Here is a 57,671-nt window from a genome sequence, read left to right on the forward strand (position 1 = left end):
TAAAAATCTTTATTATTTTCAAATATTTTTTTTAAATTATTTGTTATATACTTTTCTCAATTGTTATAAAAATTTATAAAAACATAATTAGTATATTTACTTTCAAAAAAACTAAATTCACCTTCAAGAAGGTTATTTAATTTTTTTATTAAATTTTTTTTATTTTTTGATTCAAGGGCAATTTTTAAAAATTTTGCACTTTGATTTATATTATTATTAAATATATCTTTATTTTTATTTTCTTTAGATACATTAACAATTTTTGAGTTGTTTAAATTATCTTTTACATCTAAATCTAAAACAAACATATATGCCTCCATTATTTTCTATTATAATTTAATTATATATTATTCATTTTATTTTTAACAACAAATAAAAAAAATACAAAGATAAATATTTTAATTTATTTTGTATTTTTAGATTTTATAAAATTGTTTATTATTTTTTGAATATGTGATCAAAAATTTCTTGATAGTGATTTACAGAAATAAAGTTTATTTTATCTTTCACTTCTTTAGAAATATCAATTAAATTCTTTTCATTTTCTGCTGGAATAAAAATAGTTTTTATTCCTTTTTTATAACCTGCTATTGATTTTTCTTTAAGCCCACCAATTGCTAAAACTTTCCCTCTTAAAGTGATTTCTCCAGTCATTCCAATTTCTGAAGAAACTGGCTTTTTAGATAAAGCAGATATTATTGCAGTTGTGAAAGTTACTCCAGCTGAAGGTCCATCTTTAGGAACAGCTCCTTCAGGAACGTGAATATGAATTTGATTTTTTTCAAAATCAAAATTGGTTATGCCAAATTCTTTAGCATTAGCTCTTACATAACTAAGTGCTATTTCAGCTGACTCTTTCATAACATCTTTTAATCTACCTGTTAATTTAATTATATTATTTTTAGCAGGCATTGTTGTAACTTCTATTGCTAAGGTTGAACCACCATATGCTGTATATGCTAGACCATTAACTGTTCCGATTTGATTTGAAATTTTTTCATTTTCTTCGCTATATTTTTCGATTCCTAGTAATTTATTAATTTTTTCTTTAGTAATAGTATAACTATCTTTGATTTCTTTTTTAAGAATTCTATTAATAATTTTTCTCGCTAGTTTATCTAAAGTTCTTTTTAGATCTCTTACCCCAGCTTCTCTTGTATAGTGACTAATTAAATATTCAATTGTTTTATTATTGATTTTGAAAAACTTTTCGCTTAATAAATTTTCTTGTAAAACTTTAGGTATAAGATGATTTATAGCTATTTCAATTTTTTCTAATAAAGTATAAGAACTTAATTCAATAATTTCAACTCTATCAGCGAGAGGACCTGGGATATCGCTAAACGAATTCGCTGTTGCAATAAACATAACTTTTGATAAATCATATTCAAGTTCTAAATAATGATCTTGGAAATGTTTGTTTTGTTCCGGGTCTAAAACTTCTAATAATGAACTTGCAGGATCGCCTTTATAATCTGAAGATAATTTATCAATTTCATCTAATAAAATTATTGGATTAGAAACACCTGCTTTTTTAATTGCATTAATAATTTTACCAGGCATAGCACCAACATAAGTACGTCTATGACCTCTAATTTCTGCTTCGTCTCTAACACCACCTAGTGAAACTTTAACCATTTTTCTACCAACGGCATCAGCAATTGATTTTACAATTGATGTTTTACCTGTCCCTGGTGGTCCTAACAAGGTTAAAATAGGCATATTATTCGAAATATCATTAGAATTATTTTCTTTAAATAAATTTAAATCAATTGCTTCTTTAGAATTAGGTAAAATTTTTAAATCTTGCTTGTTATTTTTATCGTTTTGAATTTTTTTATAAGTTAAAACAGAAAGAAAGTCTAAAACTCTTTCTTTTACATCTTGAAGTCCATAATGTTTTTGAGATAATAATTCTTCTGCTTTTTTAAGATCTAAATCATCAAGCGAAACAACTCTTCATGGAAGGTTATAGATTAAATCCAAATAAGTTTTAGAAATATTAGCTTCGGGGGAGCTTGACATCATTCCTCTGAGCTTTTTATTTTCTTTTTTAATCGCTTGAATTACTTCAATAGGGTATTTATTATCGCTTTCAGGTTTTACAAGCTCATCATTTATTTTATCTTCTTGTTCGTTTTCTTCCCCAAGTTTTTTTCTAATAACACGCATTTTTTCTCTTAAAATGAATTCAAGTTGTTGTTTATCTAAATTTTTTCTTATTTCTTTATCAATTTCTTGATCAACTTCACGTTCATTAATTTGACTTTTTGGTTCGTTACTATCGGTTTTTGAACTATTATTTTTATTTACAATTTCTTCTTTTTTGTTTTCTACTTCTATTTTTTCAGAATGAATATTTTGTAATTGTTCTCTTAATTTTGAAAAAATTATTTTTTTAATAAATGCATATTTTAGATCTATTCATTCAATTGCAAGATATTCTAATTTTAATTCTGATGTTAATTCTAATGTTTGAGCAAAATAATCTAAAAAATAATTTAAAGTTTTCAATTCATTTCAATTTTTATTTTCAATAAATTTTTTGAAATTTAAAAAATCTTCATCTAAAACTCGTTTTTCCATTAATTTATCTAAAATAGACATGAAATCTTCATATAGATTTACATAAATACCATCTTTATGGAATGAAACACTATTTTCATTATCTCCAAATCTTGATTTTATTTTAGTAACAGTAACATCAGCTTCAATAACAGAGTTTTCTTGATATTTAACTTCTGATAATTTATTAATTTTTACTACATCTTCAATAATATATTCAAATTCAATTCATTTTATTGCTTTTGAAAAAGGTTTGAATTTTAAAATTTTTGCTTTTAATCCGATATTGTAAAATGAATTTTTTAAATCGTCAATTTCTATTATTTCTTTATTTCTATTTTCATTTTTTGGAAATAAAATAACAAATTTTTGATTTTTCTTATTTATTCAAGATAATTTATCATAGTTTATGATACTAAGAACTTTTTCTTTTCTAATTTCTCCTGGTAATGGATAGTTATTTGTTTGAAAAGTTAAATACTTTGGCATTAATTTTTCTCCTTTGCTTTAAAAAATAATAAATAATTATACATTATAAATTAAAATTAGCACTCAAAATTAAAAAGTGCTAAATAAAAAATTAAATTAGGATTTATTATTATTTTTTCCTATTTTTTTGAGGTTATAATTTTTTTCAACAAATAAAATAATAAAAATTATAAAAATCGAACTAAATGTATAAACGGTTAAATTGAAAGGTAAAAATAGAATCAAACAAAATTCTAAAAAATTTAAACTTGTTTTAAATAGTTGTTTTTTAATTTCTCATGCTTTAATTGTATCGTTAAAGAAAAAACCATCTGAAAGTCCAAATATTTTAAAATATAATGGAGTAAATAAAAAATAATTTAAAAACGTCATAATTAATGATGTTGAGATAATAGCAACACTAAAAACAATAAACTTTTTTTTATAATTATTTATTTTTTTTAATAAAAAGTTAAGTAAAAAGAAAATAATAATAAATATTAAATTACTAGTAAATAAAATAAAATGACCAATTCATCCTACAACATCGCTATTAACTGTAATAAAAGGTCCGAAAATAAATCTAATAATTAAAGCAATAAATCCATAATAATGATTAACAAAATAAAAAATTGCAAAAATAAATAAAAATGATAAATCAAATTTAAGACCAATTTCCGGAAAAACTAATCAACCTAAATATTTAGAAATAAAAAGTGCTATTAATGAAAAACTAAGTAATAACCCGGTTAAAGCAACGTTAAAAATTTGATTGTTATCGTATTTTAAATTTTTAGACATAAATTAAATTATTTAGTTCCAAAAATTCGATCACCAGCATCACCCAACCCTGGGAGAATATAATTTTTTTCATTTAATTCACGATCTAATGATGCAAGGAATATTTTAACATCACTATGATAGGCAAAAATATTATCAATTCCTTTTTTTACTCCTACTAATGAAACAAGGTTAATATTTTTAAAGCCATCTTTTTTTAATTTGTTAATGGCATCAAGCGCACTTGTTCCTGTTGCTAGCATAGGATCTACTAATAAAATAATTGAATCTTTAGCAACTTGTGGAATTTTATAATAATATTCTTTAGCTTCAAAAGTGACTTCATCACGATAAAGACCAATATGACCAACTTTAGCGGTAGGAACTAATGATAAAATTCCATCAGTCATTCCAAGACCAGCTCTTAAAATTGGGATAATTACAATTTCTTTAGCAATTTTAAGGCCATTTGCAATTTCACCTGTTGGACTAGTTACATTGATTTTTGTAGTTTCAATATCTCTTAAAATTTCATAAGTCATTAATGATGAAATTTCTTTTAATAATTGTCTAAAAAGATGATGTGATGTTTTATGATCACGCATAACAGTTAATTTAGCAGTAATTAAAGGGTGATTAAAAACTTTAAGCATTTTACTCCTTTTTTAATAGTCAGAATTTTTAACAGTTTCATTTTCAAGAATTTTTACACTGGAAGATGTTCCGAATCTTGTCGCACCTAATTGATGCATTTTAATTAAATCATCTAATGTTTTAATTCCGCCAGCTGCTTTAATTTGAATTTTATCTTTCACTACTTTTTTCATTAATTCAATATCTTCAAAGTTTGCTCCACGATATGAAAAGCCTGTTGAAGTTTTGACAAAATCAGCATTTGCGCTAACAACTATTTCAGTAGCTTTAATAATTTCTTCTTTTGTTAAAAGAGCTGTTTCGATTATTACTTTTAAAATTTTAGTTCCAATTTCTTTTTTAATTGCTTTAATTTCGTTTAAAACATAATCATATTGTTTATCTTTTAATCTACCAATATTAATAACCATGTCAATTTCATCAGCACCATGATTAATAGCTAATTTAGCTTCATGCACTTTAGCTTGGCTAATCATTGAACCTAATGGGAATCCTACAACTGCTGTAATTCCAATATTGGTATTTTCAAGTTTTTCTTTTACATATTTAACTCAACTAGAGTTAACACAAACAGTTTTAAAATTATATTTTTTAGCTTCATCAATTAATTTATTAATTTCTTTTGTAGTAGCTTCTGGCTTTAAATAAGTATGATCGATCATTTGATTTCAGTTCATTATTTCATCCTTTTATAAATTATTTTATTTTCAATTTTCTTTTGATTAAAAGTTAAAGTGTTTAATATTTGTTTGATAAATGATTTTTCAATTGGTTTTGAAGAATATAAAGTTAATATAAGTTCATTTTTTTTAACAAAATCATTTGTTTTTTTATTAAGTTCAATTCCTGCATTAAAATCTATTTTATCAGTTTTAGTAATTCTAGATGCGCCTAACTTTGAAGCTATTTCTGCAAGTTCATACGCTGATTTAATTTCTAAAAATCCTTCACTAGGTGAAAAAATTTCTAATTTGTAATTAGGATTTCAAAAATTATTAGATTTAAGTAATTCAACATCTCCATTTTGGTATTTGATAAATTCATAAAATTTTTCAAGTGCTTTTTTATTTTCAATAACTTGTTTAATTAAAGCGTAAGCCTCTTTGTCGCTTGATACTTTTTTAGCTTGTTTTAAAATTGTTGCAATTGATGAAAAACAAAGAGTTTCAAGATCTTTTGGACCTTTTCCTTCTAAAGTTTTTATCGCTTCTAAAACTTCATTACGATTTCCAATAGATTTTCCAATTGGACGATCCATATTAGTAATTTCAACTCTTACATCTTTTTTTAATTCTTTACCAATTTTAATCATCTCTTTCGCTAATTTTTCAGCATCTTCAAGCTTTTTCATGAAAGCTCCATTACCACATTTTACGTCTAATAAAATCGCATCAGAGCCTGTTGCAATTTTTTTAGACATAATTGATGAAGCGATTAAAGGGATTGAATCAACTGTTGCAGTTACATCTCTAAGGGCGTAAATTTTTTTATCAGCAGGCACTAAATCATCGCTTTGAGCCATAATGGAAATATTGATTTTTTTAACTTGATTAATAAAATCAATATCACTAATTTCAGCGCTAAAGCCACTTATTGATTCTAATTTATCAATTGTACCTCCAGTATGTCCCAATCCACGTCCTGACATTTTAGCAACAGGAATATCTAAAGCCGCTAAAATTGGTGCAATAATTAATGTTGTTTTATCTCCAACACCGCCAGTTGAGTGTTTATCAACTTTAATTCCATTAATTGAGCTTAAATCAATCATTTTCCCTGATTTAGCCATTGCTAAAGTTAATGCTGCAGTTTCTTTTGAATTCATACCATTAAAAACAACAGTCATTAAGAAAGCAGACATTTGATAATCTTTAATCTTTTTATTTACATAAGATTTAACAATAAATTCAATTTCTTGTTTTGTTAATTCTTGATTATGTCTTTTTTTTAAAATTAATTCTTTTATATTCATTTTAAAACCTCAATTTATTAAATAAATAAAATAGACTAACTTTGAAAGTTAATCTATTTTTTAAATTTTAAACTGTTTCTAGTGCAACTTCCATCATTCAGTTAAATCTTTTTTCACGCTCTTCAGGAGTTGTCAACTCACCATTGATTAAATTATCAGAAATTGTTAATAAACAAGCTGCATGTTTTTTAAACTTTTTAGCGTTTGCAAATAATGCATATGATTCCATTTCAACAGCAACTGCTTGAGTATATTCTAAAGTTTTTTCTAATCTACGTCCTGAATAGAACACATCAGAAGAATGAATTCTTCCAACATTAATATGTATTCCTAATTTTAATGCACTTTCCATAATTTGAGCATTTAGTGATTCTGAAGGATAAAGTACATGAGTTTTTTCTCCTAAAACTAATTGTGCATAAACATGTGAATCAGAAAATGAGCTATCAGCTAATACTAAATCATAAATTTTTAATTCATCTTTATATGAACCAGCTGATCCAATTCTAATAATTTTATCAACATTATAAAATTTGTATAATTCATAAGAATAAATCCCCATTGAAGCTATTCCCATTCCTGAAGTTCCAACTGTTACACGTCTTCCTTTATACATTCCTGTAAAGAAATATGCATTTCTTACTTTACTTACTAATTTTACATCTGTAAGATAAGTATTTGCAATATATTCTGCTCTTAAAGGATCGCCTGCTAATAAAACAGTTTTTGCTATATCATTAAATTCTGCATTTATATGTGGTGTCATTATTTGCTCCTTAAAATATTATTAATTTTTCAACATATATAAAAATACTTTTTATATTATAAATTATTTTTAAAAGAAATAAAATGAAAAATTTCTTTAAAATAAAAAATTCCAGAAAAAATTGAAAAAAATAAAGCTAAAAACATTGGTATATTTAAAATTCAATAAAAAGTTTCTTTATAGTTAACAATTAAAGGATAAACTAAAATTAGTACAAAAATAGCAAATGTTTGAGTCACTGTTTTTAATTTACCTCATATTGATGCTTCTACTTTTTTGTTATTTTTAGCTGCTAGATTTCTAAAGCCATCAACTAATATATCTCTTACAATAAAAATAACTACTATTCAAATTTCGGTAATTTGTAATAAAGCTAAAAAAATTAAAGTTGTGGAGATGATTATTTTATCTGATAATGGATCGAATAATTTCCCAAAAGTAGAAATTGCTTTATATTTTCTTGCGAGATAACCATCAAGAAAATCACTTAACATTGCTAAAACAAAAATAATAAAAGCGCTATACAAAAAGATTTTAAATTTTTTTTCATCTAATTGAAATTGATAAGCAATATAAAATAAAAGTGTTAATGGAATTCAAAGAATAATTCTTAATATTGTTAAATAATTTGGAATTTGTTTTATATTCATAAAATAATTATCTAAATTTTTGTTAATAAAAGTTCTTTTTTAAATTCTTTTTTCAACTTTAAATATTCCATTTTATACTCATCTTGTTCAAGATATATTTTTTCTAATGAAAAAAAATATTCTAATTCTTTTATTGATTTTTTAGCTCATAAATTTGATTTAGTTTCAATTAGTGTATTTAAATTATCATTAAATAGAGTATTTTCTAAATAAGGATTATCAGCAAAAATTTCATTATAATCTGGATGTTTCATTAATTTTTTTATTTGTGATTTAGCTAAATAATTAATTTCCTTCATTTTAAAATCTCCAATTGAAACAACAAAATTTTTTAATAATTCTTCATTTTTTTCAATAATAGCGTTGATTTTATATGTTAATTCTTTAGTCAAATTTTTTTGGTTTTCAAACATCTTTTGCTTTTCTAATTTTATTTTTTTTTTCTTTTTTCTTTCTGTAAAAACTTGTGTTAATACAATTATTACAATAAGCGCAATTAGCACACAGGCAATAACTGAAAATATAATAATATTATTATCCATATTGGTTTCCTTTTTTAAATATTATATTATTTTATTTTTTATATCAAAATCGAAATAACAATCGTGATACCAAAGAAAATAAATGTTGAAATAGCATCAGTTAAGGTTGCTAAAATTGGCGATGATAAAACTGCTGGATCTTTTTTTAATTTTGCCGCTACTAAAGGGATGAAAGATCCTAAAATTTTTGAAAAAACAATAATTATTAAAAGTGAAAAAGATGCACTAAATGAAATAATTAAAATTTGTTTAGCATTTTCAAATAATTCTTTACTGATGCTGAAATAAACCATTAGACGTAAAAAATTAGCAATCATTAAAACAGTTCCAATTATTAAACCAACTGTAAGTTCTTTTAATAAAACTTGCCTTATATATTTTTTTTTGTTATTTTCTCCTAAAGAAATAGCCCGTGTTATTGTTGTTGCCGATTGCGAACCTGCATTTCCCGCTGCTCCTGCAATAACTGGGATAATTGCAACAATTGTTGAAGTAAACGCTCCAATAGTAATTAATCTTTTATTGTGTTCGAATGCTTCTGTAAAAGATTGGATTACTATTTGACTTAATGTTGATCCTATCATTAAAATTAATAATCAAAATATTCTTGATTTAACTATTTTTAAAACACTTGTTTTAATGTATGAAATTTCTTCATTAGGACTAATACCAGCCATTTTATACAGATCTTCAGTTGCTTCTTCTTGAACAATATCAATAACATCATCAGAAGTTATCATTCCGATAATTTTATTAGCTTTGTTAACAACAGGTAAAACTGATAGATCATTATCAGCAAAAACTTGTAAAATTTCATTTTTTTTATCAGTTGTATAAACCGTTGGAACTTTAAACATATGTGAACTTATTAGCGCATTAGGATCGCTAAAAACAATATCTTCTAATGTCGTAGCTGCTTTAAAATTTCATTTTGAATCAACAATGTAGTAATAATGCGTTAATTCTAATTCATCTTTATATTTTTTAATATGCTCTAAAGCTTTTTGGTTAGTTCAATGTTCTTTTAATATTATTATATCAACTGACATTATTGAACCAATTTGGTTATCATCATATTTTAAAATTTTATTAACATTTTGTCTAGTTTCTTTATCAATATTTTTTAAAACTTTAATTGCTAATTTTTCTGGAATTTCTTCAATAAGATCGGCGATTTCATCTGTATATAATTCTGATACAACATTCGCGATCATTTCGTTAGAAAAATTTTGAATTAATTCTTCTTGAATTTTAGATTCTAAAAATGAAAATATTTCACCGGCAATGTCTGTTTTTAACATTCTAAAAAAAATGATTTTTTCAGCAATGTTAAGTTTTTCGACATCTTCAGTAATTTTTGTCATAATTGTTTCATGAGAATATTTTCTAATTGCTTTTATATCTTTATTTTCTATTAATTGGATTAAATTCATATTAATTTTTTAATTTCGACTCCAATACTTTTCTAAAATCATCAATTAAAACATATTCAAATTTTTCATTTTTAGCAATTATTATTCTCCCTGTTTCTTCCGAAACGACAATTGTTGTCGAATCTGATTGTTCACTTATTCCAAGAGCAGCTCTATGCCTTGATCCAAAAAGATTATTTATTGATTTCGAAGTGATTTTATAATATGTTGAAGCATATAAAATTTTATTCTCTCTTATGATGAGCGCTCCATCATGAAGTGGTGATGTTTTATTAAAAATAGCTAAAATTAATGAAGATGAAATATTTGCATCTATTTTTACACCATCAGTTCTTAATTCATCAAGCTTATCATAATTTTCAATTGTAATAATAGCTCCAATTTTATTTCTAGATAATTCTTCTACCGCATTTTTTAATTCAATAATAAGGCGATTTTTATTCGAATCTGCAAGCTGGCTAAACTTACTTTTTTTTGTTTTAAAAATTTTTCAAAAATTAAAAAATTCTCTTGTTAGTAAAATCATTAAGATAATAAATGTTAAAATAGTGGCTATAATTGCAAATACTTCCATAAAATCCCCCTTTTATTTTAAAATTTAATTATTTTTTACTATAAATTTTATATTAAAACTTAAAAAAAATGCAAAATTTATTAATTTTATAATTTTATTTTTTTAATAAATTAAAATTTTAAAAAATAAAAACCTTTAAATTTTATTCTAAAGGTTTTTAAAAATTAAGAATTAGTTATTTTTTCGAGATTTTGCAAGGTTCTTTTTAATTTTAGCTTTTTTTTGAATCATATTATAATTTTCATTTAAACTTTTAATTTTATTTTCATGAATAATATTTTTATTAACATCATTTTTACTTTCGGAAATATTTTCAGCTATAACAAAAATATTTTTTTGATCGCCATAAACAATTCCTGAAGTTATTCAATATTTTTTTTGATTTTTTGATCATGAAGAGTTAATTCAAACTTGACCATTTTTAATTATTGAAAATATAGGAGCTATTCCGTATTGAAAACCTCTAAATCCAGCTAAAGTTTCAATTGTAACTAAATCTGATTGAGTTTCTAAAAATATTCCACTAGGATTTATTATTTTTAAATTAATTAGTTTCATAATTAATTATATTTTTTTAGCTTTTTCAATTGCTTCTTCAATTGTTCCGACATATAAAAAAGCATCTTCAGGTAAATCATCATGTTTACCTTCAATAATTTCTTTAAAACTTCTAATTGTATCTTTTAATTTTAAAAATTTACCTGGTAATCCTGAAAATTTTTCAGCAACAAAAAATGATTGTGATAAAAAGTTTCTAATTCTTCTTGCTCGATAAACAGTTTTTTTATCTTCTTCAGATAATTCATCAATCCCAAGAATTGCAATAATATCTTGCAATTCTTTAAATTTTTGCAATATTTCTAAAACTTGTTTAGCAACATTATAATGTTCATGCCCTACAATAAGAGGATCGAGCATTCTAGAACCTGAAGCTAAAGGATCTACAGCTGGATAAATTCCTAAAGCAGCTATATTACGATCTAAAACAGTTTTTGCATCTAAATGGGCAAAAGTTGTAGCAGGAGCTGGATCAGAAAGATCATCAGCAGGAACATAAACAGCTTGAATAGAAGTAATTGAACCTTTATTGGTTGAAGTAATTCTCTCTTGTAATTGCCCCATTTCAGTAGCTAGTGTAGGTTGATATCCTACTGCTGAAGGAATTCTCCCTAAAAGTGTTGATACTTCACTTCCTGCTTGAGTAAAACGAAAAATATTATCAATAAATAATAAAACATCCTGTTTCATTTCATCTCTAAAATATTCTGCCATTGTAAGACCAGTAAGTGCAACTCTCATTCTAGCTCCAGGGGATTCATTCATTTGTCCAAAAACTAAAGCAGTTTTATTTAAAACACCAGCATTTTTCATTTCATAATAAAGATCATTACCTTCTCTTGATCTTTCACCTACACCAGCAAAAACTGATAAACCACTATGATAAGTTGCAATATTATTAATAAGCTCTTGAACTAAAACAGTTTTACCTACTCCAGCTCCACCAAAAAGACCAATTTTCCCACCTTTAACATAAGGGATTAATAAATCAATTACTTTAATTCCAGTTTCTAAAATTTCAAAGTTGCTTTTTTGTTCTTCATAACTAGGAGCAGGTGCATGAATTGACATTTTTATAACATCATCCAATTCACCTTTGCCATCAATAGTTTTACCTAAAACATTAAACATTCTAGATAATACTTTTGTTCCTACAGGAACGGTAATAGGTCTTCCAGTGTCGATTACATCCATGTTTTTTTTAAGTCCATAAGTAATATCCATAGCAATAGTTCTTACAGTATCATCGCCAATATGTTGTTCTACTTCAAGAACAACATTTTTTGATAAATCGTTAGGATCAACTATTATTTCTAGTGCATTTAATAATGAAGGGATGTTATTTTTTGAAAATTTCACGTCAACTACTGGACCTAAAATTTGTATAATTTTACCTTTATTAGTTTTTGTATTCATTAGTTATTTACTCCACTGATAATTTCCGTAATTTCTTTTGTTATGTCAGCTTGTCTTCTTTTGTTGTAAGCAATTTGAAGATCATCAATTATTTCTGCTGCATTATTTGTTGCATTTTCCATGGCACTTCTTCTTGAAGCCATTTCTGAAATTTTAGATTCGATTAAAAAATTAAAAATATTTGCTTTTAAATATAAAGGAATAATTTCATAAACAACTTTTCTAAATGATGGAATATATTCAATTTCTAAAGGTGAATTTTGCGACATTTTATTTTCAAAAGGAAGAAGGGTTTTAGTTTGAGCTTTAAATGTGACACTATTAATAAATTCGGTGTAGATAACTTTAATTTGAGAAATTTGATTATCATCAATAAATTTTTTATCAATAATTTTATTAATATTATCTAAAAGTGAAATTTGAATTTCATCTCCATAATGATCGTGTGTTTCAATTATTTGATCACGATATTCTTCGTTTAAAAAATTAATAACTTTTGTACCAAAAGCAATAATTTTATCTTCTTTTTTTACTTGATTTTTAACTTCTTTAAAAATATTTATATTATAACCGCCACACAATCCAAGATCTGAGCCAATAATTATAAATAATGTTTTATTTTTGTTAGCTAAATTTAAAATTTTGTTTATTTCATAATTATTTTTAAAAGTATTATTTACTATTTCAATTAAAGAATTTGCATAAATTTTTGAAGCTTTTGCATTTTTTTGAATTTTTTTAAATTTAGCAGTTGCTAATAATTCCATCGCATTAGTTATTTTTTTAGTATTTTTAATTAATTGAATCCGATTTTTAATATTATTAAGTGATTCCATATTTCTAATTTAATTAAAATTTATTAAATTCTTCGGTAAATTCAATTAATTTTGTTTTTAATTTATTAAAACTATTTTCATTAATAATTCCATCATTTAAAATTTTATTTTTTAACTCTATTAGTTCATTATCAACATTTATTCATTTTAATAACTCATCAATGTATGACTTAACTTTATTTAAAGCAACATTATCTATTATTTCTTCTTTGATGACAAAAAGTAAAATAACTTGCTGAATTTCTTCCATATGTGAATATTGATTTTGTTTTAAAATTTCATAAACTTTTGTTCCATGATTTAGAATTTTTTTTGTCGATTCATCTAAATCAGAACCAAATTGAGCAAAAGCTTTCATTTCATTGTATTGAGCAAGTTGTAATTTTAATGATGAAACTACTGATTTCATTAATTTAGTTTGGGCAGATGATCCTACTCTGGAAACTGAAAATCCAACATCTACAGCTGGTCTTTGTCCTGAATTAAAAAGTGATTCTTTCATAAAAATTTGACCATCTGTAATTGAAATAACATTAGTCGGGATATAAGCTGATATATCACCTGATTGAGTTTCAATAATTGGTAATGCAGTGATTGAACCGCCACCATTTTTTTTATTTAATTTTGCTGCTCTTTCTAATAAATAAGAATGTTGATAGAAAATATCACCCGGATAAGCTTCTCTACCTGGAGGTCTTCTTAGTAATAATGATAATGTTCTATAAGCAACAGCGTGTTTAGATAAATCATCATAAACAATTAAAACGTCTTTCCCCTGCTCCATAAATTCTTCGGCGATAGTAACTCCAACATAAGGAGAAATATATTGTAAAGGAGAAAGTTCTGAAGCGCTAGATACTACCACTGTTGTATATTCAAGAGCACCTTCCTTTTCTAATTTAGCAACTATTTGTGCGATGGATGAATTTTTTTGTCCTATAGCTACATAAACACAATAAACATTTTTGTTTTTTTGGTTTAAAATAGTATCAATGGCAATTGCGGTTTTACCTGTTTGACGATCACCAATTATTAATTCTCTTTGTCCTTTTCCAATTGGGATTAATGAATCAATTAATAAAATACCTGTTTTTAATGGCTCGTTAACTTCATGTCTTTTCATTATTTCAGGTGCAGCAGTAAAAATATTTCTTACTTTTGAATTATTTATATTGCCTTTTCCATCGATCGGTTCTCCTAGAGAATTAATTACTCTACCGATCATTTCATTACCTACTGGAACTGAAATAACTTTATTAGTTCTTTTTACAATTTGTCCTTCATGAACATTTTGATCATTTCCTAAAATAACAACACCAATTGCATCTTCTTCAAGGTTTAAAACCATTCCTTTAGTGTTATTATCAAACTCAATAATTTCACCCAAAACTGCGTTTTCAAGTCCTGAAATTAAAGCAACACCATCACCTACAGTTAAAACTTTACCAGTATCAAAATAATTTATTTTGTTTTCATAATTTTTAATTTGTTCTTTAATTATTGAAGAAATATCATTATTTTTAAACGCCATTTTCCCACTCCTTCATAATATAATTTTTAATATTTTCAAGCTTGGATGTGATAGAATTTTCAATAATTACATTATCTATTTCAACTCTAATTCCAGCGATTAAAGTTTTATCAATTTTATTAAAAATTTTTAATTTATAATTGTTTTTTTGTTCAATTTTTGATTTAATTTTTTCAATTTCTTTATCAGTTAATTTTCTAGTTGAATAAACAGTTGCTATTTTAATATTTAAATGTTTATATGCTATTTTTTTAAATAAATTAAAAATATCAAAAATTGAATTAATAAAATTATTTTTTGCTAATAATTTTAAAAAATTTATTAATAATTTTTCGTAATCAAAATTATTAAAAATATTATTTAGTATTAAATCTTTTTCTTCTTTATCAATATTAAAAGAAGATAAAATAACTAAAATTTTGTTGTGTTCAAAAAAAATTTTTACAATTTCAGAGAATTCATTTAAAAATTTTTCTAACTTATTTTCTTCTTGAGCAATTGAAAATAATGCATTTGCATAATTTGTAACTTTTATTTTATTCATTATGTTCACTTAATTCATTAAAAAAAGAATTAATTAAAATTTCATTATCATTTTCATTTATATTTTTTTCAATGATTTTTGAAGCTAATTTAACAGCTGTTTCAATAACATCTTTTTTATATTGTTTTTCATAATCATATTTCATTTTTTCAACTACTTGATTTCCAGAGTTAATAATTTTTTTCGCTTCTAATTTAGCATTATTAATATAAATTTCTGAATCTTTTTCTGATTTAATTTTAAAATTTTCAATTATTTCAAAAGCTTTTTGATTAGCTTCTTGCAATTCTTCTTTTTTTTGCATCTCTAATTTAATTGCATTTTCTTTTCTTAAAATTGTTTCATTTATATTTTTTTGAATAAATTCTCGTTTTTCTTGAATTGATTTTCTTAATGGAGTATAAACTAAAAAATATAAAACAATCAAAACTAAAATAAAGGCAACTAAAGTTGCTAGCATCACCCATAAATTGGGAAAAATATTTTGAAATAATTTAGATATTTCATTCCCAGCTGAAAATTCATTAGAATTTTCGCTAGAAACTTGGCTAAATTTTTTTAACATAATATTTAAATATTTTTAAATTAAAATACAAATAATAAAAGAATTGAAACAATAATACAATATATTGAAGATGTTTCAGCAATAGCTGACCCAATAATTAAAAGTTTCAAAATTTTCTTTTCAGCTTCTGGGTTTTTAGCAACAGCTTCAACAGCTTTTCCAGTTGCATAACCTTGTCCCGCTCCTACTCCTATTGCTCCAATCATTGACATTCCAGCTCCAACAGCAACAAGTCCAAATCCTAAAGGAGAATTTGTTGTAGAGTTTTCTGTTAATTTACTTGCTAATTCTACAATTTCTGTGTTCATTTTTAAATTCCTTTCAAAATTAATTTAATAAATTTATATAAATTTTAATTATTCATCACCAGTGCTTAAGCTTCAAGCTACAGATGTTAAAAGAGTAAAAACATAAGCTTGAATAAATGGGCCAAAAATATCAAAATAAAATAAAAATGGCGCTAAAAACAATGATGCTGGTAAATTAAATACTGAAAAAATACCAATTGGTAAAAATGATCAAACGTAATTAAAACCTCCATATAATAAAAGTAAAATTACTGATCCTCCAATTATATTACCAAACATTCTAAATGTTAGCGATAATATTGGCGATGCAAGAGAAATAAATTCTAATGGATTTAAATATTTAATAAAATATTTCCCTCTCATACATAATATTCCTATAATTTGAGTTCCAATGTGCGAAACTAATGTAAGGGTTAAAGGAATTGAAACGCTGCTTCCAATTGGTTCAATCCCTAATAAAGAAATTAAATTTCCAAAAAGTAAAAATGTAAACAAAGTGAAAATATATGGTTTTAAAAACTTGATTCTTTTGATTTCTGGACCTGTAAAAATTTCATCTACAAAATCATAATATTTTTCAGCTATGTAAACAACAATTCCAGGAGCTTTATTCGCTTTTTCTTTTTTTATTTTAAAAAATATAATTATTGAAACAAGACTAATTAAAAAAACTAATACAAAAAGCGTAAAAAGCTGTGGTTGTTGTCAATTACTTAAAAATGGATTCATCACTTTCCTTTGGTTTTTTTTTAAATTTTTTTAAAACTATATCTAATATTAAAATTGGAAAATAAATAAAAATTCCTATTATATAAATAATAATGTTTATAGGTCATAACCCAACATCTGGAAGTGTTTTTTTATCGTTAAATTTTAAATTAATTAAAACTATAAAAATAACTATAATTGCTTTTATAGTTAAAAATACAAAATTAATTAAAAAATAAAAAAATATAGATTGAATTTTATTTTTTTTTTCTTTTTTAAGTTGATTTTTATTTTTATTTTTTAATAATAAAAAAATAATTAGTTTATTTTTTATAAAAATAGAAATACTTAAAGTTATAATCGCAAGCAATCAACCAAGTAACAAGGAAAAATTTCAATATGCTAATATAGAAAAAATTATAAAAATAAAAAAATAAAAATAAAAAAATAAATTAATTTTTATAGGCATTTTTTTTCTTTAAATTTTCCTTTATTAAGTTAAGCTGATGTTTTGCTTTTTTTATTTTACTACTTTATATTAAAAAAAAATATTTTTTTTGTAAAAAATTTTTTTATTTATTACATATATTAACAAAAAAGTGTATAATGTGGAAGATAGTGGGAGTAAATGGAATGTTTGGAAATTTTTTAAAAACCATTGATGAAAAAAATAGAATTATAATTCCTAGTAATTTTAGAACGGAATTAGGTGATATTTTTTACATCTCTTTAGGTTTAGATAAAATAATCGAATTTAGAACAAAAGCTGAATTTGAAAAAATTAAAAATAAAATTAACGAACATGATTTTCTTAACAAAAATGTTAGAGATTTTGCAAGATTCTTTTTCGGTAATACAACTGAAGCATCTTGTGATAAATTAGGTAGAGTTATTTTACCTAAAAATTTATTAACATTTACCTCTATCAACAAAGAAGTTTATATTATTGGAGTTGGAGAAAAATTAGAACTTTGACCCAAGGATAGATATGAAGCTGAAAATCAGAAATTTACTGATGAAAATGAACTTGAAAAATTACAAAAAATTTTAAATGAAAACGGAGTTAAACTTTAATGAAGCATTTACCAGTTATGTTAAACGAAGTTATAAATGAACTTAATATTAAAAAAGATGGAATTTATATTGATTTAACATTAGGTAGAGCTGGTCATTCAAAAGAAATTTTAAAAAAATTAGAAAATGGTTGACTTTATTGTTTTGATAAAGATCTTGAAGCTACAAAAGAAAGTAGATCAATATTAAGTCAAATTAGCAATAATTTTACGATTATTCATAGTGATTTTAAAAACTTAAAAAAGATTTTGAATGATTTAAAAATCACTAAAGTTGACGGAATCTTGATGGATTTAGGTGTATCATCACCTCAGTTAGATGATGCAAATCGTGGTTTTTCTTATAACAAAAATTCTAAATTAGATATGAGAATGGATCAAAGTCAAAAATTAGATGCTTTTCATATAGTTAATAACTATAATTTAAAGCAATTAAATTCGATATTTATTAATAATGCAGATGTAAAGCTTTATAAACAAGTTGCGAAAGGCATTGTTAATAATAGACCTATTCATACGACTTTAGAGTTAGTAGAAGTTATAAAAAATTCACTTCCAGCTAAAATTGTAAGATTAAAAAATCCAGCAAAAGCAGTTTTTCAAGCTATCAGAATCGAAGTAAATAATGAACTAGAATCCTTAAAAAAAGTTTTAAGTGATTCAATACAGTTTTTAAACAAAAATGGAAAATTATTAGTTATTACTTTTCATTCGATTGAAGATAAAATTGTAAAACGTTTTTTTAATTCGTTAACAATAAAAGAAGATTATTATAAATTGCCTATTAATATTGAACAAAAATGAAAAAATAAACATTTTAAACCAAATCAAGATGAAATTGATAACAATAGAAGAAGCAGGAGTTCTAAATTAAGAGTTTTAACTAAATTAAAATAAAGGAGTATTTATGAAAAGAAAAATCAAAGTTATTGCCAAAATTTCTAAGTATAATTTTGGACTTTATGCAATTGAAAAAGTAAAAAATAAAAATATTTTGATTTTTCAAGAAGAAAATGAAGAAGAAAAATCAATGCAAGAATTTTTTTTCAATTCATTACAAAAAATAAATGCTTTTTTAAAGACCAAAGTTAAAAAAATTTTTATTTATTTAAATAATTTTAGTAATTTCAATTTTTTAACTAAAGAATTCAAAATTACTACTAATATTGATAATAGTAAAAAAATAGTTGATAATAAAGCTTTTAAATCTAATTTAGAAAAGGCAAAATTAAATTTTAATGTTAAAAATTATTCAAAAATATCATTTAGAATAACAAATTTTATAACTAATTTTAATGATATTGAAAAACAATATTTAATTTTTCCTTTGAATAAAAGCGCTGATAAATTAACCGTTTCTTATAATGTAAATTACATTAATAAAGAATATTTTCAATTTTTAACTAATTTTTTTAATTTATTAGAATTGAAAATTGAAAATATTTTCACAAACATTAATTCTATTGAAAGTTTAATAAATATCGATACTAGCAATAACATTAATAAAGTGGTTATTAATATAGATGAGAATAATTCTTGAATTGCAATTTTTAAAGAAAATTCTAATTCTGTATATAAAAATTTAAATTTAAATTTTGATGATCTTATTAATCAAATTAAAGACAAATTTAATTTAACAAAAGAAAAAGCTAAACAATTTCTTAAAATTTATGGCAAGATTTTAAGCAATGAAGATTTAGACTATTATATTTATGAAAATATAAACGCCAAATATATTTCAAACATTATAATTAATTTTGTTGAAAAAATTAGTTTTGAAATTAATGAATTTGTTAAAAAAAATAATGCATATTTTTCACAAATTTACTGATTAGGAGAACTTATTCAAATTGAAAATTTTGATGTGGCAATTAAAAAATTATTTTTGAATAAAGAAAATATTTTATATTCATCAAAATATAAACCAGATTTTAATAAAACTACTAAAGAAATAATTCTTGGTATCGAATATATTTATATGTGTTTAAAATCCCAACTTATAAGAGAAGGAAATTTGGTTGAAACACAAGCAATATTAAATGATGAATTAAACGATAAAAAAAATAGAATATTTAATTTATTTAAATCATTAATATTTAGGAGATAAAAATGGCAAATAGAAAAATTAAAATTTTTGGTATAGGTGGTTGTGGAAATAATATGGTTAAGCATGCTCTTGATCATTCAAAGGAAGATGTAGAATATTACTTTGCAAATACAGAATCAGCTACATTAAATTCTTTTGATAAAGATAAGATAATTCCACTTGGTAATCCTGAAGTTAGAAAAGGCTCAGGCGCTGGAAACGATCCTATAAAAGGGAAAGAATATGCACTTGAATCAAAAAAAGAAATTAGCGAAAAAATGAATGGTGCTGATATTGTAATTTTAGCTGCCGGAATGGGAAAGGGAACTGGTTCTGGAGCTAGTGCAATTTTTGCTGAAGAAGCAAAAAAACATAATGCACTTACAATTGCAGTTGTCACAACACCATTTGAATATGAAGGTAAAAAAACAGCTAGTAATGCTCTTTTAGGTATTTCTAATTTAAAAAAATATGTAGATGGACTTGTATTAATTTCTAACAACAAATTAATTGGGAAAAATCCAGATCTACCTATTTTTGATACTTTAAAAATAGCTAATGTATTTTTTGAAAAAGTTATTAATGTTATTTATGAAATAATCCATGTTCGTGGAATTCAAAATGTTGATTTTGCTGATTTATTATCAACTATGAAAACTAGAGGTGAAATTGTTATAAACTCAGTTAAAGGATTTGGAAATGATAAAGTCCAAAAATCACTTGATAAATTATTAGAATTCGATATATTAGAAAATAATATTAAAAAAGCAAAAAGTATTATTTTAAATATAACTTCTTCTGATATAACTTCATCACAGATTAGTGAAATTATAAATAGAATCAAAAAAGAATCTGAAAATGATATTGATGTTATTTATGGTTTAGTTCAGAAACCTACTAACGATAAAGAGTTATCGCTTTCTATTATCGCAACAGGAATAACAAATTTTAATATTAATACTACAAATTTAATTAATAATTCTGTTTTAGAACAAAAAGTTAATGTTAATAATAATTTTGAAACAAAAAATGTGAATTTAGAAAATACTAAAAACATTATTAATAATTATAGTGATATTAAAAATAATAGATTTAATTCTAACAATGTAACTGAAAAAGTCGGAAACATTGAAGAAAAAAATCAAGTTTTAAATAATAATCAAAATAATTATAATCAAATGAATGTAAATTTTAGAAGTGAGAATAATATTCACGCAAGCCATATAAAAAATTCACAAAACATTCAAAATAATCATTCTTTCAATAATATTCCAAAATCCGAGCAAAATTTAGCTCCAAAACCAGAATATAATAAATTAATATCAAGAATAAATGAAAATCTTCACTCTCATTTTCAAAGTGAAAATGATACCAAAATTGAAAATTTAAGTCCTATTGGTAAAGTTACAAGAGAAGAATCAATTCGTTATTCAAATCAAAAAAATAACAACTTCTCCGGTAATTTCAATATAGATTCACCTAAATTTTTAGATTTAGATGAAGATGATTTTAATGATACAGATGAAAATGATTTTAATTTTGACTAAAAAATTGATAGCGATGTCTTGAAGCAGGAAATTTTAATAAAATTATTTTCATAAATTTTTTAAAGATTATTAATTTAAAGAAAAATCTCTCAAATGAAATTGAGGGATTTTTTATTTAAAGTAAATTAAAAATTTAAAACTAATTCTAGATTAAAACTTTTTACTTAAATTTTAATTTATATTGATTTATGAGAATTAAATTCTCAAAAAATTAATTAAATGGAGACAAATGAAAAGTATTAAAGTAATAAAAACTAAAATTCAAAATTTAGGTTCGCTTTTATCATCTTCAATTTTACCTATTATTGGTGTTTTCATCGCTTGAGGTATTTTAACTACTTTTTTCATTCCTACAGGATGAACACCAAATAAATTGTTAGAAAAAATGGTTGAAGTGGGCATTGTTTATATAATTCCAACACTAATTGGATTTTTACTTGGTAAAAAAATTTATGATTTAAGAGGTGGAGCTATTGCTTCTATTGTATCACTTGCTACTATCTCTGCAGGACAGACAGAAATTTTCAAAAGCATTGTAGGTGATACTGCCGCTATGTTTTTAGGTGTAATGATTTTTTCACCTATAGCAGCACTTATTTTAAAATATAGCGAAAGATTATGAATTAACAAAATTAAATCCGGTTTTGAAATGTTAATTAATAATTTTTATTTAGGAATATTAGGTTTTATTTTAATTTTTCCAACATTTTATTTATCAATTTATGCAGTTGGTTATTTACAGTTTGGTTTAGCAAAAATGATTGAGCAAATGCAAAAATATAAGCTTTATCCAATATTAGCAATTATTATAGAGCCAGCAAAAGTTTTATTTTTAAATAATGCAATTAATCATGGAATTTTTACTCCTTTAGGAACTCAACAAGTTCTTAGTTCAGGTAAATCAATTTTATTTTTATTAGAATCGAATCCAGGTCCAGGTTTAGGGATTTTAATTGCTTGAATGATTTTTGGTTTTAAGAAAAATAAATCATTATTTTCACAATCTGCTTCTTCTAGTGTTGTTCATTTATTTGGTGGAATTCATGAAGTCTATTTTCCATTTATTTTATTAAAACCTATTTTAATATTAGCAACTATCTCTGGAGGAATTGTTGGAAACTTAGTTTTTCAAATTTTCAATGTAGGAGCTGTTGCCCCAATTTCCCCTGGGAGTATAATTGCTGGTTTTATCCAAATTAACAAAAGTTGAAATGATATATTAGGTTACAGCTTAGGAATAATAGCTTCAGCTGCGGTTAGTTCACTTGTTGCAATTTTTATTCTTATTTATTCTTCCAAAAAAGATAAAAATAAAATAAAAAATTTAAATTCTTTAAAAAATTCAAACTCAAACATAATAACTAATTTCAATACAAAAGAAATTATTTTTGCTTGTGATGCGGGAATGGGCTCAAGCGCTATGGGCGCATCAATTTTAAGAAAAATTTTAAATGATTTAAATATAAATGATATTCAAGTTAAAAATAAAGCAATTAATAATTTAAATGAAAATGATAAATTTATTATAACTATAGAGCAATTAAGCGATAGAGTAAAAAAACAAAATCCTAAAGCTAATGTTATAGTTATAAAACAATTTTTAGATAAATTAAAATATCAAGAAATAGCCAAAAAAATTAAAAATGAAAAAAAATAAAGTAATTCATTTTGGTGCAGGTAATATAGGTAGAGGTCTTATTGCTTATATTTATCAACTAAATAATTATGAAGTTTATTTTGTAGATACTAATAGTGATTTAATAAAAAATTTACAAAAAAATATAAGCTATAAAATAAATTACTTTAATTATAAAAAATTTAATATTATTAAAAACTATCAAGCTTTGCATATTGATGATGTTGAAAAAATAAAAAAAATTTTATCAAAAGTAGATATAATTTCCACTTCTGTCAAAACAAATAATTTACCATTTTTAAAAAAATTATTAATTAGTGTTAAATTAAAAAATAATGTAAAAATTATTTGTTTTGAAAATGGGTATAAAATAAGTGATTATTTCAAAAATATTTTAAATTTGGAAAATAAAAAAATAAAATTTATAAACGCTATGATCGATAGAATTATCCCTTACAATAATTTAGATAGTAATTCACTAGATATAAAAAGTGAAAAATATTATGAAATTATTTTAGAAAAAACTAAAAATTTTACTTTAGAAAAAGTAAGTTTTACAAATAATATTGATTTATTTATAACGAAAAAATTAATATTATTTAACGCAATACATACACTTACAGCTATTTTAGCTTTTAATAAAAATTATCTTTATGTTCATCAAGCATTTGAAAATATTCAAATAGTAAGTTTTATAAAAAAATTTATTAAACAATTAATTTATGTATTTTCAAAAGAATTTTTAATAGAAGAAAAAGAATTAAAAAAATATGTAAATTTAACAATAAAAAGAATTAAAAATAGCGAATTAAAAGATTTAAATTCAAGATTAATTAGAAACTTAAGTTTAAAATTCACTGAAAAAGAAAGATTTGGATTAATATTTAATTGATTTAAAAAATATAAAATAGATGAAAATTATTTTAAAATTATTTTTACTGAAATTTATCAAAATAAACAAATAGATGATCAATTTTTTCTAGATTTTTTTATGAAAAATAAAATAAACAATTCTTCATATATTAATAATGAATTAATTAATATTTATTTCCAAAAATTAAAGGAAAATAATGAACTTAACAGAAAATAAAATTTTTATCGACATCGATTTAGAAAATAAAAATGAAATTATGAATTTTGTTTTTAATCATTTTTATAAATTAAATTCAGTTAATGATAAATTTTTAAACTCAATAATTAAACGAGATCAAGAAGTTTCGGTAGCTATTGGTAATTATGTATTTTTACCTCATGCAAATTTTGATGGAAAAGAAACTGTTTTAAAAAACGATATTGTATTTATCAGTTTAAAAAAAATAATAAAAGTAGACAACCAAGATATTAAATTTATTATAGCTTTAGCTATCAAAGATGAAAAACATTTAGAGATATTACAAAATATTGCTATTGCTTTTTCAGATATTGAAAAAGTTGAATCCTTAATTAAAAAAAATATCACCAAAAAAGATATTATTGATTTTTTAAATTAAATTCAAATCTCAAAACAAAATTCAGCAAAAAAAATAGTTGAATTTTGTTTTTTTGTTTTTTTTAAAAAAATATATATTTAAATTAAAAAAATAACATTTTTTTTTAATATAATTAAAATTAGAAAATAATTTTAAAAAAAGGAATTTATGAATAAAAAAAATAAAAAAAATTTAGATCATTTAACTGAGTTACAGTACAAAGTGACTCAAGAATCTTATACAGAAGCACCTTTTAATAATAAATATAATAGTCATTATGAAAAAGGGATTTATGTAGATGTAGTTGATGGAAGGGCTTTATTTTTATCGGATGATAAATTCGATTCTAAAAGTGGCTGACCTTCATTTACAAAACCAATTACTAAAGATGTACTATTAGAATTTGATGATCCAAAAAGCCCTAAAATTGAAGGCTTAATTTATAAAGAAATAAAATCTAAAGATGCTTTATCACATCTTGGACATGTTTTTAATGATGGACCTAAAGACAAAGGTGGAATGAGGTATTGCATTAATTCAGCATCACTCAATTTTATACCTTATGATAAATTAGAAGAAAAAGGTTATGGAGAATATAAAAAATATTTTAAAACTAAAAAGGAGAATTAATGAAAAAGATTTATAACTTTTTAATAATTGAAAAAAAAGATGATATTTACGTAATTTATCCGTCTGCTGAATTGCAAGATGATTTAGGAACAGCAGGATATTTAGAGTATGAGAATAAAAATAAAATAAAAAAGGGTGAAATCATTTTAAAAGTCGAAGCTTCAAAAGCTATTTTAAATCTTAAATCACCAATAAGTGGAAATATAGTTGAAATTAATAAAAAAGCAATTGAAAACCCAAGTCTTATTAACTCATATAAAATTGAAGATAATTGAATTATAAAACTTAAAGATGTTGATAAAAAAGAGTTTGAGCAACTAGAAGATTATTAATATGGATTTAAACATTGAAAAAATTAAAATATTAATCGATGAAGCAGAAGCAATTGTTGTAGGTATTGGTTCTGGAATGACTAATGCAGATGGAATTAGTTACTATGGTGAAAGATTTAAAGAACAATTTAATGATTTTATTGAAAAATATAAATTTATAGATATGCTCCAAGCTTCAGTTTATCATTTTGAAGATTGACAAACATATTGAGCATTCCATTCTCGTTTCATTAAAATGAATTATTATGAGCAAAATGTTTCTGATTCTTTTTTTAATTTAAAAACAATTTTAGAAAATAAAAATTATTTTATTGTTACAACAAATTCAGATAGTTCTCTTCATAAATCTAATTTTGATTCAAAAAAATATTTTTATATTCAGGGGCAATATAATTTAATGCAATGTTCCAAAAAATGTAATAACAACTCTTGAGAAGATCGAGAATTAATTTATAAAATGGTAAATGAACAAAAAAATTTAAAAGTTGCTGAAAATTTAATTCCCAAATGCTTATTTTGCAACTATCCTTTAGAAGTTTATAAACGGAATAAAGGTGATGTATTAGTGGAAGATGAAAATTATAAAATAGCTAAAAAAAGATATTTAGATTTTGTAGAACAAAATAAAAATAAAAAAATTTTATTTTTAGAAATAGGATGTGGTAATATAACTCCACAATTTATAAAGTGAGAGTTTTGAAGATGAACTGAAGAAAATCCTTTGGCTAAGTATTTAGTTTTAAATCAAAAACAATATAGAATTGATAAAGCAATTTTAAATCAAACATATTTTGCTAATGATGATATAAAAATATTGCTTAAATCATTAGCTGAAGTATATAAAAAGGAAAAATATGATAATAATAGAACCTGTTAGAAATGGTAAATATATTGGCGATGGCGCTTATCATATGGCCATGCAAGTATGAATTTTAGAAAATTATTTTAATTTAGGATTTAAAGATCAAACACTAGTTTTTCCATATATTTCAGATCCTCATGTTCAAATTGGTTATTTCCAAAATCCAAAGGTTGAAATAAATGAAAAATATTTCGAAAAAATTCAAGTAGTTAGAAGAGATACTGGTGGAGGAGCTATTTATCTAGATCGTAACTCAGCTTGTTTTTGTTTTATAATCCCATTAAAAAACCAAGAACAATATAATATTGATTATCAAAAATTTTATGAACCTGCTATAAAAGCATTAAATTCAATAGGTGTTAAAAATGTTTATCAAAAAGGAAAAAATGATTTAACAATTAATGATAAGAAAATATCAGGAGCTGCACTTATGATTAAAGATAATTTAATGTGAGGTGGTTTTTCACTTTTATATGATATTGATTATAAAGCGATGGAAGAAATTTTGAAAGTTAATTCAAAGAAAGTTGAATCTAAAGGAATCAATTCAATTAGACAAAGGGTAGATAAAATAAAAGATCATCTAGATAATAAATTTAATAATTTAACTATTGATGAATTTAAAAACCAATTTTTAAAAAAAATTATTGGCGATAAAAAAATGGAATATTTTTACTTGGAAGAAAAGCATTGAAAAAAAATCGATGAATTAGTTGCTGAAAAATATAAAAATTGAAATTGAACTTATGGCTTAAGCCCTAGATATTCATATAATCGTGAAAAAAGATTTGATACAGGTACAATTAACGTTTCGCTAGAAATAGAAAATGGCACAATAAAACAAATAAAAATTAGCGGCGATTTCTTTTTAGCAGCTAATAAGAAAATTGAAGATATTGAAAATATTTTATTAAATTGCCAGATAAAAAAAGATGTTCTTATTGAAAAATTAAAAATCATTAATTTTGAAAATTTCTTTTTAAAACCAATTGAAATAAATAAATTTGTTGAATTTATTTTAAATTAATGAAAACAAAAACTGAATATAAAAAATTATTTTCTAAAATAAAATTAAAAAATAATATTTTAGAAAATAGATTTGTTTTATCACCTATAACACTTAATCTTGCAACTAAATCTGGTTTTGTAACAGATGAAGAAATCAATTATGCACTAAAAAGAGCAAATAGCGCCCCTTTATCAATAACAACTGGAGCTAATGTTAATGAACAAGGTAAATTATTTCATAATGGAATAGCGGTTAGTAATTTAAAACAAATTAAATCATTAAAAAAATTAGCAAGCGCTATGAAATCACAAGGTTCAAAAGCAATTTTGCAATTAATTCATTCAGGGAGATTTGCTATGGCCGCCTTAGATAAATTTGGTTACACTAAAGGTCCAAGCGCTTTAAAATTAAATTTTCCTTATGAGCATCAAGTGTATGAACTAACAAAAAAAGAAATTAAAAAAACTATATTAGACTATCAAAAAGCAACAATTATTGCAATTGAAGCAGGTTTTGATGGAATTGAAATTTCATCAGCTCAAAGATTATTACCACAAGCTTTTTTTTCCAAAAATGAAAATAAAAGAAATGATGAATATGGAAATCAAAATCTTGAAAATAGATCAAGATTTACATTAGAAATTTTTGAAGCTATCAAAAAAACAATTGATCAAAAAGCTAAAAAAGATTTTATTTTAGGTTACAGAGCAACACCTGAAGAAATAATAGCACATGATATTGGTTATGATTTTGATGAATTTATAGAATTTTTAAAAAGTTTATATAATAAAACACCTTTTGATTATTTAGCTTTAGCTTCCTGAGGAAAAGATGTATATAAATCTAAAGTTAGAACGGGGATTAAATATAAAAATAAATTATGAACTGAAACAATAAAAAAAGAATTTAAAAATCAATTTTTATTAATGATAAATGGTTCGATAAATAATTTAGAAAAAGCAATGGAAGCAATAAAATATTGTGACTTAGTTGGTTTATCATCAGTATTTATTGCAGAACCTGATTTTGTAAAAAAAATCAAAAACTTAGAATTTGATAAAATAAATTTAAAAATAGATGAAAATAATTTTGATAAATTAGCCATCCCAAAAAATAGCTTTAAATATATAACGAATTTTTTAGATTTTGGTGAAAGTTTACCTAATTCATCTCGAGATAATTTAAAAAAGAACGAAAAAAAATAATTTTTTAAATTAACAAAAATAAAAAACCGAATTTTATTTTTTCTTTTAAAATTCGGTTTTTTATTTATTGCTTTTGTTCAAGTCTTTAAGCTTGAGTTTCTTCATCTTCATCATCATCATCATAATTATGTTTAGCTACAAAATTAAATTCTTCAGATTTTAAACTTTTATTTAATTTATAATCATAAGTAACAACATAGTATTTTCCAGATGGAGCTCCAGGGATTTTGATTTTAGGTTTTCTACTATAACGAATTAATTCATCATTTAGATAAATTAAATATGCAATTGTTGATTCGTTTTTATCTTTTAAATCAATAGTTACATCAATTCTATCAGTGAAAAATTCTGCGACTACAGTAGGATCTTCAAATTCTTCAAACTTTACTTCAGGTTTAGTTGCTTCATCATATAAAGGAATTTTTTTAGCCCTCAATAAATCAGCCATTACTGTGTAGAATTCTATTGGTTTATCTAATTTTGGGTATTTAGAGGCAAAATCTTTTAAATTTTGTGGCGCATTTTTATTGCCAAAACGTTCTAAAATTTCAACAAAATTATAACCACTTACTAAAGTTAAAAAATATAAAATTTTAAGTTCTTGACCAATTTTAATATGCTTATCAACTACTAAAGGTTTTTTATGTTTTACATCATTATGTTTATCTTCATCTTCATCATCATGATCCATAGAATGATCATGGAATGCAGGGTCTGTTTCTCCCTTTTCTTCTTGTTGATGTTTTGGATCTATTGGTTTTATTTGAGATAAAAATGTAGTATCATAATTTTTCTCTCTAATAGTTCTTGTAATTGCACCATAAAGCCCAAATTTATTTACTGATTTGGCAAAATCTTTATTATAAAAATTATATTTGGTGAAATCATAATTTGAATAATCATGATATTTAAAATAATTCATAACTAATCATCAAGTGTAATATCTTGAAGAACCATTACTAGGATTATCGAAAAAATCAATTTTAGTTTTATCTCTATTTCTTGATAAAAATTTTACATTTATATTTTCAGAAAGTTGATTATCAAATTCTTTTGCGTTTCTTCCAACCCTCGGATGAAACTTTTCATTATAATATTTATAAATTGCATTATTATCAGTATCATGATTTTTGGGTTTAATAGTAGCTTTATCACTTAATATTTCTCTAATAAATAGCTCTTTTCTTCCTTCAATAGAAAAAATATTATTTGATATTTCAGGTATAGTAATAAGATCGTTATCAACTGTATGAGCAAATTCATGAACTGTTGGTCAAGAATATAATGAATCATAATCTCCAGCAATAAATTTAAAAATTTTACCACCTACTCCATCTTCACTTCTAAGGTTGATAATTCTTTCTCAAGCAAAAAAATCAGTTCCGAATGTTTTTGAAAAATCTTCTCCAGATGTTAAATGTACTTTAGTTCTTACAATTCCATTAGCATTATCATTAGGATCAATTGTTTCATAACCATCAAAAAATCTTAAAAACCTTAATCATTCATGTAATTTACTTGCATATGTTTCAATAAATTCATATGCTTTTTCTTTATTATCTAATTTTAAATATTTAAAATAAGTATTATAAGCAATAGATGCAGCAAGTGATATTTGGAAAGCCCCTTGATCTTTAAAATTAAATTCTAAAATAGTCATATTAGCTAATTTTTTCTCGCTAATATTGTTATTATAATCTTTTAAATCTTGCAAGTATTCTCAAAATTTTTCTTTGTAATCTTCATCATTATAATGATATGTAAAATGAGTGTGTTTCCCGAGATATTGTTCTCATCCATCAGTTTCAAAATTAATTTCTACATTATTTCCTGTTTCATTAATGATATAAATCATAAATGGATAAGGATCATCTTTTAAATCTAAATTAAATGTGTTGATTCCATTTTCAAGCGAATGTCTTCTTAATAAATATTGATTATATTTATTCTCTTTAATTTTATAAACTGGACTGAATGCTAAAATTAAATTATTATTTATATTTTCACCCTTAACATCTAATGTCAATTTATTTTCAATTCCTGATTTTAAATAATAACCAGTTATTTCTGTGTTAAAATATTTTCAGTGTTGCACAGATCTTGTATTTTCAAAATGTGCTGGAACTGAAGGTTTTGTTTTTACAATTCCATTATTGTTATTAACAAAAATATCTTCTACAAAAAAATTAATATTTTTATCTTTTAAATCGTTTTCATAAGACCCATAAAAAATTGAAAGAACTTTATAATTAACATTTTTTAAAATTTTATCCTTTGAAAAGTTAAATTGGACATTTTTAGTACTTTGATCATAAATTCCATCTAAATTATTTAATTCATTATTTTTTTCATTTTTAACTTTAAGAGTTAATTTTCTATTATTTAATTTTTCTATGTTAGATAAAAATACCAAACCTGATTCTACATTATTAATATTATGTAATTTTTCTTTAAATGTAAATGTAGGTTCAAAATCTAATAATTTTTCATTAGAATCTTTATTGTCATTTGATTGTTCATTATTTCCATTAGTTTTGTTAGGATTTGTTTCAATAGGAGGCGTTTTTTGTCCTTGATCAACTTCATCAATTGGATCAGTTGAATTTGTCGGATTTAAAACATCTTCATCTTTTTTAGTATCATCAATTGGTTTTTGTGGTTCTTTTTTGGTATCATCAATTGGATTTTGCGGCTCTGGTATCGTATTATCAAACATATCATTTGTTTGTTTATTTTTTAACACAACTATTGGAGTAACGATACCAACAGTTGTCAGTGCAGATACAGATATTAAACTTAAAATAATAGCATTTTTTTTAGTGATTTTTTTGGACATAAAATTATTTTACTTTTTTTTTTTTTTTTTACAAAATAAATGCTAAAAAATATAAGATTTTTTTAAAAAAAAATAAACAATATTTACTTTTTAGTTAAACATTGCTTATTTAAATTTGAATATTATTTTTTTTGAAAATGAAATTTTAAATTTTATCTAAATATTTTTTATCAAAAATTCCAATATAAGGAAGATTTCTCATTTTTTCTTTTACATCTAATCCAAAACCTACTAAAAATTCATTTGGACAAACAAATCCTGATTTATCTGCTTGGAATTTATTTTTTCTTCCAGCTGGTTTATCTAAAAGAGTTAAAACTTTTAATGAATTAGGTTTTTTGTATTTTAATAATTCATAAACTTTTTCAATTGTAATTCCCGAGTCGATTATATCTTCAATAATTAAAACATCTTTACCTTTGATATCATATGCTAAATCCATTATAATTTTAACAGAACCTGTAGAATCAATTCCACCTTCATATGATGATAACGTCATAAAATCAATAATATGATCAACTTTAATATTTTTAATTAATTGAGCTAAAAAAGGAATACTCCCTTTTAATAAACCAATTAAAACTAAATTTTTTGAATTTTTATATGTTTCATCAACTCAATTGGCTAATTCTTTGATTTTATTTTCAATTTGTTCTTGACTATATAAAACTTTTAATATTCTTTTGTCCATAAATGCATATCACCACTTTTTTTAATAAATATTATAATAAAAACTGCAAAATAAAAAAATTTATTTTGCTTTAACTAGATGCTTATATTTATTTTCTTTTATTTTTTTAATTTTTAATGATTTTATTTCAAAAGTAATTGTATATTCACCTTTAATTATTTCAGGTAATTGTTCTAATATTTTTTCAGGTGTACCAAAATAATATTTTTCATATAATTTTGTCATTTCTTTAGTTAAAAAAACTTCTATATTATTTTCAAATATTAATTTTAAATCTTCTAAAGTTTTTTTTAATTTATATGGTGATACATATGCAATATAAATACCCTCATTTAAATTCTTTAATTCTTTTTGTCTTTGATTACTTTTATCTTTTAAAAAGCCTAAAAAAGTAAAATTTCCTTCAAAGGGAGATAAAATATATGAACTAGAAAATGCAGTAGGTCCTGGAATTATTTCAACATTAATATTTAACTCATGACATTTTTTTATTAAAATATTACCAGGATCAGAAATTTTTGGCATTCCTGCATCTGAAATAAGTGCTATTTTTTTTTCTTTTTTAAATAATTCTAAAATAAAACTCGAAATTTTTTTTTCATTAAATTTATGATAGCTTATAAGTTTTTTATTTTTTATGTTATAGTGATTTAAAAGCTTTAAACTATTTCTTGTATCTTCACATAATATTATGTTTATTTCATTTAATGTCTCAAGTGCTCTAATAGTTATATCTTTTAAATTACCTATAGGTGTTCCGATTATATATAATTTATTCATTTTCATTTTGATTTAAAATTTCATTTATTTTTGCAATAAAATAAGTTTTTTTAATTGAAAAATTTAAATTATAGTTTAAATTTTTTTCAAATTCTTCAATTAAAATTAAAATTTTAGTTATTTTTTTTTGATTTAAATAGTTGTGATTATTAATTTTTTTCAAAGTTTTTAAATCTAAAATTAAATCATTATTAATATTATTATTAAGTTTTAGATTTAAAAATAATTTTAATAAGCTAAAAATAATTTTTTCTGATTTTTGCTCAAAATTTTCAGTTAAATAAATTAAAAAATTTATTAATTTTTCACTTTTAATAAAATTTAAAAATCTATTAATTAATAGATTAATTTTTTCAATATTATATGCTTCAATTTCGGTTTTATTTTCAAATAAATATAAATATATTTTCTTTTCAATAATTAAATCATTATTATTAATAAATTCATTAAATTCTTGATCTTTTAATTCTGATCTACAGTTAATAACAAAACTTCTAGATAAAATAGTTTTTAAAATTTTTTTACTATTTTTTGAAGTCATTATTATAAAAACATCATTATAAGGTTCTTCGATAAATTTTAAAAGCGAGTTTAAAACTGATATATGCAAACTTTCAATATTTTTAATAACTAAAATTTTAAATTCATTTTTCTGATTTTTTAAAGAAAAATTATGAATAATATTATCAAAAACATTTTTATTTATATTTTCATTTAAAGCGTCTAAAACATAACTATAATTTTGGATATTTGCAATTTTATTTATATTTTTATTTGTAATTTGCGAAATTAAAAAAAGCAAATTTTCATTTATAGAATTTTCGTTTTCAGAATATAAAATTCAAGAATGAAAAAAATGATTAGATTTAAAAGCGTTATAAATGATTTTTTTTGAAATTGAATTTTCTTTCATGATTATTTTTCTATTATTTTAATAAAATATTCTTTTACTTTTTCAAAAACATTTTCAATTGTATCATCACCATCAACAACGATAAATTTTTCTTTATTTTCATCAGCTAATTGATCATAACAATCTGAAACTCTAGTAAAAAAATCTAAATTGTTTTTTTCTATTCTATCCATTTCATTTCTTTGCTGACTAATTCTTTTTTTTGATAAATCAGCTGGTATTTTTAGCAAAAAAGTAAAATCAGGATAAGTTTTTTCAATTACCAAATCGTTTAATTTTTTGATTTTTTCAACGCCTATATTATTCCCAGCGCCTTGATATGCAATTGAAGAGTGAACAAATCTATCACATATAACAATTTTATTGTTTTTTAAAGCTGGTCAAATTACTTTTTCAATATGCATTCTTCTTGCAGCTGAAAACAAAATAGCTTCAGAAAAAAAATCAATATTATTATTTTTATCTAATAATATTTCTCTAATCTTTTCAGCTTCTTTTAAATTTTCCCCACCAGGTTCTCTTGTAAAAATAAATTCTTTTTTTGGAAAATAACTTGGAAGAAAAGTTTTTAATTTATCAATAATTGTGCTCTTGCCACAACCATCTAACCCTTCAAAAGAAATGAACATTTAAACCCCTTAATTAATTTATTTTTTTTATTTAATTTCTTTACGATTTTCAATTGATTCTTTTATGGAAAAGCTATCCATGTAATCAATTTTCGAACCAACAGGAATACCAAATGCAATTCTAGAAATTTTAATTTTATTATTATTTTCAAGTAGAAAAGCACCAATATAATTAGCATATGTAATTCCTTGAAGTGTTGGTGAAAAAGAGATAATTATCTCTTGATTATTTTTAGTTTGTTCAAGTAATAAAAACATATCTTTTTCAACTTGTTTTTTATCTTCTAAATTAAAAACAAAATATTTACCATCAAATATTTTATCTTTTTCCATTTTGATAACATCATTATCACTTTCAACTAAAAGAATTTTTCTAGAACGATTTAAATCAAGACAAATGTCACATTTAACATTTTTAGTTATAAAATTACAACTTGAACATTTATTCAAATTTTGATTTAAATTTTTCATAGAATTAATTAAAGAATCGAGTTCTTTGTAATCTAAATTTAAAATATAAAAAGCAATTTTTTCTGATTGCTTTTTACTTAAACCGGGAATTTTTTTTAAATTTAAAATCAATTCTTCATATTCGTTGCCAAACAATTTTTATACCCCTTTAGGTAATAATTCATCATGTTTTTCATCCAACTCTTTTAAAGCTTCGTTTAAAGTAATAATAATGAGATCTTCTAATGTCTCTTTATCTTCTGGATCAATTAATGCAGGGTTAATGTTTAAAGATTTAATTTGTCTATCTCCATAAAGCACTAGTTCAATTCCTTGTTTTGAAAAAGAAAATTCTTTTTCTTTTAATTCATCTTGTTTTTTAGCTAAATCTTTTTGCATTTTTTTAGCTTGTTTCATTAATTCTTGTATATTCATTTTTATTCTCGCTTTCTTATAATTTAAATTTATCACCAAATAGTGTTTTTACTTTTTCAATTTGTAATTCTTCAAGTGATTTTTCGTTTATTTTTTTTAATGGTTCAAAATGCTCTGGTAATGATTTAGTTTGTTTAAGTCTTTCTCATTTTTCCATTGCGAATTTAAATAGTTTTTTTGTTATTGCGAAAACATATATTTCTTGACCGAATACATTTTGAAGCAATTCTTTAAATTCTACATCATTTTTACTATTATTAATTTTAAAAAGTGAAAAATTATTTTCAGGATTTGCACTAATTAAAATAAAATCATCACTTGCTGTTATAAATTTACAATCATTAAATCATTCAATATAATTAGAAAATTTAGAATTATCTTGATGAATTTCAATATTTTGAAATTCAATCTTTCTTTTATCTTTAATTCTTTTTAATTTTGAATTTTGTGAATTTAAACCAAATAAATTAATTATTTCATCTAAAGAATAAATATCATCATTTATTAATGAAAAATCACTTGTTAAATTAGGTAAATTTTCAATTATTGTATCACCAGTAATTTTTAAATTTAAATTCTCAATTTTATTTTCTTCATTAAAAAAATCATTATTTTTATCTTTTATCTCACTTACATCAAATTCTTCAGTAAGTTCTTGATAATTACTTGAAAACATTTTATCATTAGATAAATTATCATTTATTTTTTCTTCTAATGTTTTATCACTAATAACATCATTTATTAAAAAATGATTTTCATTATTAAAACTTTTGTTATTTGCATTTACATTATTATTAAAAGAATTTTCAAGTAAATCATTATTTTCATTTTCGTTATCTTCTATTAATGAATAATTTGTAATTAAGTTATTTTTTTTAACATTTTTTTCAGTTTTAATGTTTTCATTATTTTGTATTAGATTATTATTTTGTGTTGTAAAAGTATTAGTATTTAAATCATCATTATTTTGATTATTGTTACTATTATTTAAAAATTCAGAACTTAAAAATTCATTTTGAATTTTATTGATAAAATTTAATTCATTAGCATCTTCATTTAATTTATGCAATTCATGTAAAGGATTGTTTAAAAAACTATTTTTAGTTAAAAAATTATTTTCATTATTATTTTCATTAATTATATCAACCCTATAATTAGCAGTGTTATTGTGTTGATTATTATTAAAATTATGATCAAAAAATTCTCTATTATTTATTTCATTATTTCTTTTATGTTCTTCATGACTTTTCACTATCTTTTCATAAGCATCATTTGTTTCTATTTTTTGATTTGTGTTTTTTATTTCAACATTTTCATGATTTTTACTAATTATTTTTAAAAATGTTAATTCAAATGAGTTAGATAAATTATTGATAGTTAGTGAATTTTTTATAAATAAAATTAATTCGTCAATTATTCTTATAGCTAATTTATCATTTATATTAATTAGTGTTATTTCTTCACTATTTAAAATCTCTAATAATGAAGTATTTTTTAATTTTTTATATATTAAAAAATCTTTTAAAATTGCTATTAAATCATGCGCTAATAACAAAATATCACATCCATTATTAATTAATCTTTTTACTTTAGTTAATAAATTAAAAATATTATTTGTTTCAATTAAATTAATAATTTCTATAAGATCATTAATTGAAGCTAGTCCAAAAATAGTCTCTACAGATTCAATTGTTATGTATGAATTTGTATAAATTATAACTTGTTCCAACATAGAAAGAGCATCTCTTAATGCTCCATCAGCTAATTTAGAGATTTTTTCAATTGCTTTATGTTCATAATTAATTTTTTCATTTTCTAAAATATCAATTAATCTTTTATAAATGATTTTATTTGATAATTTAGAAAAATTAAATTTTTGAACTCTTGATAAAATTGTTAAAGGAATTTTGTGTAAATCAGTAGTTGCTAAAATAAAAATAGAATGATATGGAGGTTCTTCTAATGTTTTTAAAAGTGCATTAAAGGCTGACTTAGATAACATATGAACTTCATCGATGATATAAATTTTATATTTTGAAGATGAAGGAGAATTTTGGATTTTTTCTTTTAATTCTCTTATATCATCCACGCTACTATTTGAAGCTGCATCCATTTCAATAATATCTAATGAACGTTCAATATTAGAAATACATTTATCACATGCATTTTGTTTTTCATCTTTTTCATCACAGTTTAAACTTGTAGCAAAAATTCTTGCTATCGATGTTTTCCCCGTTCCTCTTGGTCCAGTAAATAAATAAGCGTGTGATATTTTATTTAATTTAATTATATTTCTTAATGTTTCTACAATAAATTCTTGACCTTGAATTTCATCAAATGTTTTTGGTCTATATGTACGGTATAAAGCTTTATAAATTTTTGTTTTTTCCATATACACCCTCTTTTAATTCTTGTTGTTTAATTTAATTAATTATTATTTTAATTCATTTTTTAAAAAATAAATTAAAATAATTTGATAAAAAAATAACACATATTTTTGATGTGTTATTTGTAATTTATTAACGTTGATTAAAAACTATAAATTAGCAAAATATACTAATATTCTAACGAATTGATGTACATATGATGTTTCATTATCATATCATGTATAAATTTTGTATAAATTTTTATTATCAACTGAAATAACTTTTGTTAATTGTGCATCGAATAATGAACCCTCACTAGCTCCAATTATATCAGAAGATACAATAGGTGCATCAACATATGCAAATGATTCATTTGCATTTTTCTTCATAGCTTCATTAATTTCAGCAACAGTTGGGGAAGATTTTAATTCAACCACTAAATCTACAAATGAACCTGTTATAACTGGTACTCTTAAAGCAATTCCATCTAATTTTCCAGTTAAATTTGGCACAACCAATCCTATAGCTTTAGCTGCTCCGGTTGAAGTAGGAACTATATTTGTTGCAGCTGCTCTAGCTCTTCTTAAGTCACTGTGTGGTGCATCTTGTAATCTTTGATCGGAAGTATATGCATGAACAGTTGTCATATAACCACGAGTTAATCCAAATTCTTTATCTAAAACGTTAACAACAGGAGCAAGTGCATTTGTTGTACATGATGCAGCGGATGCTATAACATCATTTTTAGTTAAAACATTATGATTTACATTATAAACAACAGTTTTTAAATCTCCTGATGCTGGAGCTGAAATAAGAACTTTTTTAGCTCCTGCTTTGATATGTTTTTCTGATCCTTCTTTAGAAGTAAAGAAACCTGTTGATTCAACAACAACATCAATTCCTAATGATTTTCAAGGAAGTTGTTCTGGATCTCTTTCTGCTAAAATTTGAATTTTTTTACCATCTACAACTAATGAACCATTTTCTTCTTTAATATCAGCTTTAAAAATTCCATGAGCTGAATCATATTTTAATAAATGAGCTAATGTTTTAGCATCAGTTAAATCATTTATAGCCACTATTTCTAATTTATCTTTTTTGGATTGTCAAATTGTTCTAAAAACAAGTCTACCAATTCTTCCGAAACCATTAATAGCAATTTTTTTCATATTTTAAAACCTTTCATTTAATTAATTTATTTGAAATTATAATATTTTTTTAATTAAAAAAAAATAAAAAAAACCATTTTTTAAAACAGGTTGAAAACATGTTTTAAAAAATGGGGCAGATGACGGGGATTGAACCCGCGAATGTCGGAACCACAACCCGATGCGTTAGCCATTTCGCCACATCTGCCAAATTACTTTTTAATTATAGCAAAAAAAATATTTTTTTTGACTAAATTTTACATTCACATAAAATTTTTTCAAAATATTTAGTATTTTCTTCAACAATTAATCTAATTAAGTTACCATATTTTTTTTTAAAAGTTTCTGATAAAAAGTAAAATCTTTCTTTTTTTTCTATTTTATTTTGAATAATCCCATGATTTTTTAAATAAATTAAATTCGCTGAAATATTTGGTTGGGAAATTTTGAAAAATTGCGTTAAATAATTAACATTACATTTATTGCAATCACAGAAAAATAAATGCACTATTATATTTAATTTTATTTTAGAAGATAATATTTTTAAAATTTTTTGAATATTTTGTTTATTCATAATATAATAATTTTAACATATTTTAAAAATATATCTATATTAACTATATAATAAAATTTAAATAACTTTTCAAAAGGAATTAAAAAATGAAAAAAACGAAAGCTATAAAATATATATTAAGTTTATTTATTTTATTTTTTACACTTTTAATAACAAGTTGTGACAAAGCAACAATGAATAAAAGTGATGAAATTGTAGTCGATTATAATAATGATGAAACAATTGATCGTGACTATGAAATTGATCAAAAATTAAAAGATAAAATTAATTTTTCAGAAAAAGAAGATCATTATATTGATATTAAAGAGCAATATAAAACATCTTTTAATTTATCTAATGTAAAAATTAAAATTCTTGAGGCTAATTTTGATGAATTTGTTAAAAAATATGAAAAAATTAAATCAAATTACACTGGCAATTCAATTAGTTTAGTGTTTGAAAAAATGATCGACAAAAAAGAAATAGAAATAAAAAATTATTTTGATTTAAAAAATAAAATAAATAATAATAGAGTTTTTTGTTTATTTATTAAATTACATTATTTAGAAAATAAAAAAGTTTTTTTTATAAAATTATCTATAGGTAGAAAGCATAACGATCATTTTCATTTCTCTGATTATAAGCAATTTACTATATATTTTAAAAATTAAAGTACATCATATAATAAAAATGTTATATAATAAATTTATTATGTTATAATTATTTTATAAAATATTTGAATAAGGAGGAAAATGAAAAATTTTTATTTCGAAATTAATATAAAATGCATTTCTTGCAAAATAAATATTGAAAAAATAATGAAAAATTATCCCGATTTAAGCTATGAATTAGATTTTTTTCAAAAAAAAATAGAAATTTTCACTGAAAATGAAAATTATAATGTAGACAAAATAAAAAAAATATTTGCTTCAAATGGATATGAACTTAATGAAATTGAATAATTTTTTTAAAAAAAGAAAAATAAAAATTTTTACACAATTAATATTTTTTATTTTTATTTTTGTTTTAATGTTTTTGCATTTTTTAGTAGGTTCAAAAATTAATAATACAACAAAAAATGTATTAACATTAATATTAATTATCTTTTCATTTTTTGTTGTTTTTTATTTAGAAATCAAAAGTTTTATTCAGTACAAATTAGTTTTTAAAAAAATTTTAACAATGGAACTTTTAATTTCTTTTTCATCTCATATTGCTTTTTTTTATTCATTTTTTAATCAAATAATTTTGTTTTCAATAAATAAAAATTTAAATTTAGATAAATCGTTTTGAGAAATACCTATAACATTATTTTTCTTTTATAATATTGGTAAATTAATTGAAGAAAAGTTATTATTTAAATCAAATGAAGGTATTCAAAATATATTAAATTTATTAAAAAATAAAAATATTTCTGTTTTAAGAAATGATAAATGAGAAACTGTTAATTCCAATTTAATAAAAAAAGATGAGATTATTAAAGTTAAAAAAGGTGAAAATGTTTTATTTGATTCGGTTTTAATTAGCGATAGTGCAATTTTAAATTTTTCATCTATAAACGGTGAAAGCAAAAACAAAATTTTTAAAAAAGATGATGTAATCCTTTCTGGTTGTATAAATGAAGGTGAAATCTTTTTAGCTAAAACCTTAAAAGATATGAAAAATTCGTATATTAGTCAAATTTTTAAAAAACTTCAAAGTATGTTAAATAACAAAACAAAAATCGTTATTATAAGCGAAAAAATTATTAAATATTTTATTCCTTTTATTTTATTAATATCTTTTTTAGCTTTTATAATTTGATTAAATCTAGGTTATTTTATTAAGCCTCAAAATTTTCATAAGTTATATTCAGGACCGAGAGAAAATTTTTTACATGATGCAATTTGAGTATCTTGTGCTGTTTTAGTTGTTGCTTGTCCTTGTGCTTTTGGAATAGCAGCTCCTATAGCAATATATTCTTCATCAATTTTATCTTCTCAAAACAACATTTTATTTTCAAATGCAAATGTTTATGAAAAAATCATTAATTCTAAAACTATTGTTTTTGATAAAACTGGAACATTAACCGAAGCAAAAAGTAAAATTACTAAAGAATTATGAATGGATATAACTAAAAAAAATATTTTAAAAAGTTTAGTTTATAATTCTGATCATCCAATTTCACAAACTATAAATGAATATTTAATTGATAGTGAAATATATAAAATAAATAATTTTTATGAAAAAATTGGACAAGGAATTATTGGCGAATATCAAGGAAAAGAATATAAATTTATTTCGCTTAAAGCCGTTAAATCATTAAATATAGAATTAAATGAAAATATAACTAACTATAATTTATTTTTTTTAGAAAATAACAATATAATAGCTGCATTTAAATCAGAAAATGTTTTAAAAAAGAATGCAAAAAATTTAATAGAAAAATTAAAAAATGAAAAATATAATATTTATATATTATCAGGGGATTCTAAAAACAATGTTCTAAATATTGCTAATCAACTAAAAATAAATAATTATTTTTATGAACTCTTACCTGAAAAAAAATTAGAAATTATAGATGAACTCAAAAAGAAAAATAATGTAATTTTTGTTGGTGATGGTTTAAATGATATACTCGCTATGAAAAAAGCTGATTTATCTATTAGTTTTTCAAGTGGTAATGATTTAACAAATTCTATTTCAGATATTACATTATTAGAAGATGATTTAAGCTTGATAAATAAAAGTTTTTTTATCATTAAAAAAACATCCAAATTAATAAAATTAAATTTTACTTGAGCATTTTTGTTTAATTTTGTTATGATACCATTAGCTTTATTTGGAGTAATAGTGCCAACTTTAGCAATGTTTTTAATGGTTTCTTCAAGTATTTTTTTAATTTTAAACACAATACTATTTAATAAATGAAATAAGAAAAAATTAAAGCTAATTTAATTTGAAAAGTTATGTTTATACTAGATTTTAAAGTATTAAAATCTAGTTTTTTTTTTTTTTTTATTTTTTAAATGTAATTCAATCATTTAAAATTTGAAAGCTTTTTTTTAAATTTTCTTTATATTCGCTTTTTAAATTTAAAATAAAATTAAATAAAAAATCTAAAATTATTAAGCTTATTACTTTTGATGATGAAGGGAAAAATCTATTTTTATCATAAATTTTTGTATAAGATATTTTAATATCATAAAAATGAAAATTTTTTTTAATTTCAGGGCTTATTAAAATAATTTTTATATTTAAATCTTTTGCTTTTTTTAAAATAAATAATATTTCTTTGTTTTTAAAATCTTTAGTTAAACAAATAATTGCATCATTATTATTTAACGTCCCTAATAATGGTAATAAAATATGAAAATTTTGATCAAAAATAATATTTTTGCCAATTTTTTGCATATTTGAAGAAAATTCATTCAAACTAATAGCGCTTGAACCCATTCCAAATAAAAGAATTTTCTCTGCATTATTTAAAACATAACCTGCTTTTTTTATATCATTAAAGTTTTTTTCATTTATAAAATTTTTTATTGCTAATTTTTGTGCTTTTAAAAGGGATAAAAATTCTTCTTCTAAAAATGTTTTTTTATCAAGATTTAGATTTTTAACTTCAATAATTCTTTTGTTTATAAAAACAACTAACTGTCTATAGTTTTTAAAATCCATTTTTTTAGCAAAACGCGAAATAGTAGCGACAGAAACAAATATTTTATTTGCAAATTCTTTAATGGTTAAGTTAAATTCATCTTTTTCGTAAGAGTTTATAAAATTTAAAATTTCAATTTCAATTTCAGTTAAATGTTTTAATTTATCTATAAATAAATACATATAAAAAATTTTAATTTAATGTTAATTTAATAAAAAAAATATGTAAAAAATTTACAAAATTAATTTAAAACTTGAAAATAAATAACTATATTTTTTATATTCTAATTATTAAAAATAAAATTATTTTTGGGTTAAAAAAGTAAAATGAAGTATTCTCAAAGTATTTGTGCTATTAATTTATTTCAAATTGAAAAAGTCATTAAAAAATTATTGAAAAACAAAATAAATAACGTCCATGTTGATTTTATGGATGGCCATTATGTTAATAATTTTGGACTTAATTTTGATATTGCAAAATATTTAATAAATAAATATCCTAAAATAAATTTTGATGCTCATTTAATGGTAAAAAAACCCATTAAATATTTAAAAAAATTAATTGATATTGGATTTAAAACAATTTTTATACCTTTAGATCAAATAAGTGAAATTAAATATTTAAAAATATTAAAAAAATATCCAAATATTTTTTTTGGTGTAATGATTAAATCGGAAAATAATGTTGAAGAATATTACAATATTATAAAAAATTCAAAAGTTATTCTATTAATGACAATTGATAAAATTGGTGGAACGGGCGAAAGTTTAAATACAAAATTATTAAATAAAGTTTTTCAAATAAAAAAAATTAATAAAAATATAACTATATATTCAGATGGCGGATTAAGAAAAGAAAATGCTTATTTATTCAAAAAATATTTAATTGATATTTCTATTGGAGGTTCAATTATTTATGCATTTGAAAATATAGATAAATTTTCTAACTGATGAAATGATGAAATGATCAATTCTTAATGTTTCAGTTATTATTTTTGCTGTTGTTTTAGGACTTATTTTAATAATTACAATTTTTTGAAGACTTTTTGATTTTTATATTAAAAAAAATAAAAACGAAAATTTAAATGATCTTGGTTTTTTTGATAAAAAGACAATAAGATTAATCAGTGATTTTGAAAAATTAGATAATGAAATTTTAATTAATATTTTAGTTAAAAATAAATTTAGTGTTAAAAAATATTCTATTTTTAATCAATTAATTATTAATAATAATTACATTTATTCATTATCAAATTTAATTAGTTTTAATAGAGACGATAAAATTTTAATAAATAAAAATGGTTTGTTTTTGAATGCTAAAAAAATAAAAAAAATTGAAAATTGAAATCCTATTTGATTGTATGATCAAAAAAAATGACTTGAATGAAAATTTAAAGATAAACAATTTAAAATTATTATTTTAATTGACGAAAATATGTTAATTGATAATATAGATAATCAAACAGAGTTTGAAATTTTTAAAATCTCTCAACTTAAAAATGAATTAATAAAAAACGAAACAAAAAAAATTAATATTCAAAAAGTTAAAAAAATTTTTTTAACAAATAATATTTTTAAAACAAAAAATAATGGAAATTAATGAAAAAAATAAATTAATAAATAAAATTATCGAACTCTATGATGTAGAAGAAAATGAAATTAAAAATTTATCAATTGATGAATTAAAAACTAAATTAAATATGCTTGAAAAAAAGCAAGCCTTTATCAATAAAAATCCTAATAGTTTTTTTTATATAAAATCTTTGCCTTTGCCAAAAAAGGTAAAACAAATTAATTCAACAATTCCTGGATGAATTATTTTTTTTATTTTTATTCTTTTGCTAGCATCTACTTTTGTAATTTTTTTAATTTTGGCATTAATTTAGGAGAAAAATGAAATTATTTGATAATAAAATGATGAAATTTATTTCTGATGATTTAAATTGAAAACAAGTAATAAATGAAGGGGTTAAAATTTTAGTCGAAAATGATAAAGCAACTTATGAGCTTGAGACTAAAATTTTAGAAATAACTAAACAATATGGAGCTTATTATGTTCTTGAAAAAGGGCTTGCTCTTTTGCACGCTCCTGCTGGTAGTTATTCAAAACAAGCTGCAATGTCTACATTGATTTTAAAAAATGAAACTTGCTTTAATAATCAAAAAGATAAATGCGCTAAAATAGTTTGCACCCTTAGTTCACCTGACAATAATCAACATATTGATTTAATTACACAATTTGGAAAATATTTTATGGATGAAAACTTTAAAAATCAAGCTTTTAATGTTAAAACATTAGAAGAGTTTATGATTTTGGTAAAGGAAAAAGATGAAAATTAAATGTGTTTGTGGCTCTGGTCTTGGATCATCATTACTTTTAGAAATGAATGTAAAAATGGTTTTAGATAAACTTAATGTTAACTATGAATCAGTGGAGCATACTAATATTTCTTCATTTAATAAAAATGAAGCTGATTTTGTAGTTGTAGGAGCTGATGTTGCTCCTGCTTTAGATTTTGATAAAGATAAAATGATTATTTTAACTAATATTTTATCTAAACAAGAATTAGAAGAAAAACTAATTAAATTTTTAAAATTATAGGAGAATAATGAATTTTGGTTATTGAATGCTAGATTTCATTAAAACTTTTGTTGGAACACCAGCTTTATTAGTTGGAATCTTTACTATGATTGGTGCACTAACTTTAAGAAAAAAATTATCTCAAGTTATTATAAGCACTTTTAAAGTTATAGTAGGATTTTTAATTTTAGGTGGTGGTGCCGGAGTTTTAGTTGGATCACTAACAAAATTTCAACCTGTATTTCAAGAAGTTTATAAATTAAATGGTGTTATCCCAAATAACGATGGATTTGCAGGTGCTATTTCTAAAGCATTACCTTTAATTACCACGCTAGGTAGTTTAATTATGCTTTTAGGAATGATTTTTAATATTTTACTGGCTTTATTTTCAAGATTTAAATATGTCTATTTATCAGGGCATGTTTTATACTATACATCATTGATGTTAGCTATCGTAATGTATGTAATTGGTTTTGATTTTGAAAACAATGCCGGAGATTTTGCTCTTAGTTTAATCTCAGGAGCACTAATTATGGCGATGTATATGGTGCTAAGTCCTGCATCAGCCCAAAGATATACAAAACAAATTGTAGGAACTGATGAAATCGCATTAGGACATACAGGAGGATTTGGTTATGCTCTTAGCGGTTTAATTGGTGAAGTTATTTATAAAATAAGAAAAAAACCAATTTTATCTACTGAAGCAATTAAATTCCCTCAAAAACTTTTTTTCTTTAGAAATACTTTAGTATCTATCACTATAACTGTTTTTGTATTTTATTTATTTGCATTTTTACCTGCTGGAATTATGTATGAACTTGGTAAAATCAAAGAAGAAGTTAATGGTGTTAAAAGTGAAGCGTTTGAAATTCTTTCAGGAAATAATTGAGTAATTACAATGTTTGTTCAAGCATTTACCTTTACTGCTGGAGTTGAAATTATTCTTGCTGGGGTTAGACTTTTTGTTGGTGAACTTGTACCTATGTTTAAAGGAATAAGTGATAAATTAATTAAAAATTCTAAAGTAGCTGTCGATTGTCCTGTTGTTTTCCCTTATGCTCCTAATGCTGTATTAATTGGATTTATTTCATCATTTGCAGCCGGAATTATAGGGATGGCTATAACTATTGGTCTTGGGGCTGGAAAAGTTATTCCTGTTATAATTTTACCAGGTCTTGTACCTCACTTTTTCTTAGGTGCAACATCTGGTGTATATGGTAATGTTAAAGGTGGAATTTTAGGTGCTATAATTGGACCATTTGTTGGCGGATTAATTATTACACTCGTACCAGTATTTTTCGTTTTAGGAAATTGAACACCAACAGATAATAACTCTTTAGGACTTTTAATAGCTTCTAATGCTAAAGATAATGAAAATGTCAATTTAACATCTTTAAATTGAGGAGATACCGATTATATAATAGGTTATATTCCTGGAATATTAGGGCTAATTCCTAAAGTTGGTAAATATATTGCCTTTGGTGTTACATTAGCAGCATTTATAGCATTTATTATTGATGGAACAATTTTAAAAGTTAAAACTAAAAAATGAAAAACAGCAAAATAATAAATCCCTTAGAATTTATCAATACTCAAAGAGCGATTGCTCTTGATAGTATTAACAATGCTCAACAAGGGCATATTGGTATGGCTCTAGGCTCTAATGAAACTGTTTATAGTATTATAAAAGCAATGAATTTTTGAGCTGATGATCCAAAGTGAATTAATCGTGATCGTTTTATAATGTCAGCAGGCCATGGTTCTATGGCTTTATATGCTTTATATCATTTTATGGGTTTTTTAAATTTAGATGACTTAAAAAACCATAAACAATATAATTCAAAAACTCCATCTCATCCAGAAATTGATAAATTAAATTTAATAGATGCATCAACTGGCCCATTAGGACAAGGTGTTGCAATGGCTGTTGGAATGGCTTATAGCTATAAATTTTTAGCTAATAAATTTAATAAAGATAATTTCAATATTATTGACCATCATATTTTTGCTCTTTGTGGTGATGGAGATTTTCAAGAAGGAATAGCGTTAGAAGCAATTCAATTTGCTAGCGCTAATAAACTTGAAAGATTAATTTTGATTCATGATTATAATAATATACAAATTGATTCAAAAGCTAATGAAGTTAATAATGTAAATTTTAAACTATTTTTTAAAGCTCATAATTTTAAAACTATTATTTTAAAAAATAACGATTTAAATGAAATAGCAAATGCAATAAAACAAGCTAAACAAGCTAAAAAACCTGTATATATTCAAGTTCCTAGTCATATTGCATATAAAACAAAATATCAAGATAAATCTCAAGGACATCACGGATTTCTAAATGAGCAAGATACAATTTTGTTTAAAAAAGCATTAAATATTAAAAATTTAATTCCTTTTGAATATGATGAAAAATACTATAATTTTGGTAAAAAACTAGCTAAATCAAAAAATAGAAATTATAGTCTTTGACAAAAAAAATGAACGAATTATCAACAAAAATTTCCTCTTTTAGCTGAAAAATTAAATAACTTAATTAATGATAAAACAACTTTTGATTTATCAAAATTAAATTTTAGTATTACAAATAAAGCAACAAGAGATTATGGAACTGAATTAAGTAAATTTTTGGAAAAAGAATATGAATTTATTTTAGGTGGAAGCGCCGATTTAAGAGCGGCAACTAAAATAGGATTTGATGATGAAAAAAATATCAAATATGGAATAAGAGAATTTGCAATGGTTGCTATTAACAATGGAATTTATTTACATAGTAAAATTAAAACTATTGCTTCAACATTTTTAGTTTTTAGCGACTATGCTAAAGCAGCGCTAAGATTATCTGCTTTAATGAAAATTCCAAATATATATGTTTTTAGCCATGATTCTTACAGTGTAGGTGGAGATGGTCCTACACATCAACCTGTTGAACAAATAACTTCGTTGCGTTCAATTCCTGATAGCGAACTTTTAAGAGTAGCAGATGAAAACGAATTAAAAAATGCTTTTAATTATGCACTAAATAATAAAAATAATCCTGTTTTTATTATTCTTTGTCGTCAACCATTAAAATCATTTAATATTCAAAAAGAATATAATTCTGCATACTTTATTAAAGAAAATTTAAAACAAGATATAAGTATATTGGCAAGCGGATCAGAAGTTGAATTAGCATATAATTTAAGTGAAAAATTAGCTAAAGACAACATAAAAGCCAATGTTATATCAGTTGTTAATCTACAAAAATTATTAACAGATAAAAAATTAATTAATGAATTAAAATTAAAAAATGCTCCAATATTCGCAATTGAAGCATCTAACGATTCGCTATGATATAAATTAAGTAAATATAATAAATTTGACGGTCATTTTGCTAAAAATTTTGGTCATTCAGCACCTGGAGATTTTGTTTATAAACATAATGGCTTTGATATTAAATACTTAGAAGAAAAAATTTTAAAATTTTTAGAAATAAAATAATTTTTAAAAAACTTGCATTTTATTTTTTAATAAATGCAAGTTTTTTAATAGTTTTTTTAAATAAAATTTAAGTTGTAGCAAATCAAAATATTCTTTTTTGGAATAAAAATTTCAAATTTAAAAACAAAAAATATAATTTTTTTGGAAGTGTTAAATTTGAAAATATTAAAAAATACAAATAGTTTTAATTATAAAAATTTCTTTTCTAAAATTGTTAAAAATTTAGAGCAGTTTGGTAGAACGCTAATAGTACCCATTTCAATTTTACCAATTATGGCAATAGTAGGTGCTATTGGTTATATAATGATTTCTATTGGCAAATCACCTTTAGTAAATGTTTATAATACATCCGCTACTTATAAAGGTATCTCTGAAGGTATAAGAATAATAGGACTTGCTCCGATTTATAATTTAGATATACTTTTTGCTATTGGAATAGCAACTGGTCTTGCAAAAGATGAAAAAATTTCAGCGGCTCTTTGCGGAATAGTTGCATTAATTGGATTTTATTTTGCAGGGAACGTTCTAGATAAATATGCTCAAATTACAAACAAATTACCAGAAAATTTGACAAAATCTTTACAATCTATTGAAAGATTTGGTAAAAATTCTAAATTTTTTAATTTAAACACTTTAGGCGGAATTTTAGCTGGCTATTTAGGATATTTTATTCGTAAATATACCTACAGATTACAATTACCAATGGTTATTGCTTTTTTTGGTGGACCTAAATTTTCCCCGGTAGCAACTTTATTGATTGCTTTTATCGTGGGTTTGCCTTTTGCTTATTTATGAGTTTATATTTATTATTTTATAGCGCTAATTGGACAAACAATTAAAAAATCAAAAGCAGGTGGTGCTTTTGTTTATGGATTTTTTGAAAGACTTTTAATACTTTTTGGACTTCATCATGTTTCTAATTCAATTTTAAGATTTACACCAGCCGGAGAAGTGTTTAATCATTTAAATCCAGAAACAGGTAAAACTGAAATTATTGAAGGTTTTTTCAACATTTTGCTTTATAAGGTAAATAATGGAATAAATATAACAATTGAAGATTCAATGATTTCAAACGAAACATATGCAACTAAAATTTTCTCTCTGCCTGGTGCAGCACTAGCAATGTTGTTAGCTGTTCCCAAGGAAAAAAGAAAAAAAGCTGTGCCCATTATTTTCGGTGCTGTAGCTTCATCATTTTTATCAGGCATTATAGAGCCAATTGAATTTACCTTTATTTTTGTTGCTCCAATTTTATATATAGCTCATAGTATTATGACTGGTTTTTCATTTATGATCATGTATTTAGCTAATATTGGAGCTGTAGCGGGAACTGGAAAAGGTATCATTACTTGATTTTTATATAATGTTCCAGCTTATAAAATTATTTCAAACTTTTGAATAATATGAATAGTAGGTCCTATTTTCTTTGCTAAATATTTTGTTGTATTTTACTTTTTAATTACAAAATTAAATTTAAAAACACCTGAAAGAGATGATTATAAATTTAAATTATTCAGTAAAAAAGATTATAAAAATAAACAAAATAAAAAGATAATTAGCGAAGAAAATAAAAATTTAAATTTTGAAAATCTCATAAAAAATGATTTATTAAACAAAGAAAAACATGAAGATGTACAAAAAAGTATTAAGTTAATTGAATTTTATGGCGGATTTGAAAATATGATTGAAATTGTCGCATGTATTTCAAGATTAAGAATTTCAGTTAAAGATAAAAATAAAGTTGATAAACAAGCAATTAAAACAATGGGAGCTTCTGGTGTGGTTGAAACAAATATTCAAGTTCAATCTGTTTTTGGGTCAAAAGCTATGGTATATTCAAGAATTATCAATAATATTAAAAAGATAACTAATGAATAATTATAAAATTATTATTAGCTTTGTGTTTTTAATTACAGGTTTATTATTCTTTTTATCTTCAGTTCTTTTATATTTCTATAGAAAAAAGAAAAATATTGTTTATAAAGTAAATGAAGATGATAAATACGCAAAACAAATTTATTTTACAATTGTAAAATTTATTCCATTAATTTTTTTTTTAATAGGAATAATAATGCTGGTTATGCTTTTAAAAATTTAATTAATATAAATTACAGAAAGGAATAAATAAATGAAATACGACTATCATAATCACACATATTTTTGTAATCATTCTGATTTAACAGTTAAAGAAATAGTAGATCATTATATTAAAAAAGGACACAAAGAAATAGGTATTTCTGATCATATACCATATCCTGGAGAACTAGACAAAAAAGATAAATCAAGAATGACATATTAACAATTTGAAGAATATTTAAATTTAGTAAAAAACAAAAAGAAATTTATAAAAATAATAAAAATACTAAAATTTTTGCAGGTTTTGAAAGCGAATATTTCCCAACTCAAAAAAATTGATACAAATCACTTTTAAAAAGAGAAGATGTTGATTATTTAATTTTAGGTATTCATGCAGTTGATAATCTCGATCCTGAAAATAACTATAATACAATGTGCACAAATAAAAATGAATTAAAAAGATATTTTAATGCATTAAATGAAGGAATGAGAACTGGATTATTTCTTTATGCTGTTCATCCTGACTTTTATATGAAATCATATGAAATATGAGACAAAGAGTGCGAAAAGCTTGCGCATAAAATTCGCGATTTAGCTCTTGAATTAGATTTTTCATTAGAATTTAATATTAATGGTTTTTGAAAAGCTCCTAGAAAAATTGGTAATTCATTTAGAAAAAATATCCAATTTCAGAATTTTGAAAAATTGTAAAGGAAAGAAAAGTAAAAATTATTTTAGAATCAGATACGCATCACAAAGCCCAACTTTATGATGATACTATTGTTGGTAAAACAATTGATCTATTAAAAAAAATGGGAAATTCATGATTCATTAATTGAAAAAGTAGATATAGAAAAATATAAAAATAGAATTTCTCTAATTTTAAATGAAAAATAATTATTATTTTTAACTCGTTTTTAAAAAGTGAGTTTTTTTATTTAAAAAAAAATAAAAAAACAACCAAAAGGTTGTTTCTAAAATTTTAACTTAGCTAAAAAATTATTTTTTAATTTTATTTTTTTTACTTTGTTTTTCTTTAATTTTATTGAAATATATTCAAGAGAAATAAAAAATATAATTATCGGTAATAAATAATTTGATAAAACTGAAAACTGTTCTCTTTCTGTATAAATCTGTATTTGACTACCTAAATTTATTCCGCTAGAAAATACCCCATAAACAATTACACTTCTAGAAATATTTTCATATAAAAATAATATTTGAATAATTAATTCTTTTTTAATAAATGGAATTATAAAAATAAAAATTATTTTAAAATATGAATATCCTTGTTTTTTTAAATTATCATAAAAAATGATATCTATTTTATCCACCATAGTAGAAACTATTTTTGAAAAAGAAAAAGAATTTAAAAATATCGTTAATAAAAAAATTGTAGTAAATGAATCGAATCAATAAATATCAAAAATAAAAAACAAGACAATGAAAGGAATTATTCTCACTATTAGTGAAAAAATTTTAAGTATTAAACTTTGAAATTTATTGTTAATTTTTTGAGATTGAAAAATTCCTAAAAAAAGTCCAAAAATACTTACATAAATTGTAATTATAAAAGATTGTCAAATTACTTTAAATAATAAAGGTAATGGCGAAATTTGATTGAAGCTGAAAATTGTTTTAAAATTTATTTGCATTAATCTACTAAAAAAATTAGTAAATAGAAATATTTTGGAATAATTTTTTTCAAGATCTAAAATGGATCAAATAAAAATAGCTAATGTAATAATAAATAAAAACAATATTAATAAAAAACGAAAATTATATTTCAATGAATTAATTTTTGTTTTATTTGAAAAACTATATTTTTTTTCAAACAAAAAATGATTAATTAAAAAAGAAAAAATTTCGTTTATTATTAAAAAACTCATAAAAACAGTTAAAGGTATAGTTATTTCAGAAATTGAATTATTTATATCTGAACTAATTGGAATATATATGAGTGCTCCTATACCTGAAATTCCAAGTGATCCTAAAAGAGAAATTCATCTAAAATTACTTTCTAAGCTATAAAAATATAGTGAAAATATTCTTGATTTTATTTTTAATAAAATTTCATTATAAAAAGCTTTATATTTATTATTACCTAATTTTAAGCTTAAATAATAACTTTCCAAATTATAATTATTTATAATATCAGATAAATATTTATGTATTCATAATCATGTAAATCAAAAATAAATTCAAAATAACGCTTCATTTGGATCGAAAATTTTTTTTAAAATAGTTGCAAAAATTATAACTGGCAATGCTCTTAAAAAAATTATTAAAAAGCGAAATATCTTAGAAAATCAATTATTATGTATTTTTTCAGAAGAAAAAAAAGAAGTTAAAACAGCTAATGAAAAACCTAAAAAAGTCGCACCAATAGTTATTTTAAAAGAATTAAATAAAATTTCTAATGAATAAATTAATAAATTATCTCTCGAAAAAAAACTACTTTTATTTTTATATTTAAAAATTTCTTTTAAAAAATATATAAATCTTTGATTAGAATGATAATTAACATTATTTTTAGAAAAACTAAAGTATGTTAAAACAAAAATTAGAATTAATAAAATAAAAAGCCATAAAAAATAAAAGTTTTTATTCAAAATTTTTATTTCTTTATTTTTAGTATTAAATCTTCAAAAAATTATTTTATTAATCTTTTTGCTAAATTTGTAAAAATAAAATTTCTTTTTTTTATGCATATATTTAATATTTTTAGTTAAATAAATTAAAAATTAACTTTATTTAATTGTTTTAACTTAGGAAAATCATCAATTTTTTTATAACCATTATAACCGCTTTTTTTACCATAATCATCTTTATTAGATTTTGATAATTTAATTAAAGTATCTAAAAATAATAATCTTGTTTTTTCATTAACTGAATTGTTAAAAATTATAATATCGTAAGAAATTGGGTTTGTTAGAGCTAATATTTCCATCTTAGTATTTGGAGCTAATTTAAATGCTGAAACTTCTTTTTCTTTATCTTTCGGAAATGTTCATGCAAATGAATACATATCATCTATAAAAATTTGTTTTTTATTTTTATCTGTGTAATATGTATAAGTTTCTTGTCCTGAGCCTTGAGTAATTAAATTTTTATCTAATTTTTCAATTGGGGATTGATCACTAAGTCCAAAATGATCTTTAAATAATTTGTTAGCAGCTAATCATGTGGCTTGTTTATTTTTTTTACCATGAACAATTCCAAAAGAAGAAAATTTTTCTCAATTTTTATCATCTCAAGCTTTTCTAATCATATTTAATTCATTTTCTGTTCCTACAATCGTTATCATTCCAGAATATCAATTAGTTAATTTATTATCTTTATCATAAAAAATTTCAAATTTAGACCCATCTCATTTTTGATCATTTTTATTTCAAGAACTAAAAGGTGTTTTTCTAAAATATTCATTTATTTCGTTATCTTTACCAATGTTAAAATTTTCTGGATTTGACTTATAATTTCCTTTTTCTAAAAAACTAAGTGTATGATTTTTAAAAGCTCTTGTTAAAGTTTCAGCGTAAGGTATTACAATATTTTGATCAATGTATTGTGTATCATTAATAACATCTTTTATATTTACTATTGCAGCGTTCACTTTATTGACTGCAACATTTTGAAATGATGAACTTTTTTCATCCTGTGATACAATCTCCAATTTTGGAATAATTGCTCCTTGGTATTTTTCGCTATTACTATTGAATAATTCTTGTGCAGTTTCATTAAATAATTTTTCATATTCTTGAATTGCATTATCATCTGATTTAGAAACAAAATATTTAGTTGAAATATTGAATCTAACAGTAGCTTTATCTTCCGCTGAACATGAATAAGAAATAACAATTGGAGTTAATAAAAGTGAACTTAAAAAGATTTTTTTTAAAAAATTTTTTTTAATCATAAATTTCCTTAATTTTTTTTATATCAAATTGCTTTATATCGATGTCGAGCACTATTTTTCCTTTTTTAAATGCTATTATACGGGTAAAAAATTTATCACTAATTAATGATAAATCATGTGTATTTACTAAAGTTATTGCTTTTTGTGTTATAGATAAATTTTTAAGTGATTTTAAAACGCTATTAGATGTTTTAAAATCTAAACCAGTAGTTGGCTCGTCCGCCAAAATTATCATTGAGTTTTTTATTAATAATTTAGCAATTTCAACCCTTTGTTGTTGTCCGCCTGATAAATTTTCAACAGGTGTAAAAATATATTGAGAAATTTCAAATTTCTTTAAAATATCTACAATAAAATCAAAATCTTTTTTTGTGATAATATTAAAAAATTTAAAAAATTTATTTGCTTGCAGAGAATAAAATTTTTTAATATTTTTAAAAACATCTTCATCATAAAGTAAATTAGGTTTTTGATTTAAAAAACCAATACTTTGTTTGTAATTTTTCATTTGATTTTTAGTAAAATGTTGATATTTTTTACCATTAAAAAAAATATCCCCTTTTACAATTTTTAAATCATTAATTAATAAATTAAAAAAACTTGTTTTTCCAGATCCTGATAAACCTAAAATTGCAATAAATTCATTTTCTTTAATTTCTAAATTAAGATCAAATAAAAGATTTTGATTATCTTTTTTTGACTTAGCGCTTACATTTTTAATAACAATTTTTTTCATAATTTTTTTAATAAATAAAAACACTCCTTTGACAGGGGGAGTGTTTTTGTAATTTTGTAACTTGTATTCTAGCATTATCTAGACACTATAAGAGTATAATCTCAGCCTAAAGTATTAAGCACCCCTGTCAAATTAATTATATATTAAAATTCATTATTTAACTAAAAAATAGTTAAGTTTTTTAAATTGAAAAGAGCAAAAATATAGTTTTAATATAAAAAATTTGAAATATATTAAAAAAAATATATTTATTTTTTATGAAATTTTATAAAAAACTTTAAAATGTTAGCATGAAAAAGAAAAATAAAACAAAATTACTAAGTTTTTTAGTATTAGGTGTTTCTGGAACTGTTTTAGCTTCCGCAATTTCGCTTAATATTAAAACAAATGATTTAAATATTATTAAAAATAAAAATGAAAGTTTAAAAATAGATAAAAATAAACCTAGTGTTTATATTGTTAGAAATAATCAAGAAAAAGCTTTTGAAACATTGGATGAAGCAATAAAAAGTGCTAATGATAATGAAGTTATTTTTTTAAATAAAAATATAAAATTAAAAAATACTATTAACATTGATAAAAACATTACAATTAGTGCTAAATCAGTTATTAATATCACAAGAGAGCAAGCTGATAATAGTTTTGATATGTTTAATATTAAAGAAAATAAACAATTAAATTTTAATATTGATAATTTACAAACATCTAAAATTTATATAAATGGACAAAATATCGAATTAAATGGTAGTGCTGTTTTTATAAATGTTGAAAAAGGTGGGAAATTAACAGCTTCTAAAGGTGTTTTATTCGCAAATGCAAAAGCATTAAAATCAAACTCTGGAGTTTTTAAAAATAAAGGACATATTGTTTTAAATGGTTCTGAAATTGCTAATAATATAGCATCTTCTTCAACAATCATTGAAAATTTTGAAAATGCTATTTTTGAGATTAATGGTTCAAAAATTCACAACAATATTGCTTTAGATAAAAATTTAATATCAAATAAAGGAATAATACATTTCAATAGCGGAAATATTACTAATAATAATGCATACAAAGCCTCATTTATAAATAATTTAAATGATGGAAAATTTTATTTTAATGACGGAGAATTTTTAAAAAATAAAGCAAATAATGATATATTATTTGAAAATGAAAATAAATCTCAATTGATTTTAGGTGAGAATGCTACTTTTAAATTTTATGATGCAAATAAAATTGTTTTAAAAAATATTTCCACTATAAAAATTAAAGGTTCCCTATCTAAATTTTTAAATAATAATATTCCTGATAAAGCTATTGATATTTTATTAAAAGGACCGGAACATAGATTTTGAAATACACAAAATGTTATTTATTTTGAAAATTTTAATAATGAAAAAGAAAAAATATTTGATTTTTTTGTTCTTAAAAATTTAGAACAAACAAAAACATTACCCTTATTTTTTGATAAATCATCAAATAGCTATAGAATGTGAAAAGATGCAAATTTATTTTCTGAATTTTATAAATATTATTTAAAAACTTTTCAAACACTTTATGAATCTGATGAATTTGAAACAATCGATGATTGAAATGAAAAAGTTTTTGAGCAATATTTTGATAAACAAAGCATTTTTTTAAGATTATTAACAAGTAAAATAACTCAATATTCTAATTCTAATCATGATAGAAATTGACTTAAATTTTTAGATTTTGAAAGTGTTTTTGATTTATTTCA

General features: G+C 22.3%; 61 protein-coding genes and 1 tRNA gene (1 of these 62 running past the window's edge). 27 read left to right on the forward strand and 35 right to left on the reverse strand.

Annotated elements, in window-relative coordinates:
- The 20 genes from T403_RS0101030 to T403_RS0101125 all read right to left on the reverse strand — a co-directional run.
- Nucleotides 1–308, reverse strand: a 308-nt coding sequence (locus T403_RS0101030) for a hypothetical protein (RefSeq protein WP_033160968.1), incomplete at its 3' end; no start/stop codon positions are given.
- 130 nt (nucleotides 309–438) lie between these two features.
- Nucleotides 439–3,054: an endopeptidase La gene (gene lon, locus T403_RS0101035; protein WP_051619032.1), complete on the reverse strand. Its 2,616-nt coding sequence runs from the start codon at nucleotides 3,052–3,054 to the stop codon at nucleotides 439–441.
- A 96-nt stretch (nucleotides 3,055–3,150) separates the two neighbouring features.
- Nucleotides 3,151–3,834, reverse strand: coding sequence for an MPN527 family putative ECF transporter permease subunit (locus tag T403_RS0101040; protein WP_033160969.1), 684 nt, complete (start codon nucleotides 3,832–3,834; stop codon nucleotides 3,151–3,153).
- An 8-nt stretch (nucleotides 3,835–3,842) separates the two neighbouring features.
- Complete coding sequence (upp, locus tag T403_RS0101045; RefSeq protein WP_033160970.1) at nucleotides 3,843–4,466, reverse strand: uracil phosphoribosyltransferase; 624 nt, start codon at nucleotides 4,464–4,466, stop codon at nucleotides 3,843–3,845.
- 12 nt (nucleotides 4,467–4,478) lie between these two features.
- Nucleotides 4,479–5,144, reverse strand: a complete 666-nt coding sequence (deoC, locus tag T403_RS0101050) for a deoxyribose-phosphate aldolase (RefSeq protein WP_033160971.1) — start codon at nucleotides 5,142–5,144, stop codon at nucleotides 4,479–4,481.
- Nucleotides 5,144–6,439 carry a thymidine phosphorylase gene (locus T403_RS0101055; protein WP_033160972.1) on the reverse strand — a complete coding sequence of 432 codons (1,296 nt, stop codon included), beginning with the start codon at nucleotides 6,437–6,439 and terminating at the stop codon, nucleotides 5,144–5,146. The genes deoC and T403_RS0101055 overlap by 1 nt, the downstream gene beginning before the upstream one ends.
- A gap of 67 nt (nucleotides 6,440–6,506) precedes the next feature.
- Complete coding sequence (gene deoD / locus T403_RS0101060) at nucleotides 6,507–7,205, reverse strand: purine-nucleoside phosphorylase (RefSeq protein WP_033160973.1); 699 nt, start codon at nucleotides 7,203–7,205, stop codon at nucleotides 6,507–6,509.
- Between the two features lie 56 nt (nucleotides 7,206–7,261).
- Nucleotides 7,262–7,855, reverse strand: a complete 594-nt coding sequence (gene pgsA / locus T403_RS0101065) for a CDP-diacylglycerol--glycerol-3-phosphate 3-phosphatidyltransferase (RefSeq protein WP_033160974.1) — start codon at nucleotides 7,853–7,855, stop codon at nucleotides 7,262–7,264.
- 11 nt (nucleotides 7,856–7,866) lie between these two features.
- Entirely contained in the window at nucleotides 7,867–8,397 is a 531-nt protein-coding gene (locus T403_RS04210) for an MHJ_0274 family protein (protein WP_051619033.1), read from the reverse strand.
- 38 nt (nucleotides 8,398–8,435) lie between these two features.
- A complete protein-coding gene (gene mgtE, locus T403_RS0101075; RefSeq protein WP_033160975.1) occupies nucleotides 8,436–9,830 on the reverse strand; it encodes a magnesium transporter in 1,395 nt (464 codons plus the stop codon).
- Nucleotide 9,831: 1 nt separating this feature from the next.
- Entirely contained in the window at nucleotides 9,832–10,404 is a 573-nt protein-coding gene (locus T403_RS0101080) for a diadenylate cyclase (protein ID WP_033160976.1), read from the reverse strand.
- A gap of 171 nt (nucleotides 10,405–10,575) precedes the next feature.
- Entirely contained in the window at nucleotides 10,576–10,962 is a 387-nt protein-coding gene (locus T403_RS0101085) for a hypothetical protein (RefSeq protein ID WP_033160977.1), read from the reverse strand.
- A gap of 6 nt (nucleotides 10,963–10,968) precedes the next feature.
- Entirely contained in the window at nucleotides 10,969–12,378 is a 1,410-nt protein-coding gene (gene atpD, locus T403_RS0101090) for a F0F1 ATP synthase subunit beta (RefSeq protein WP_033160978.1), read from the reverse strand.
- Nucleotides 12,378–13,214, reverse strand: a complete 837-nt coding sequence (atpG, locus tag T403_RS0101095; protein ID WP_033160979.1) for an ATP synthase F1 subunit gamma — start codon at nucleotides 13,212–13,214, stop codon at nucleotides 12,378–12,380. The genes atpD and atpG overlap by 1 nt, the downstream gene beginning before the upstream one ends.
- Nucleotides 13,215–13,227: 13 nt before the next feature.
- Nucleotides 13,228–14,745 (reverse strand): F0F1 ATP synthase subunit alpha, encoded by a 1,518-nt coding sequence (gene atpA, locus T403_RS0101100; RefSeq protein WP_051619035.1) that lies wholly within the window; start codon nucleotides 14,743–14,745, stop codon nucleotides 13,228–13,230.
- Nucleotides 14,735–15,289 carry a F0F1 ATP synthase subunit delta gene (locus T403_RS0101105; RefSeq protein WP_033160980.1) on the reverse strand — a complete coding sequence of 185 codons (555 nt, stop codon included), beginning with the start codon at nucleotides 15,287–15,289 and terminating at the stop codon, nucleotides 14,735–14,737. The genes atpA and T403_RS0101105 overlap by 11 nt, the downstream gene beginning before the upstream one ends.
- On the reverse strand, nucleotides 15,282–15,854 hold the full coding sequence (gene atpF / locus T403_RS0101110) for a F0F1 ATP synthase subunit B (protein WP_033160981.1): 573 nt from the start codon (nucleotides 15,852–15,854) through the stop codon (nucleotides 15,282–15,284). Before atpF ends, T403_RS0101105 begins: the two co-directional genes overlap by 8 nt.
- Nucleotides 15,855–15,874: 20 nt before the next feature.
- On the reverse strand, nucleotides 15,875–16,162 hold the full coding sequence (atpE, locus tag T403_RS0101115; RefSeq protein WP_033160982.1) for an ATP synthase F0 subunit C: 288 nt from the start codon (nucleotides 16,160–16,162) through the stop codon (nucleotides 15,875–15,877).
- Between the two features lie 48 nt (nucleotides 16,163–16,210).
- Nucleotides 16,211–16,891, reverse strand: a complete 681-nt coding sequence (locus tag T403_RS0101120; protein ID WP_051619037.1) for a F0F1 ATP synthase subunit A — start codon at nucleotides 16,889–16,891, stop codon at nucleotides 16,211–16,213.
- Nucleotides 16,872–17,255 (reverse strand): hypothetical protein, encoded by a 384-nt coding sequence (locus T403_RS0101125; protein ID WP_156933530.1) that lies wholly within the window; start codon nucleotides 17,253–17,255, stop codon nucleotides 16,872–16,874. The genes T403_RS0101120 and T403_RS0101125 overlap by 20 nt, the downstream gene beginning before the upstream one ends.
- A gap of 221 nt (nucleotides 17,256–17,476) precedes the next feature.
- Here T403_RS0101125 and mraZ point away from each other — a divergent pair, with 221 nt between their 5' ends.
- From mraZ to T403_RS0101185, 12 genes are all read left to right on the forward strand, one after another.
- Nucleotides 17,477–17,944 carry a division/cell wall cluster transcriptional repressor MraZ gene (mraZ, locus tag T403_RS0101130; protein WP_240532053.1) on the forward strand — a complete coding sequence of 156 codons (468 nt, stop codon included), beginning with the start codon at nucleotides 17,477–17,479 and terminating at the stop codon, nucleotides 17,942–17,944.
- Complete coding sequence (gene rsmH, locus T403_RS0101135; protein ID WP_033160984.1) at nucleotides 17,944–18,840, forward strand: 16S rRNA (cytosine(1402)-N(4))-methyltransferase RsmH; 897 nt, start codon at nucleotides 17,944–17,946, stop codon at nucleotides 18,838–18,840. Before mraZ ends, rsmH begins: the two co-directional genes overlap by 1 nt.
- 10 nt (nucleotides 18,841–18,850) lie before the next feature.
- The gene (locus T403_RS0101140) at nucleotides 18,851–20,050 is read left to right on the forward strand and encodes a cell division protein FtsA (protein WP_033160985.1); all 1,200 of its coding nucleotides are present in this window, start codon (nucleotides 18,851–18,853) and stop codon (nucleotides 20,048–20,050) included.
- A gap of 2 nt (nucleotides 20,051–20,052) precedes the next feature.
- Nucleotides 20,053–21,576, forward strand: a complete 1,524-nt coding sequence (locus T403_RS0101145) for a cell division protein FtsZ (RefSeq protein ID WP_033160986.1) — start codon at nucleotides 20,053–20,055, stop codon at nucleotides 21,574–21,576.
- A 229-nt stretch (nucleotides 21,577–21,805) separates the two neighbouring features.
- Entirely contained in the window at nucleotides 21,806–23,233 is a 1,428-nt protein-coding gene (locus T403_RS0101150) for a PTS transporter subunit EIIC (protein ID WP_033160987.1), read from the forward strand.
- Nucleotides 23,220–24,302, forward strand: coding sequence for a mannitol-1-phosphate 5-dehydrogenase (locus T403_RS0101155; RefSeq protein ID WP_033160988.1), 1,083 nt, complete (start codon nucleotides 23,220–23,222; stop codon nucleotides 24,300–24,302). The genes T403_RS0101150 and T403_RS0101155 overlap by 14 nt, the downstream gene beginning before the upstream one ends.
- On the forward strand, nucleotides 24,283–24,702 hold the full coding sequence (locus T403_RS0101160) for a PTS mannitol transporter subunit IIA (protein ID WP_033160989.1): 420 nt from the start codon (nucleotides 24,283–24,285) through the stop codon (nucleotides 24,700–24,702). Before T403_RS0101155 ends, T403_RS0101160 begins: the two co-directional genes overlap by 20 nt.
- A 147-nt stretch (nucleotides 24,703–24,849) precedes the next feature.
- A complete protein-coding gene (gene msrB, locus T403_RS0101165) occupies nucleotides 24,850–25,311 on the forward strand; it encodes a peptide-methionine (R)-S-oxide reductase MsrB (RefSeq protein ID WP_033160990.1) in 462 nt (153 codons plus the stop codon).
- Nucleotides 25,311–25,643 (forward strand): glycine cleavage system H family protein, encoded by a 333-nt coding sequence (locus tag T403_RS0101170; RefSeq protein ID WP_033160991.1) that lies wholly within the window; start codon nucleotides 25,311–25,313, stop codon nucleotides 25,641–25,643. Before msrB ends, T403_RS0101170 begins: the two co-directional genes overlap by 1 nt.
- 1 nt (nucleotide 25,644) lies before the next feature.
- Nucleotides 25,645–26,520, forward strand: coding sequence for an SIR2 family NAD-dependent protein deacylase (locus T403_RS0101175; RefSeq protein WP_033160992.1), 876 nt, complete (start codon nucleotides 25,645–25,647; stop codon nucleotides 26,518–26,520).
- The gene (locus T403_RS0101180) at nucleotides 26,498–27,532 is read left to right on the forward strand and encodes a lipoate--protein ligase (protein ID WP_033160993.1); all 1,035 of its coding nucleotides are present in this window, start codon (nucleotides 26,498–26,500) and stop codon (nucleotides 27,530–27,532) included. The genes T403_RS0101175 and T403_RS0101180 overlap by 23 nt, the downstream gene beginning before the upstream one ends.
- Nucleotides 27,532–28,719, forward strand: a complete 1,188-nt coding sequence (locus tag T403_RS0101185) for an oxidoreductase (protein WP_033160994.1) — start codon at nucleotides 27,532–27,534, stop codon at nucleotides 28,717–28,719. The genes T403_RS0101180 and T403_RS0101185 overlap by 1 nt, the downstream gene beginning before the upstream one ends.
- Before the next feature lie 85 nt (nucleotides 28,720–28,804).
- On the opposite strand, the gene T403_RS0101190 is transcribed toward T403_RS0101185, so the two are convergent.
- From T403_RS0101190 to T403_RS0101240, 11 genes are all read right to left on the reverse strand, one after another.
- Complete coding sequence (locus T403_RS0101190; protein WP_033160995.1) at nucleotides 28,805–31,555, reverse strand: hypothetical protein; 2,751 nt, start codon at nucleotides 31,553–31,555, stop codon at nucleotides 28,805–28,807.
- 145 nt (nucleotides 31,556–31,700) lie between these two features.
- The gene (gene hpt, locus T403_RS0101195; protein WP_033160996.1) at nucleotides 31,701–32,246 is read right to left on the reverse strand and encodes a hypoxanthine phosphoribosyltransferase; all 546 of its coding nucleotides are present in this window, start codon (nucleotides 32,244–32,246) and stop codon (nucleotides 31,701–31,703) included.
- Between the two features lie 60 nt (nucleotides 32,247–32,306).
- Entirely contained in the window at nucleotides 32,307–33,026 is a 720-nt protein-coding gene (rsmI, locus tag T403_RS0101200; protein WP_033161049.1) for a 16S rRNA (cytidine(1402)-2'-O)-methyltransferase, read from the reverse strand.
- Complete coding sequence (locus tag T403_RS0101205; RefSeq protein ID WP_033160997.1) at nucleotides 33,019–33,939, reverse strand: hypothetical protein; 921 nt, start codon at nucleotides 33,937–33,939, stop codon at nucleotides 33,019–33,021. The genes rsmI and T403_RS0101205 overlap by 8 nt, the downstream gene beginning before the upstream one ends.
- A 2-nt stretch (nucleotides 33,940–33,941) precedes the next feature.
- On the reverse strand, nucleotides 33,942–34,568 hold the full coding sequence (gene tmk, locus T403_RS0101210) for a dTMP kinase (protein ID WP_033160998.1): 627 nt from the start codon (nucleotides 34,566–34,568) through the stop codon (nucleotides 33,942–33,944).
- Between the two features lie 27 nt (nucleotides 34,569–34,595).
- On the reverse strand, nucleotides 34,596–35,174 hold the full coding sequence (locus T403_RS0101215) for a toprim domain-containing protein (protein WP_033160999.1): 579 nt from the start codon (nucleotides 35,172–35,174) through the stop codon (nucleotides 34,596–34,598).
- A 3-nt stretch (nucleotides 35,175–35,177) separates the two neighbouring features.
- Nucleotides 35,178–35,453, reverse strand: coding sequence for a YbaB/EbfC family nucleoid-associated protein (locus T403_RS0101220; RefSeq protein WP_033161050.1), 276 nt, complete (start codon nucleotides 35,451–35,453; stop codon nucleotides 35,178–35,180).
- Between the two features lie 16 nt (nucleotides 35,454–35,469).
- Nucleotides 35,470–37,845, reverse strand: coding sequence for a DNA polymerase III subunit gamma/tau (gene dnaX, locus T403_RS04215; RefSeq protein ID WP_051619039.1), 2,376 nt, complete (start codon nucleotides 37,843–37,845; stop codon nucleotides 35,470–35,472).
- Nucleotides 37,846–37,989: 144 nt separating this feature from the next.
- Nucleotides 37,990–38,988: a type I glyceraldehyde-3-phosphate dehydrogenase gene (gene gap, locus T403_RS0101230; RefSeq protein WP_033161000.1), complete on the reverse strand. Its 999-nt coding sequence runs from the start codon at nucleotides 38,986–38,988 to the stop codon at nucleotides 37,990–37,992.
- 111 nt (nucleotides 38,989–39,099) lie between these two features.
- Nucleotides 39,100–39,175 (reverse strand) — tRNA-His (locus T403_RS0101235).
- A gap of 42 nt (nucleotides 39,176–39,217) precedes the next feature.
- Nucleotides 39,218–39,541, reverse strand: coding sequence for a helix-turn-helix transcriptional regulator (locus T403_RS0101240; RefSeq protein WP_033161001.1), 324 nt, complete (start codon nucleotides 39,539–39,541; stop codon nucleotides 39,218–39,220).
- Between the two features lie 86 nt (nucleotides 39,542–39,627).
- Between T403_RS0101240 and T403_RS0101245 the strand changes: the two genes are divergently transcribed.
- The 3 genes from T403_RS0101245 (at nucleotide 39,628) to T403_RS0101255 (ending at nucleotide 42,457) form a co-directional block, all read left to right on the forward strand.
- Entirely contained in the window at nucleotides 39,628–40,191 is a 564-nt protein-coding gene (locus T403_RS0101245) for a hypothetical protein (protein WP_033161002.1), read from the forward strand.
- A gap of 81 nt (nucleotides 40,192–40,272) precedes the next feature.
- Nucleotides 40,273–40,482 carry a hypothetical protein gene (locus T403_RS0101250; RefSeq protein WP_033161003.1) on the forward strand — a complete coding sequence of 70 codons (210 nt, stop codon included), beginning with the start codon at nucleotides 40,273–40,275 and terminating at the stop codon, nucleotides 40,480–40,482.
- A complete protein-coding gene (locus tag T403_RS0101255) occupies nucleotides 40,469–42,457 on the forward strand; it encodes a heavy metal translocating P-type ATPase (protein WP_033161004.1) in 1,989 nt (662 codons plus the stop codon). Before T403_RS0101250 ends, T403_RS0101255 begins: the two co-directional genes overlap by 14 nt.
- Before the next feature lie 60 nt (nucleotides 42,458–42,517).
- Here the strand turns inward: T403_RS0101255 and T403_RS0101260 are convergent, their stop codons facing one another.
- Nucleotides 42,518–43,342, reverse strand: coding sequence for a MurR/RpiR family transcriptional regulator (locus T403_RS0101260; protein ID WP_033161005.1), 825 nt, complete (start codon nucleotides 43,340–43,342; stop codon nucleotides 42,518–42,520).
- A gap of 144 nt (nucleotides 43,343–43,486) precedes the next feature.
- Between T403_RS0101260 and T403_RS0101265 the strand changes: the two genes are divergently transcribed.
- The 11 genes from T403_RS0101265 to T403_RS0101310 all read left to right on the forward strand — a co-directional run bounded on the left by T403_RS0101265 (nucleotide 43,487) and on the right by T403_RS0101310 (nucleotide 52,010).
- Nucleotides 43,487–44,137: a beta/alpha barrel domain-containing protein gene (locus T403_RS0101265; RefSeq protein WP_033161006.1), complete on the forward strand. Its 651-nt coding sequence runs from the start codon at nucleotides 43,487–43,489 to the stop codon at nucleotides 44,135–44,137.
- Nucleotides 44,118–44,759 carry a hypothetical protein gene (locus T403_RS0101270; RefSeq protein WP_033161007.1) on the forward strand — a complete coding sequence of 214 codons (642 nt, stop codon included), beginning with the start codon at nucleotides 44,118–44,120 and terminating at the stop codon, nucleotides 44,757–44,759. The genes T403_RS0101265 and T403_RS0101270 overlap by 20 nt, the downstream gene beginning before the upstream one ends.
- Entirely contained in the window at nucleotides 44,749–45,045 is a 297-nt protein-coding gene (locus T403_RS0101275) for a hypothetical protein (RefSeq protein WP_033161008.1), read from the forward strand. Before T403_RS0101270 ends, T403_RS0101275 begins: the two co-directional genes overlap by 11 nt.
- A gap of 7 nt (nucleotides 45,046–45,052) precedes the next feature.
- On the forward strand, nucleotides 45,053–45,499 hold the full coding sequence (locus T403_RS0101280; RefSeq protein WP_033161009.1) for a PTS sugar transporter subunit IIA: 447 nt from the start codon (nucleotides 45,053–45,055) through the stop codon (nucleotides 45,497–45,499).
- Nucleotides 45,489–45,761, forward strand: coding sequence for a PTS sugar transporter subunit IIB (locus tag T403_RS0101285; RefSeq protein WP_033161010.1), 273 nt, complete (start codon nucleotides 45,489–45,491; stop codon nucleotides 45,759–45,761). The genes T403_RS0101280 and T403_RS0101285 overlap by 11 nt, the downstream gene beginning before the upstream one ends.
- Before the next feature lie 7 nt (nucleotides 45,762–45,768).
- On the forward strand, nucleotides 45,769–47,307 hold the full coding sequence (locus T403_RS0101290) for a PTS sugar transporter subunit IIC (RefSeq protein WP_033161011.1): 1,539 nt from the start codon (nucleotides 45,769–45,771) through the stop codon (nucleotides 47,305–47,307).
- Entirely contained in the window at nucleotides 47,289–49,223 is a 1,935-nt protein-coding gene (locus tag T403_RS0101295; protein WP_033161012.1) for a transketolase-like TK C-terminal-containing protein, read from the forward strand. Before T403_RS0101290 ends, T403_RS0101295 begins: the two co-directional genes overlap by 19 nt.
- A 156-nt stretch (nucleotides 49,224–49,379) precedes the next feature.
- Nucleotides 49,380–51,101 (forward strand): PTS transporter subunit EIIC, encoded by a 1,722-nt coding sequence (locus T403_RS0101300; protein ID WP_051619041.1) that lies wholly within the window; start codon nucleotides 49,380–49,382, stop codon nucleotides 51,099–51,101.
- The gene (locus tag T403_RS0101305; RefSeq protein WP_033161013.1) at nucleotides 51,094–51,321 is read left to right on the forward strand and encodes a hypothetical protein; all 228 of its coding nucleotides are present in this window, start codon (nucleotides 51,094–51,096) and stop codon (nucleotides 51,319–51,321) included. Before T403_RS0101300 ends, T403_RS0101305 begins: the two co-directional genes overlap by 8 nt.
- Before the next feature lie 30 nt (nucleotides 51,322–51,351).
- Nucleotides 51,352–51,522 (forward strand): PHP domain-containing protein, encoded by a 171-nt coding sequence (locus T403_RS04340; RefSeq protein ID WP_084273830.1) that lies wholly within the window; start codon nucleotides 51,352–51,354, stop codon nucleotides 51,520–51,522.
- 209 nt (nucleotides 51,523–51,731) lie between these two features.
- Nucleotides 51,732–52,010 (forward strand): PHP domain-containing protein, encoded by a 279-nt coding sequence (locus T403_RS0101310; protein ID WP_033161014.1) that lies wholly within the window; start codon nucleotides 51,732–51,734, stop codon nucleotides 52,008–52,010.
- Between the two features lie 263 nt (nucleotides 52,011–52,273).
- On the opposite strand, the gene T403_RS0101315 is transcribed toward T403_RS0101310, so the two are convergent.
- The 3 genes from T403_RS0101315 to T403_RS0101325 form a co-directional block, all read right to left on the reverse strand.
- Nucleotides 52,274–53,911 (reverse strand): ABC transporter permease subunit, encoded by a 1,638-nt coding sequence (locus T403_RS0101315; RefSeq protein ID WP_156933531.1) that lies wholly within the window; start codon nucleotides 53,909–53,911, stop codon nucleotides 52,274–52,276.
- 125 nt (nucleotides 53,912–54,036) lie between these two features.
- The gene (gene cypl / locus T403_RS0101320; RefSeq protein WP_033161016.1) at nucleotides 54,037–55,215 is read right to left on the reverse strand and encodes an ABC transporter thiamine pyrophosphate-binding lipoprotein p37/Cypl; all 1,179 of its coding nucleotides are present in this window, start codon (nucleotides 55,213–55,215) and stop codon (nucleotides 54,037–54,039) included.
- Nucleotides 55,208–55,951, reverse strand: coding sequence for an ATP-binding cassette domain-containing protein (locus tag T403_RS0101325; protein ID WP_033161017.1), 744 nt, complete (start codon nucleotides 55,949–55,951; stop codon nucleotides 55,208–55,210). The genes cypl and T403_RS0101325 overlap by 8 nt, the downstream gene beginning before the upstream one ends.
- 290 nt (nucleotides 55,952–56,241) lie before the next feature.
- On the opposite strand from T403_RS0101325, the gene T403_RS0101330 reads away from it, so the two are divergent.
- Nucleotides 56,242–57,671: the 5' portion of a hypothetical protein gene (locus T403_RS0101330; protein ID WP_033161018.1), read on the forward strand. It continues 2,152 nt past the right edge of the window; the window shows 1,430 of its 3,582 coding nt (coding positions 1–1,430); it begins with the start codon at nucleotides 56,242–56,244; its stop codon lies off the right edge, out of view.

Source organism: Mycoplasma collis ATCC 35278 (assembly GCF_000701825.1).
In the GTDB taxonomy this organism is placed as follows: Bacteria; Bacillota_I; Bacilli_A; order Mycoplasmatales; family Metamycoplasmataceae; genus Mesomycoplasma_A; species Mesomycoplasma_A collis.